This window comes from Streptomyces sp. RK9 (assembly GCF_045070545.1).
GTDB lineage: Bacteria > Actinomycetota > Actinomycetes > Streptomycetales > Streptomycetaceae > Streptomyces > Streptomyces alboflavus.
This window is the reverse complement of the sequence record NZ_CP173703.1, coordinates 1-57671: the sequence shown is the minus strand read 5'-3', so window position 1 is coordinate 57671 and position 57671 is coordinate 1. Positions and strand designations below refer to the sequence as shown.

The 57671-nt window shown below is 69.7% G+C and carries 51 protein-coding genes, 5 pseudogenes and 1 CRISPR repeat array; of the genes and pseudogenes, 25 read left to right on the top strand and 31 right to left on the bottom strand.

All coding sequences use genetic code 11. The features are described 5' to 3' along the window. Positions 1-12 precede the first annotated feature (12 nt). Complete coding sequence (locus AB6L24_RS00280; protein WP_405650610.1) at positions 13-840, bottom strand: endonuclease I family protein; 828 nt, start codon at positions 838-840, stop codon at positions 13-15. A 547-nt stretch (positions 841-1387) separates the two neighbouring features. Here AB6L24_RS00280 and AB6L24_RS00275 point away from each other — a divergent pair. After that, positions 1388-1990 (top strand): GNAT family N-acetyltransferase, encoded by a 603-nt coding sequence (locus AB6L24_RS00275; RefSeq protein ID WP_405650607.1) that lies wholly within the window; start codon positions 1388-1390, stop codon positions 1988-1990. Positions 1991-2002: 12 nt separating this feature from the next. Here AB6L24_RS00275 and AB6L24_RS00270 read toward each other — a convergent pair whose 3' ends face one another. Continuing rightward, positions 2003-2245, bottom strand: coding sequence for a hypothetical protein (locus tag AB6L24_RS00270; RefSeq protein ID WP_405650606.1), 243 nt, complete (start codon positions 2243-2245; stop codon positions 2003-2005). Positions 2246-2512: 267 nt separating this feature from the next. Beyond that, a complete protein-coding gene (locus tag AB6L24_RS00265) occupies positions 2513-3079 on the bottom strand; it encodes a TetR/AcrR family transcriptional regulator (RefSeq protein ID WP_405650604.1) in 567 nt (188 codons plus the stop codon). A gap of 37 nt (positions 3080-3116) precedes the next feature. Here AB6L24_RS00265 and AB6L24_RS00260 point away from each other — a divergent pair, with 37 nt between their 5' ends. Further along, positions 3117-4004, top strand: coding sequence for an NAD(P)H-binding protein (locus AB6L24_RS00260; RefSeq protein ID WP_405650602.1), 888 nt, complete (start codon positions 3117-3119; stop codon positions 4002-4004). On the opposite strand, the gene AB6L24_RS00255 is transcribed toward AB6L24_RS00260, so the two are convergent. Both AB6L24_RS00255 and AB6L24_RS00250 read right to left on the bottom strand, forming a co-directional pair. Further along, positions 3983-4267 (bottom strand): hypothetical protein, encoded by a 285-nt coding sequence (locus AB6L24_RS00255; protein ID WP_405650599.1) that lies wholly within the window; start codon positions 4265-4267, stop codon positions 3983-3985. The two genes, AB6L24_RS00260 and AB6L24_RS00255, sit on opposite strands and share 22 nt — an antisense overlap. Before the next feature lie 180 nt (positions 4268-4447). Then, positions 4448-6547: a multicopper oxidase family protein gene (locus AB6L24_RS00250; protein WP_405650596.1), complete on the bottom strand. Its 2100-nt coding sequence runs from the start codon at positions 6545-6547 to the stop codon at positions 4448-4450. A 290-nt stretch (positions 6548-6837) separates the two neighbouring features. On the opposite strand from AB6L24_RS00250, the gene AB6L24_RS00245 reads away from it, so the two are divergent. The 3 genes and pseudogenes from AB6L24_RS00245 to AB6L24_RS00235 all read left to right on the top strand — a co-directional run bounded on the left by AB6L24_RS00245 (position 6838) and on the right by AB6L24_RS00235 (position 9372). Continuing rightward, positions 6838-8028 (top strand): sensor histidine kinase, encoded by a 1191-nt coding sequence (locus tag AB6L24_RS00245; protein WP_405650594.1) that lies wholly within the window; start codon positions 6838-6840, stop codon positions 8026-8028. After that, on the top strand, positions 8025-8705 hold the full coding sequence (locus AB6L24_RS00240; protein ID WP_405650591.1) for a response regulator: 681 nt from the start codon (positions 8025-8027) through the stop codon (positions 8703-8705). The genes AB6L24_RS00245 and AB6L24_RS00240 overlap by 4 nt, the downstream gene beginning before the upstream one ends. Positions 8706-8771: 66 nt before the next feature. After that, a pseudogene (locus AB6L24_RS00235) lies at positions 8772-9372 on the top strand (transposase). A gap of 322 nt (positions 9373-9694) precedes the next feature. On the opposite strand, the gene AB6L24_RS00230 reads toward AB6L24_RS00235, so the two are convergent. Beyond that, positions 9695-10690, bottom strand: a complete 996-nt coding sequence (locus tag AB6L24_RS00230) for a helix-turn-helix transcriptional regulator (protein ID WP_405650589.1) — start codon at positions 10688-10690, stop codon at positions 9695-9697. Positions 10691-10826: 136 nt separating this feature from the next. On the opposite strand from AB6L24_RS00230, the gene AB6L24_RS00225 reads away from it, so the two are divergent. From AB6L24_RS00225 to AB6L24_RS00210, 4 genes are all read left to right on the top strand, one after another. Further along, positions 10827-11249: a VOC family protein gene (locus AB6L24_RS00225; RefSeq protein ID WP_405650587.1), complete on the top strand. Its 423-nt coding sequence runs from the start codon at positions 10827-10829 to the stop codon at positions 11247-11249. Positions 11250-11348: 99 nt separating this feature from the next. Further along, positions 11349-12380, top strand: coding sequence for an aldo/keto reductase (locus AB6L24_RS00220; protein WP_405656981.1), 1032 nt, complete (start codon positions 11349-11351; stop codon positions 12378-12380). A gap of 4 nt (positions 12381-12384) precedes the next feature. After that, a complete protein-coding gene (locus tag AB6L24_RS00215) occupies positions 12385-13479 on the top strand; it encodes a winged helix DNA-binding domain-containing protein (RefSeq protein ID WP_405650584.1) in 1095 nt (364 codons plus the stop codon). Positions 13480-13625: 146 nt separating this feature from the next. Further along, on the top strand, positions 13626-14735 hold the full coding sequence (locus AB6L24_RS00210) for an aminotransferase class V-fold PLP-dependent enzyme (protein ID WP_405650582.1): 1110 nt from the start codon (positions 13626-13628) through the stop codon (positions 14733-14735). A 120-nt stretch (positions 14736-14855) separates the two neighbouring features. Here the strand turns inward: AB6L24_RS00210 and AB6L24_RS00205 are convergent, their stop codons facing one another. Both AB6L24_RS00205 and AB6L24_RS00200 read right to left on the bottom strand, forming a co-directional pair. Beyond that, a complete protein-coding gene (locus tag AB6L24_RS00205; RefSeq protein ID WP_405650580.1) occupies positions 14856-15854 on the bottom strand; it encodes a LuxR C-terminal-related transcriptional regulator in 999 nt (332 codons plus the stop codon). 687 nt (positions 15855-16541) lie between these two features. Next, on the bottom strand, positions 16542-17864 hold the full coding sequence (locus AB6L24_RS00200; protein ID WP_405650578.1) for an MFS transporter: 1323 nt from the start codon (positions 17862-17864) through the stop codon (positions 16542-16544). Positions 17865-18508: 644 nt separating this feature from the next. Between AB6L24_RS00200 and AB6L24_RS00195 the strand changes: the two genes are divergently transcribed. The 11 genes from AB6L24_RS00195 to AB6L24_RS00145 all read left to right on the top strand — a co-directional run bounded on the left by AB6L24_RS00195 (position 18509) and on the right by AB6L24_RS00145 (position 31172). Further along, a complete protein-coding gene (locus AB6L24_RS00195; RefSeq protein WP_405650576.1) occupies positions 18509-18874 on the top strand; it encodes a hypothetical protein in 366 nt (121 codons plus the stop codon). 609 nt (positions 18875-19483) lie between these two features. After that, entirely contained in the window at positions 19484-20209 is a 726-nt protein-coding gene (locus AB6L24_RS00190; protein ID WP_087882397.1) for a TauD/TfdA family dioxygenase, read from the top strand. Positions 20210-20296: 87 nt separating this feature from the next. Next, positions 20297-21334 carry a diiron oxygenase gene (locus AB6L24_RS00185; RefSeq protein WP_405650573.1) on the top strand — a complete coding sequence of 346 codons (1038 nt, stop codon included), beginning with the start codon at positions 20297-20299 and terminating at the stop codon, positions 21332-21334. 62 nt (positions 21335-21396) lie between these two features. Then, positions 21397-22707: a KamA family radical SAM protein gene (locus AB6L24_RS00180; RefSeq protein ID WP_405650571.1), complete on the top strand. Its 1311-nt coding sequence runs from the start codon at positions 21397-21399 to the stop codon at positions 22705-22707. Further along, positions 22704-24206, top strand: coding sequence for a GNAT family N-acetyltransferase (locus AB6L24_RS00175; RefSeq protein WP_405650569.1), 1503 nt, complete (start codon positions 22704-22706; stop codon positions 24204-24206). The genes AB6L24_RS00180 and AB6L24_RS00175 overlap by 4 nt, the downstream gene beginning before the upstream one ends. Beyond that, the gene (locus tag AB6L24_RS00170) at positions 24203-25306 is read left to right on the top strand and encodes an Ldh family oxidoreductase (RefSeq protein ID WP_405650567.1); all 1104 of its coding nucleotides are present in this window, start codon (positions 24203-24205) and stop codon (positions 25304-25306) included. Before AB6L24_RS00175 ends, AB6L24_RS00170 begins: the two co-directional genes overlap by 4 nt. Further along, the gene (locus AB6L24_RS00165) at positions 25303-26565 is read left to right on the top strand and encodes an acetyl-CoA carboxylase biotin carboxylase subunit family protein (protein WP_405650565.1); all 1263 of its coding nucleotides are present in this window, start codon (positions 25303-25305) and stop codon (positions 26563-26565) included. Before AB6L24_RS00170 ends, AB6L24_RS00165 begins: the two co-directional genes overlap by 4 nt. Further along, positions 26562-27839 carry a GNAT family N-acetyltransferase gene (locus tag AB6L24_RS00160; protein WP_405650562.1) on the top strand — a complete coding sequence of 426 codons (1278 nt, stop codon included), beginning with the start codon at positions 26562-26564 and terminating at the stop codon, positions 27837-27839. Before AB6L24_RS00165 ends, AB6L24_RS00160 begins: the two co-directional genes overlap by 4 nt. Beyond that, a complete protein-coding gene (locus AB6L24_RS00155) occupies positions 27836-28756 on the top strand; it encodes a branched-chain amino acid transaminase (protein ID WP_405650560.1) in 921 nt (306 codons plus the stop codon). Before AB6L24_RS00160 ends, AB6L24_RS00155 begins: the two co-directional genes overlap by 4 nt. 38 nt (positions 28757-28794) lie before the next feature. Beyond that, on the top strand, positions 28795-30063 hold the full coding sequence (locus AB6L24_RS00150) for an ATP-grasp domain-containing protein (protein ID WP_405650557.1): 1269 nt from the start codon (positions 28795-28797) through the stop codon (positions 30061-30063). After that, positions 30060-31172, top strand: coding sequence for an alpha-hydroxy acid oxidase (locus AB6L24_RS00145; RefSeq protein ID WP_405650554.1), 1113 nt, complete (start codon positions 30060-30062; stop codon positions 31170-31172). Before AB6L24_RS00150 ends, AB6L24_RS00145 begins: the two co-directional genes overlap by 4 nt. Positions 31173-31833: 661 nt before the next feature. Here the strand turns inward: AB6L24_RS00145 and AB6L24_RS00140 are convergent. The 5 genes and pseudogenes from AB6L24_RS00140 to AB6L24_RS00120 form a co-directional block, all read right to left on the bottom strand. Further along, on the bottom strand, positions 31834-32649 hold the full coding sequence (locus AB6L24_RS00140) for a pentapeptide repeat-containing protein (protein WP_405650551.1): 816 nt from the start codon (positions 32647-32649) through the stop codon (positions 31834-31836). A gap of 612 nt (positions 32650-33261) precedes the next feature. Next, positions 33262-33633 carry a hypothetical protein gene (locus tag AB6L24_RS00135; protein WP_405650548.1) on the bottom strand — a complete coding sequence of 124 codons (372 nt, stop codon included), beginning with the start codon at positions 33631-33633 and terminating at the stop codon, positions 33262-33264. Positions 33634-33795: 162 nt separating this feature from the next. Further along, positions 33796-33981 carry a hypothetical protein gene (locus tag AB6L24_RS00130; RefSeq protein ID WP_405650546.1) on the bottom strand — a complete coding sequence of 62 codons (186 nt, stop codon included), beginning with the start codon at positions 33979-33981 and terminating at the stop codon, positions 33796-33798. Between the two features lie 228 nt (positions 33982-34209). Continuing rightward, positions 34210-34721 (bottom strand): annotated as a pseudogene (locus tag AB6L24_RS00125) (transposase); the annotation flags it as partial. A gap of 489 nt (positions 34722-35210) precedes the next feature. Further along, positions 35211-35384, bottom strand: coding sequence for a hypothetical protein (locus AB6L24_RS00120; RefSeq protein WP_405650544.1), 174 nt, complete (start codon positions 35382-35384; stop codon positions 35211-35213). A gap of 719 nt (positions 35385-36103) precedes the next feature. On the opposite strand from AB6L24_RS00120, the gene AB6L24_RS00115 reads away from it, so the two are divergent. Together AB6L24_RS00115 and AB6L24_RS00110 are read left to right on the top strand one after the other, a co-directional pair. Beyond that, positions 36104-36595 (top strand): allene oxide cyclase barrel-like domain-containing protein, encoded by a 492-nt coding sequence (locus AB6L24_RS00115; protein ID WP_405650542.1) that lies wholly within the window; start codon positions 36104-36106, stop codon positions 36593-36595. 367 nt (positions 36596-36962) lie between these two features. Continuing rightward, on the top strand, positions 36963-37133 hold the full coding sequence (locus AB6L24_RS00110; protein ID WP_405650540.1) for a hypothetical protein: 171 nt from the start codon (positions 36963-36965) through the stop codon (positions 37131-37133). A gap of 960 nt (positions 37134-38093) precedes the next feature. Here AB6L24_RS00110 and AB6L24_RS00105 read toward each other — a convergent pair. The 6 genes from AB6L24_RS00105 to AB6L24_RS00080 all read right to left on the bottom strand — a co-directional run bounded on the left by AB6L24_RS00105 (position 38094) and on the right by AB6L24_RS00080 (position 41683). Continuing rightward, positions 38094-38360 (bottom strand): DUF4235 domain-containing protein, encoded by a 267-nt coding sequence (locus tag AB6L24_RS00105; protein ID WP_405650538.1) that lies wholly within the window; start codon positions 38358-38360, stop codon positions 38094-38096. 5 nt (positions 38361-38365) lie between these two features. Further along, a complete protein-coding gene (locus tag AB6L24_RS00100) occupies positions 38366-38848 on the bottom strand; it encodes a DUF3618 domain-containing protein (RefSeq protein WP_405650535.1) in 483 nt (160 codons plus the stop codon). Continuing rightward, positions 38845-39216 (bottom strand): phage holin family protein, encoded by a 372-nt coding sequence (locus AB6L24_RS00095; RefSeq protein ID WP_405656979.1) that lies wholly within the window; start codon positions 39214-39216, stop codon positions 38845-38847. The genes AB6L24_RS00100 and AB6L24_RS00095 overlap by 4 nt, the downstream gene beginning before the upstream one ends. A 253-nt stretch (positions 39217-39469) precedes the next feature. After that, entirely contained in the window at positions 39470-40090 is a 621-nt protein-coding gene (locus AB6L24_RS00090; RefSeq protein ID WP_405650533.1) for a phosphatase PAP2 family protein, read from the bottom strand. 159 nt (positions 40091-40249) lie between these two features. Further along, positions 40250-41299, bottom strand: a complete 1050-nt coding sequence (locus AB6L24_RS00085; protein ID WP_405650531.1) for a YihY/virulence factor BrkB family protein — start codon at positions 41297-41299, stop codon at positions 40250-40252. A gap of 72 nt (positions 41300-41371) precedes the next feature. After that, positions 41372-41683: an ATP-binding protein gene (locus AB6L24_RS00080; RefSeq protein WP_405650529.1), complete on the bottom strand. Its 312-nt coding sequence runs from the start codon at positions 41681-41683 to the stop codon at positions 41372-41374. A gap of 476 nt (positions 41684-42159) precedes the next feature. Between AB6L24_RS00080 and AB6L24_RS00075 the strand changes: the two are divergent. Further along, positions 42160-42696 (top strand): annotated as a pseudogene (locus AB6L24_RS00075) (transposase); the annotation flags it as partial. Positions 42697-43140: 444 nt separating this feature from the next. Here the strand turns inward: AB6L24_RS00075 and AB6L24_RS00070 are convergent. From AB6L24_RS00070 to AB6L24_RS00055, 4 genes are all read right to left on the bottom strand, one after another. Further along, entirely contained in the window at positions 43141-43872 is a 732-nt protein-coding gene (locus AB6L24_RS00070) for a hypothetical protein (protein ID WP_006376607.1), read from the bottom strand. Positions 43873-44135: 263 nt separating this feature from the next. Further along, positions 44136-44408 carry a hypothetical protein gene (locus AB6L24_RS00065; RefSeq protein ID WP_405650526.1) on the bottom strand — a complete coding sequence of 91 codons (273 nt, stop codon included), beginning with the start codon at positions 44406-44408 and terminating at the stop codon, positions 44136-44138. Positions 44409-44607: 199 nt separating this feature from the next. Next, positions 44608-44907: a hypothetical protein gene (locus tag AB6L24_RS00060; protein WP_405650523.1), complete on the bottom strand. Its 300-nt coding sequence runs from the start codon at positions 44905-44907 to the stop codon at positions 44608-44610. 208 nt (positions 44908-45115) lie between these two features. Further along, positions 45116-45658: a hypothetical protein gene (locus AB6L24_RS00055; RefSeq protein ID WP_405650521.1), complete on the bottom strand. Its 543-nt coding sequence runs from the start codon at positions 45656-45658 to the stop codon at positions 45116-45118. 1044 nt (positions 45659-46702) lie between these two features. Here AB6L24_RS00055 and AB6L24_RS00050 point away from each other — a divergent pair. Together AB6L24_RS00050 and AB6L24_RS00045 are read left to right on the top strand one after the other, a co-directional pair. After that, positions 46703-47005: a hypothetical protein gene (locus AB6L24_RS00050; protein ID WP_405650519.1), complete on the top strand. Its 303-nt coding sequence runs from the start codon at positions 46703-46705 to the stop codon at positions 47003-47005. Between the two features lie 40 nt (positions 47006-47045). Beyond that, positions 47046-47216 (top strand): annotated as a pseudogene (locus tag AB6L24_RS00045) (pirin family protein); the annotation flags it as partial. Between the two features lie 590 nt (positions 47217-47806). Continuing rightward, positions 47807-49543: a CRISPR direct-repeat array (repeat unit 29 nt; unit sequence CGGAACACCTCCGCTCTCGCGGAGACCAC). An 18-nt stretch (positions 49544-49561) separates the two neighbouring features. On the opposite strand, the gene cas2e reads toward AB6L24_RS00045, so the two are convergent. The 8 genes and pseudogenes from cas2e to cas3 form a co-directional block, all read right to left on the bottom strand. Beyond that, on the bottom strand, positions 49562-49873 hold the full coding sequence (cas2e, locus tag AB6L24_RS00040; protein WP_405650517.1) for a type I-E CRISPR-associated endoribonuclease Cas2e: 312 nt from the start codon (positions 49871-49873) through the stop codon (positions 49562-49564). Between the two features lie 27 nt (positions 49874-49900). Beyond that, positions 49901-50895 (bottom strand): annotated as a pseudogene (gene cas1e / locus AB6L24_RS00035) (type I-E CRISPR-associated endonuclease Cas1e). Continuing rightward, positions 50892-51566 (bottom strand): type I-E CRISPR-associated protein Cas6/Cse3/CasE, encoded by a 675-nt coding sequence (gene cas6e, locus AB6L24_RS00030; protein ID WP_405650515.1) that lies wholly within the window; start codon positions 51564-51566, stop codon positions 50892-50894. The pseudogene cas1e and the gene cas6e overlap by 4 nt, the downstream one beginning before the upstream one ends. Beyond that, positions 51563-52429 (bottom strand): type I-E CRISPR-associated protein Cas5/CasD, encoded by an 867-nt coding sequence (gene cas5e / locus AB6L24_RS00025; protein ID WP_405650513.1) that lies wholly within the window; start codon positions 52427-52429, stop codon positions 51563-51565. The genes cas6e and cas5e overlap by 4 nt, the downstream gene beginning before the upstream one ends. Further along, positions 52426-53604 (bottom strand): type I-E CRISPR-associated protein Cas7/Cse4/CasC, encoded by a 1179-nt coding sequence (gene cas7e, locus AB6L24_RS00020; RefSeq protein WP_405650511.1) that lies wholly within the window; start codon positions 53602-53604, stop codon positions 52426-52428. The genes cas5e and cas7e overlap by 4 nt, the downstream gene beginning before the upstream one ends. Before the next feature lie 78 nt (positions 53605-53682). Next, the gene (gene casB / locus AB6L24_RS00015; protein ID WP_405650509.1) at positions 53683-54429 is read right to left on the bottom strand and encodes a type I-E CRISPR-associated protein Cse2/CasB; all 747 of its coding nucleotides are present in this window, start codon (positions 54427-54429) and stop codon (positions 53683-53685) included. A gap of 40 nt (positions 54430-54469) precedes the next feature. Further along, positions 54470-56062, bottom strand: a complete 1593-nt coding sequence (casA, locus tag AB6L24_RS00010; RefSeq protein WP_405650507.1) for a type I-E CRISPR-associated protein Cse1/CasA — start codon at positions 56060-56062, stop codon at positions 54470-54472. A 40-nt stretch (positions 56063-56102) separates the two neighbouring features. Then, positions 56103-57671 (bottom strand): CRISPR-associated helicase Cas3' (gene cas3, locus AB6L24_RS00005; RefSeq protein ID WP_405650504.1); only part of this gene is annotated, 1569 nt, incomplete at its 5' end.

Below are 57671 nucleotides of genomic sequence, written 5' to 3'. Positions count from 1 at the left end.
GCTGTGCGGGCGTCACTTCCAGATGTCGTTGACCCATTCGGGGTGGTCGATGAAGGGGTTGCGGTTCTTCTGTATGGCGAATATGCGGTCGTTGCGGGTCTTCTCGAGGGTGTCGGGCGGGTCGGCGTCGTTCCACTGCTTGAGGACGGACAGGCGGCCCATGGCCGGGGCGCTTCCGTTGTCGACCTTGTCGTTGGGTTCGAGGTCGGGGAAGGTGTCGGTGCCGTCGTAGCGGACGGCCATGTAGAGGATCATGCGGGCTACGTCGCCTTTGACCGCGTCGCGCGGTTCGAAGGAGTCGTTGTCCACCAGGCTGCCGGGGGCTTCGTCGACGGGGCTGCCGCCGTTGTCGAAGTCGAGGTTGCCGCGGGTGGAGTTGACCGAGGCGTCCTCGGGGCGCAGGTGGTGGATGTCGGTGCCCGGGCCGGTCGCGGTGCCGAAGTCGCCGTGCGACTTGGCCCAGACGTGTTCCCGATTCCAGTCGTCGGAGCCGCCGCCGTGGGCGCTCTTGGCCTGGGAGCGGCCGGAGTAGATGAGCAGGACGTTGTCCGCGTTCGCGGGGTCCTCGTCCGTGGTCTGCAGTGCGTCCCAGACCTCGTCGTACGACAGCTTGGTCTGCTCACTGATGATCGTGTGCAGAGCGGACTTGAGTTCCGGCCCGGTCTTGCCGAGCGCGTCCTCGTAGTAGGCGTCGTCCGACGGGACGGCTACCGGCTGGTGTTCGGGCTGGGTGGGGGAGTGGTCGGTGGCGAACGCGGCCGCGGGCGTCGCTACGGCCGCCGCGGCGATCACGGCCAGGACGGGGCGCCGCCAGCGGCGGCGAAGACGATGAGCGGACATGTCGTGGGGGCGTCCTCTCGGTGGAAGGCACACGCCGGGCCGTCATCCGCCCAAAGCGCCTGCCTGTACGAATAGTTCGAGCCATGGGAGCGTGCCACGTGCCACGCGCGTAGAAGTGGACAGCCCGCGATCATTGAGTGCCGAGAAGGTGAAGGGCCGTCAGGCGGCCGTGTCCGCGGCGAACCCGGAACGTCCGCGTGCGGCCGACGGGCCCATGCCGGCAGGAACCGAAACCCCCGCTCAGCGGGAACTCGCAGGGCGGTCCGTGTGCATCAACGGGGCATATCCATGAGTTCGGCGGGAACCGTGAGGTGGGCCGCGAGACGGCGGGCCGAGGAACTCGCAGCCCGTCCCGCCCGCTGGCCGTGCCTGCGGCAGAAGCACCATCCGGGCGACCAATATCCCCTTACGCGGCGGCGGGGGCGGCCCGACGCCGTTCACCCAGCCTTCCGGGAACCCGGGGGTCGGCTTGATCGTTCTCCGCGTGCGCGGCGTACGCCGGAGTGCGCCTCGCCGGCTCACACGAGGAACGTGAAGGAGAGCGTGTATGGCCCCCACCCTCGTAGTACGACCCGCCACGGAACGGGATGTGCCCGGTGCCGTCCGGACACTCGCCCATGCGTTCGCCGACTACGCGTTCACCCGGCATGTCGTCGCGGCCGATGGGCACGACGAGCGGGTGCGCCGCTTCCAGGAGCTGTTCCTGACCCGGGTCGGTCTTCGGTACGGGCGGACGTGGGTCACCGACGACGCGCGCGCCGTGGCGGTGTGGACCACGCCCGAGCGGGACCCGGCGCCCGGATTCGCCGAAGTGGGGCCGTTGATCGAGGAGTTGGCGGGCGACCGCGCGTCGGCCTTCGCCGCAGCGCAGCGTGCCCTTGATCCGCACCGGCCCAGCGAGCCGGTGTGGTTCCTCGCGACCGTCGGCGTGGCTCCGGACGCGCAGGGCCAAGGGCTCGGCGGCGTGGTGGTCGGGGCCGGGCTCGAAGCGGCGGACCGCGCCGGGCACCCGGCATTCCTGGAGACGTCGAGCGAGCGGAACGTGAGGTTCTATGAACGCCTGGGCTTCACCGTGACCGCGGAGGTCGAGCTGCCCGACGACGGTCCCCGCACGTGGTGCATGCGCCGCGAGCCCAGGACGCAGGGCTGACCGTCTCCCGCGTCAGGCATCCTGAAGCGTCGCTACGCCTCCCCACCGCTCGTAGAGGGCCTGGACCTTCCCGTCGCCCGCCCTCGGGTTGACCAGGAGGGTCACCCGCTGTTCGGAGCGGTTCTTGAGCCGGTCTTCGTGGAGCTGGTCGGCGACACCGGTTCCGCGCCATTTGCGGCGGACGACGATTTCGTTCAGGGCGAGGGTGCGGGCGCCGTCCTCGTCGGTGTACCCCTCGGGCAGGGGTGTGGTCATCGCTGCCCACCAGCGGGTGCAAGGGCGCCACCGACACGCTGGCCCGCATCTCGGCCGTCATGGACGGCACCGAGCTCTGGCACGCCGGACAGCCCCGATCTCACCTTCGGCGGCAAAGTCCTGGAGACCGGCACGGACTCCTACCGGCTCGTCGCACTTGGGCGGCGCAGGGACAGGGCACCGCCACTGCCTGATCACTCCTGCTCGCGCCCGCAGTTGTCATCCCCGAGTTGGTGCGAGCTGGTCACGCCGGGCTGGTCCGGGCCGCTACTTGGGCTGCTCGCTTACTGCTCGGCGAAGAGTTCGGCGAATCAGTTCGTCCACGCCGTGCCGTGGTACGAGTCCGTCAGCGGCGGCCCGCAGGCCCGTGTAGACGGTGCTCCAGATCATCAACTCTATCCACCTCGCGGGGGCTGCCGAGTCGAGTGCACCGTCACGCTGGCCTCGTTCGATCTCGGCGAGGAGCAGCTCGTCGACCTCTCGTGCGATACCGGCGTCAGCCTCAGAAGGCGTGCCTCCGGTGGCGGTGAACAAGAAGCTCATCCGATCACCGGCGTGCACCATGGCGGTGATGATCCGTTCGATCACCTCGAGCGCCGAGGTCGTGGCGGGGCCGGCATGCTCGATCGCGGCTCGGAGCGTCATCCACGAGTCGGTGATGAGCGCTGCGTGAAGGACCTGCCGGTCGGAGAAGTACCGGTGAAGGGTTGCTCGCCCCACGCCGGCGGTGGCGGCAATGTCGCCAAGACCAACCGTGGGATCTCGAGACCACTGCGCTGCGGCGGCGTCAAGGATCGCCTGACGGGTCCGTGCACGCTGAGGGGAGAGGTCCATTGCGGCATGATACGTCGACGTCTTACAGTGAGAATCTATGTCTCATTTAAAGAGAACCTCTCCCATTGTCATCACCGGGGCCACAGGGGCGATCGGCCGCCTGGTCGTCGCAGGGCTGCTTGATGCCGGTCACGCGGTGCGCGGAATGTCGCGGCACCCGCAACGTGCCTCACTCCCGGATGGTGCGGACGTGGTCCTCGGCGACCTGGACGACCCGTCCACGCTGACGCACGCATTCGACGGTGCCGCGCAACTCGTCCTGATCGCGGTTCCTGAGACCGTCGAGGCGGTCGTCTCTCGCGCAAAGCAGGCGGGCGTCGAGCACGTCGTCGTGGTCTCCTCCGCCGCCGTGACGGCGGGCTACGACACCACGTGCAACGCCGTCGTCGAGCAGGCCGTCATGGACTCAGGACTGGATTGGAGCATCGTGCGTCCCGGTGAGTTCGCGACGAACTCACTCCTCATATGGGGACCAGCGATCAAGGCGAATCGCCGAGTTGTGGAGCCGTTTCCCGATCAGATCGGGCACCCCATCCATGAGGCCGACGTTGCCGATGTCGTCCTGGCCGACCTGCTCGACCCGCACCGCCTCGGACGGATCGACACGATCATTGGACCGGAAAGCCTCACCAAACGTGAACAGGTTGCAGTGATCGCAGAAGCGATCGGAGGACAGATCACGCTCGATGAGGTCTCCGCCGAACAAGCCCGCGACTTCTACCGAGCCCAAGGGGGCTTCGCGGCCGCTAACGCAGACTTCCTGTTCGGCTTCGAAAGCTACGACGGCGTCGCAGGCACCACAGATGAACCCCATGACACGAGGGCCCCGGACGACGATGCCTACCTCACACTCGACCAGATAACGGGAGCTCCACCTCGCACCTTCCGCCGCTGGGCGCACGATCACGCCTCCGACTTCACTTGAGCGATGGCGGGGGCAAGCGCAGCAGGCTCCTGCCGGTAGGTGTCGGCGGCTGCCGTCACGCAAGGCTGTGACGATCCGTCGTATGGACAGGCTTCGAAGCGGTCTTCGGCCGTGGCGCACATGCCCATGTGGACCATCAAGGCGGAACCCGTCGCCGGCCCGGAGATCGGCGACGTGATGTGGGAGTACATCACCGAGATTGCCACCTTGGGCCCGATCGTGTGCCGGGCGGCGAAGCCGATGCGGGTGCGCGTGGTGGTCATGCAGATCGCTCCTCTGCGAAGAGGGAAGGAGGAGTGGGGCTCCGCGGGGAGGGGCCGGGCGCCGTAGGTGACGCGGATGACGCCGTCGGGATGCCGGTCGGCGGTGACGGCCGCGGTGGCGGGACACAGCGCCCCGACCGGCATCGCGGCCGCGGCCCGTTCCTGGCGCTTCGGAGATCCTCACTCGGGCTTGTTGCCGACGGGGCCGCCGATCTCGTACGGCGTGGTCACGTTGTCGTACGCGAGGTGCATGACCATGCCGAGCTTGCTGTGCCAGAAGTTGTGGCAGTGGTCCATCCAGATGCCGGGGTTGTCGGCCTTGAAGGCGACCTGGACCTTCTCGCCCGGCCGGACGAGCACGGTGTCCTGCCATATCGGGCTGCCGGAGGCGCGCTTGCCGTTCTTGCCGAGCACCAGCATGTGGTGGCCGTGCAGGTGCATCGGATGGTCCTCGCTCCCGCGGTTGATGAAGGTGACGCGGGCCAGGTCGCCTTCCTTGATCATCAGCATCGGGGTGTCCGGGAAGACATGACCGTTGATGGTCTGCTTCATCCCGAAGGTGCCGTCGTAGAAGCCCAGCCACTCGTCGAAGACGAGCTTGTAGTCGCGGTCGAAGTCGCTGTCCGGGCCGAGTTCCGTCCGCTTCGGGCTGCCGTAGCCGTACGGATCGAATGCGGGGCCGCTCAGATCCGCCTTCACCTCCCCCTTGCCGTCCGGCGAGTACACGATGCCCGCGTCCGGGGCGCTGGCGTCGGTCACCCGCACCGGACCGTCGGGCATGGTGAATTCGACGTCCATCCGGTTGCCGCCGCCGAGCACCAGCTTCTTGCCCTTGAGCGCGGTCGGCTTGTGCACGTCGGTGCCGTCCAGGGCGGTGACCTTGTACGGGACGCCGTCCACGGCGAACTCGCGGGTGCCGCCGCTGGTGTTGGCGAGCCGCACACGCACCTTCTCGCCCGGCTGCGCGCGGCGCCGCTCCAGCCCGTCGGAGGCGCCGAACGCGGACACCGTGCCCTTGTCGGTCCGCCAGTCGTGGGCGAGGACGCTGACGTCCTTGTCCACCGGCCGGTCCTGCCTCTTCGGCTCGATGATCAGGGCGCCGAAGAGTCCGCGGTCGACCTGCTCGGAGGCGGCCTGATGGGAGTGGTACCAGCGGGTGCCTGACTCCTGGACCCGGAAGCGGTAGGTGAAGGACTTGCCGGGCAGCACCGCGTCCTGGGTGGCGCCGGCCACGCCGTCCTCGCCGTTGGGGACGTCGACACCGTGCCAGTGGACGGTGACGGGGGTCTTGCCCGGCAGCTCGTTGCGCAGCTTGATCTCGACCAGATCGCCCTCGGTGACCCGCAGCCGGGGGCCGGGGACCTGGCCGTTGTACGTCCAGGCGTCGACCGTCCTACCGGAGGCCAGCTTCACCTTCTTGGCCTGTGCGGTGAGGGAGAAGCGCCGGTCGGGCGTACCACTCCTGGGGCCGCGCAGTTCGTCGACGGAGACCCCGTCGGCGCCGCCGGCGCCGGTGGCCATGTGGTGGCCTCCGGCCATGTCGTGGTGCTGCCCGGCGGGACCGCCGCCCCAGTCGGCCTCACCCTTCATCATCGAGAAGGTGTGGGGAAGCCGACTGCCGGCGATCTCGTGATTGACCAGCCCCGCCACGGCGCCGAGCACCACCGCGGCCGCACCGAGGCGGACCGCCAGTGCCCGTCGCCGGGGGATCTCAAGGCCGGTGGACAGGCGTTGCAGCCGCGCCTTGGCGCCCCAGACGAGCAGCCCGGCGACCGCGGCGGTGACCAAGCCGTACGCGCCGAAGCTGATCCAGAACGACCGGTCCGGTGGCAGGAAGAGCTGTGCGAGGCAGGCGAATCCGCCGAAGGCCGCGAGCCGGGGCGGCACGACATGGCGCGCGGACCGTGCGCGCACCTGCTCGTCGAGCGGTACCGGCGCATCCGGGTCGGGCAGCCGCGTCCTGGCGGCGGACGCCAGCCACGGCACCGTCCAGACGACCGTGGCGATCACGGCCGGGAGCAGCGTGACGAAGGTGGTGAACAGCCGTCGGTCGCCGACGAACACCCAACCGTGGCGGGCAAGCAGCCCGTACGTGACGAGCCTGGCCGCGGTGAGCAGCAGGGCGACGGACACCGGCACCAGCGCGATACGAGACATCCGCCGCATGCGGCGGGCGGTGCGGCGGCCCGGCTGCAGGCTTGTCATGACGGCGGCGATCAGCCAGGCGGGGAACAGGAAGATGCCAAGGCCGAGCTCGATCCCGGAGGTGGCGGCGTACATGGCCGTCACCCCCGGCCCTGCGACCGTCGGGCCCCGGTGGCCGGAGACTGGGGTGGACGTCTGCGCGGCCGACGGAGGTCGCGGGCGATCCGGTCGCCGAGGGTCCGGAGGCGGTGCCCTGCTGTGGTGGATTCGGTGATCTCAGGCATGCCGTCAGCGTGGCGATCACCGAGCCTGCCGGGCATCCGCCGATCCTCGCTCCCGCCTCGGCGGAAAGGCGCAGGCCGGGCGATGCCGCGTACAACTTTCGATCGACGCCTGCCTTCCCGCACCACGGCTAGCCTGCAGCCATGACTTGGCCCAGTCGCCTCGCGAAACATCGGGAACGCCTGCGTCCGGTGGAGGGTGCCCTCGTGGCGCCGGCCCTCGCCGCGACCACGGCCACCAGCGACGGGATTTCCGCCAGGTTCGACTACTTTCCCGCGCAGCAGCCGCTCTCCGTCGCGATCCCGGTCGGCCTGCTCGTCGGCCTCGCGGCATGGTTCCGGCGGCGCCGTCCCGCGCTGCTTCTGCTGGCCGCACTGGGCGCCTATGTGGTCCTTTCGGCCTGGATCGCCGTGGTGTTCGCGCAGTACGCCCTGGCCGACCGCGCCCTCTCATGGCAACGGGTCGCCGTCGCCTCCACGGTCGCCGTCGCGGTGGTCGCCCCGCCGATCTGGCGGGGCGGCGGCTTCGACGCGGCGATCATGAGCGTGGGCATCTGCGTCCTCCCGGCCCTGCTCGGCCTGTACACGGGCGCCCGCCGCCGCCTCATGACCGAGCTGCGCGAGCGCGCCGAGCGGGCCGAACGCGAGCAGCAGCAGCGGGTGTTGCAGGCCCGCAGCGACGAACGCGCCCAGATCGCGCGGGACATGCACGACGTCGTCACCCACCGCGTGGCCCTTATGGTGCTGCACGCGACCGCGCTCGAGGCGACCAAGGGCGCGTCCGCCGTCGACATCGGCAAGCAGATCGGGGCCATCGGCCGCGAGGCGCTGACCGAGCTCCGCTCATTGGTGGAGGTCCTGCACACCGCGTCCGAGGCCCCCCTCGCCCCGCAGCCCGGCCTGGCCGAGCTGGAGACCCTGATCGCCGACTCCCGCAGCCTGGGGGCGCCGGTCACCCTGGAGCTGACCGGAGAGCGCGGCACCACCCGCCCACCCGAGCTGCCGGCTCTGATCGAGCACGCCGTCTACCGGGTGGTGCAGGAGGCCCTGACCAACGTCCACAAGCACGCCGCCGACGCAGAGACCCACGTCCGCGTCCACTGCACGCGCCGACTGCTCTACCTCACGGTGATCAACAAGAACGGTACCGGCGGCCACGCCACGGGCCTGCCCAGCGGAGGCCACGGCCTGCTCGGCATCGCCGAACGGATACGGCTCGTCGGGGGCGAACTCACCGCGGGCCCGACCCCGGACGGCGGCTTCGAGATCACCGCCGAGATCCCGCTGGACGACGTACCCCTGAAGCAGCCCACCCACATGGAAGCCACGCGATGAGCGAGACGACGACCCGGGTCCTGATCGTGGACGACGAATGGATGGTGCGCTCCATGCTCAGCACCATCATGGCGTCCGCGCCCGACATCGAAGTGGTGGGCGAGGCATCGGACGGCAATACGGCGGTGTCGATGGCCGCCGCCCTGGAGCCGGACGTCGTCCTGATGGACATCCGGATGCCCCGCTCCGACGGTCTGACCGCCACAGAGCGCCTCACCCGCTCGCCCCGATCGCCGCGCGTCGTCGTGCTGACCACCTTCGACCTGGACGAATACGTCCAGACAGCACTACGCCACGGCGCGGTCGGCTTCCTGCTGAAGGACGCCACGGCGGACGAAATGATCGCGGCGGTACGCAGCGCGGCCCGCGGCGACGCGATGCTCTCCCCGAAGGTGACCCGCCGCCTCATCCGCCGCTTCACGGAGGACGACGACTCCTCCGCCGAGCGGCAGCGCCGCCGCGCCGAGGCCCGCGGCCGCCTGGACGCCCTGACGGAGAAGGAGCGCGAGGTCCTGACCGCCCTGAGCGGCGGCCTCTCCAATACCGACATCGCCGCGGCCCTGCGGATGAGCGAGGCCACCGCGAAGACCCACATCAGCCGGATCCTCTCGAAGCTCTCCCTCACCAACCGCGTCCAAGCGGCGATCCTGGCGCACCATGCGGGGCTCGTGGACTAGATCGTTTCTGATGGCTCTCGTGAGGTGGAGTGGATCAGGTTCTGGATCGAGCAGGCGTCGGGCATGGTGCGGCGACATGAGCTGACCGATGCGCAGTGGCGGGCGATCGAGCCCTGGATGCCGGCCAACGGTCGGCCTGGTGGACAGTGATCCGAGCGCCGAAGGGGCGTCAACGGGGTGCTGTTCCGGGCCCGTACGGGGGTGCCCCGGCCGGGTCTGCCGGAGCGGTACCGGCCCGGGCAGACCCGTGTACGAACGGTATCGCCGCTGGTCGACAGCCCCATGCTCCTGCCAGTGCTGGAGGGGCCGCGTGTTCCTCGCCGCGGGCCCGGACGCCATGCCGCCGCCCGGACCGGGTGCGCGGCGACAAGGCGTACTCCAGCCGCAACAACCGCGCCTACCTGGGACGTCGGGGTATCAAGGCGACCAATGCCGAGCCGGACGACCAGCGAGCCAACAGCCATAACCGTGGCCGGGCCGACGGCCGTCCACCCGCCTTCAACAAGGCCCAGTACCGACGGCACAGCGCGGTCGAGCGCTGCGTCAGCAAGTGGAAACAGTTCCGGGCGGTGACCGGCCGCACGACAAGCGCGACTACGTTTTCAACGGCACCCTCACCGTCACCGCGATCGTCATCTGGCTCCGCGACACTGTCCGGCGACGGTGACCAGGTCGGCCTCCGCACTGGACCGCGGACTTCGATCACCGGCGACGGTGACCAGGTCGGCCTCCCCACTGGGCCGCGGACTTCGATCAGTTGACGCACGGCGTCCGGGATGCGCGGCCGAGAGATACCGCGCCGACGGCTGACCGGCCGCGCCGGGCGGGTCCTTGGCTTGATCAGATACCTGTGATCAACCACAGGATGAGCACGGCGTCGAGCGCTGTCTCGCTTCCTTTGCCTGTTGCTCGCCCCCTTGCATCAAGGTGAAGACCTGCAGGCGGGAAGACACCACGGGACGCATGCGGAACCTGAGATGGTCCGTCCGTCATCTGTTGGGTGCGTCCAGCCGGCCAGGCTCGGTGGTCGTGGCGGCGGCGTAGCGGCGGGCGAGTGTCGCGCAGGCTTCGCGGAGGGCCGGCGGGCCGATGACGTGCAGGTTCGCGTCGAAGCGGCCAAGGCTGGCAGCAAGGGCGGTCCAGGACCAGGATCCTGTGATGACGCGGCATCGTGTGGGCCCGAGCGGTTCCACGATGCCGTCGGCGGTGTGGGGTGCGACTTCTGAGGCGGGGAGGTCCAGGATGGCCTCGCCTTGGCAGGGCCAGGCGGCTTCGGTTCCGTCGGAGCCCCGGAACCGGCTGGTGACGAACGTGGAGACGTCCCCGCCGGGCAGCTGACGTGCGGCGAAGCGCGGGCCGGTCGGCGTGCGTGGGGTCATGCGGTCCGTGCGGAAGGTGCGCCAGTCGTCGCGGTCGAGATCCCAGGCCAGCAGGTACCAGCGGGTGCGCCAGGCCACGAGGTGATGGGGCTCCACGCGGCGTAGCTGTGGTGCGGCCTCCTGGTGTGGGGCGTAGTCCAGGCGCAGTACTTCGCGGCGCTGGATCGCGGTGCTCACGGTGGTGAGCAGACCCAGGTCCTGGGCCGGTGGGGCGCCGGGACCGGGTGGGCGCACGGTGGTGACGTGGAGCGCGTCGATGCGCTGCCGCAGGCGCGGAGGGAGGACGTTGCGGATCGTCGCGAGGGCCCGGTCGGCGTCCTCCGCGATCGCGGGGTGGGCGGTGCTCTGCAGCGCGAGGGCCAGAGCGATGACCTGCTCGTCGTCGAAGAGCAGCGGTGGCATCTGCGATCCGGGACGCAGGCGGTATCCGCCGCCCGGGCCCTTGTCCGTGGCGACCGGGTAGCCCAGCGCGCGCAGGCGGTCGATGTCACGGCGCACGGTGCGCACGGTGACCTCCAGTCGCTCGGCCAGGTCGTCTCCGCTCCACTCCGGTCGTGCCTGGAGCAGGGAGAGCAGGGCCAGGAGGCGCGAGGACGTTTTCTGCATGCGTCCATCATGCGACAAGTACAGGACACAACCTGTCCTGTACAGGTGCCATGCTCCATCACAGATCCCAGAGAGGGGCATCTCGCCCGTCCACCGCATGTGCCCCATCCGGCGCATCTCAAGGTAGGAGCAGACCATGTCCGTCACCACCACCACGCACTTGAACTTCCGCGGCTCGGCCCGTGAGGCGCTGGACTTCTACCAGTCCGTCTTCGGCGGGCACGCCATCGCGGTGACCTACAAGGACGCCGGCAACGTCCAGAACGAGAACGAGGCGGACTGGGTGATGTGGGGCCAGGTCATCGCCGACAACGGCTTCCACGTCATGGCCTACGACGTGCCCTCGGCGATGCCGTACGAGCAGGGCGCCAACCCGTTCTTCGTGTCCGTGCGCGGCGAGGACGCCGACGAGATCAGCACCCTGTGGCAGCGCCTGGCCGACGGCTCGAACGTACTGCGCCCGCTGGAGCCCGCGGCATGGGCCCCGCTGTACGGCATGCTGACCGACCGCTTCGGCGTGACCTGGGTCCTGGACGTCACCGCCCCCCACAACGGCTGACCCACTCCGGGGCGGGCACCCCGCAACGGTTGCCCGCCCCGCCCGTCTTCGCCATCAGCCCGCCGACGGCAGTCGGCCCCCATGGAAACGGACCCTGCCATACGCACGCGTCAGCTCGGCCGGACCGGCATCGAAGTCAGCGCCTACTGCCTGGGCACGATGATGTTCGGCCCGAACGGCAACCCGGATCACGACGCATGCACCCGCATCGTGCACCGGGCCCTGGACGGCGGCATCAACTTCATCGACACGGCCGACGTCTACGGACACATCGAGACCGAGCACATCCTCGGCCGCGCCCTCAAAGGGCGCCGCGAGGACGTGGTTCTGGCGACCAAGTTCAACGGCCCCATGGCCGAGGGCCCTCTTCACAGGGGCAGCTCACGCCGCTGGATCATGAAGGCGGTCGAGGGCTCACTGCGCCGCCTGAACACCGACTACACCGACCTCTACCAGATCCACCACCCCGACCCGCACACCGACATCGAAGAGACGCTGTCCGCCCTCACCGATCTGGTCCGATCCGGCAAAGTCCGCGCGATCGGCTCCACCAACCTCCCCGCGAGCGACATCGTGCAGGCCCACTGGGTCAGTGAACGCCGGGGCCTGCACCGGCTGCGCACCGAGCAGCCCACCTACTCCATCCTCAACCGGGCGATCGAGCGCGAGATCCTCCCCGTCGCCCGCTGCTTCGGCATGGGCGTGCTCGTGTGGAGCCCGCTGGCCATGGGCCTGCTCACCGGCCGCTACCGCAAGAACGACGCCCCGAGCAGCAACGCCCGCACGCACTGGGCTCCCAGGCACATGACCGACCCCCGCAAGCTCGACGCCGTCGAGCAGCTGATCCCCCTCGCCGAACAGGCCGGCCTGCCGCTCACTCACCTGGCCATGGCCTTCGCCACCGCCCACCCGGACGTCACCTCGGCCATCATCGACCCCCGCACCCCCGACCAGCTCGACGACCTGCTGGCAGGCGCCGCAACCGTGCTCGACGACGCCGTCCTGGACCGGATCGACGACATCGTCCCCCCGGGCACCGACATCGGCCCGCTCGACGTGGCCTACCAGCCCTCCTCCCTCACCGACACCGGCCGGCGGCGTCGCCCCGGCTCCGAGCGTGCCGCAGCCTGAGACCATGAACGTCCTGACCCAGCGTGACCTCAACCGGGCCACCCTCGCCCGCCAGTACCTCCTTCAGCGTGAGGACCGCACCGCCCTCGATGCCGTGTCCCACCTGGCCGGACTACAGGCCCAGGCCCCACAGGAACCGTTCACCGGCCTGTGGTCGCGCATCAGGGCGTTCACCCCAGCCGACCTGGACAACCTGGTCACAGGCCGCCAGGTCGTGCGCACCCACCTCATGCGCCGCACCGTCCACCTCGTCACCGCCGCCGACGCACTCGCCTGGCGCGCCCGCCACGACGCCATGCTGCGGCAACGCGTCCTGTCCACCTACCGCAGCGAACTCGACGGCATCGACCTGGACGAACTGAGCACAGCGGGCCGGGCCGTGATGGCCGACCACCAGCCACGCACCATGAGCGAACTCGTCGCCGCACTCCGCGACCGCTGGCCCACACCGCCCAGCCGGGTGCTGGGCGAACTCCTCGTCGCCGCGCTCATCCCCATGGCCCAACTACCCCCCAGAGGACTGTGGAAGAGGACCGCAGGCGTCCACAACCTCCCCCTGTCCACCTGGCTGCACCAGCCCGTCCCCCCACTGCCCGCGGACCCGGACGACCCGATCGGACAGCGACTCGTCCTGCGCTATCTGGCCGCCTACGGCCCCGCCACCACCGCGGACATCCGCGCCTGGAGCGGCCTGGCCGGACTGCCCGCCGCGGTCAGAGCCCTCCGCGGCGACCTCATCACCTACCGCGACGCACGCGGCCGTCTCCTCCTCGACCTGCCCGACGCGCCCCGCCCACACCCCGACACCCCCGCGCCCGTCCGCTTCCTGCCCGCCTTCGACAACGCGATCCTCGGCTACCACGACCGCAGCCGCATCATCGACGGCCCACACCTCGGCCTCTCCGTCGCCGGACAACGCGCCGTCCTCGTCGACGGCCGCGTCGCCGCCACCTGGACCACCGACGACCACCGCCTCACGATCAGCCCCCTGCGCAGCCTCACCCGGACCGAGGAGCGAGAACTGGAGGCGGAGGGCCAGAACCTGGCCACCTTCACGGACCAGGGCATCGACACGATCCATCTCGCCGAATCCACCTGAACCACGGCGCCCTGCCTGCCGGGGCGCTACCGGCTGGACGCTGCGTGACTCTCATCATTGACCCGTTGCGAGAGTTCTGTGAGCCCCGGAACAGTCACGAACCCGGTCGCCGCGAACACCGCCCCGGGAAGGGCAGGATGGCACTCATGGGACTGCACACCGCATACGGACTCAGCCGCATCATCAACGCACGGGGGCCCTACACCCCCCTCGGCGTCTCACGCAGTGGGGACGACGTCAGCGCCGCGGTCGCCGAGTCGCTGTCGGAGTTCTTCGTGATGGACGAATTGCAGGAGGCGGCCGACCGGGCCCTCGCTCGGTTCACCGGGGCGGAGGCGGGGACCATCGTGCACTGCACCGCGTCGGCGATCACCCTCGCGGTCGCCGCCGCGATGACCGGGGAGTCCCCGGATCGCGTCGAGGCGCTGCCGGACACGACCGGTATGCCCGACGCAGTCGTTCTTCCGACGGGACACGCGGTCAACTACGGACACTCCATCGTGCAGGCCGTCCGGCTGGCGGGTGCGGTCCCGGTTCCCGTGGGGACGGAGACCGGGTTCACGCTGGAGGATCTGGAGACGGGTCTCGCGCGACCGGACGTCGCGTGCCTGCTGCTGGTGTCGTCCCGTCTGGTGCGCGGGGCCAGTGCCGAGTTGGCCGACGCCGTGGCGGTCGCTCATCGTCGCGGGGTGCCCGTCGTCGTCGATGGTGCCGCGCAGGACTTCAGGGTCGGTGAACTGCTGGCCACCGGAGCGGACCTGGTGGCCATCAGCGGCCAGAAGTACCTGGGTTCCCCGACCGCGGGTCTGGTGGTGGGCCGGGCCGGTCCGGTGGCGGCGGTGCGGGCGCAGGAACGGGGTATCGGCCGTGCGATGAAGGCGAGCAAGGAGGCCGTGATCGGCGTCCTCGCCGCGCTCGAGGCGCGTCAGGAGCTGGATATGGCGGTGTGGCGGCAGCAGCAGGCGGACAAGGTGGCGGACTTCGTCGAGCGGGCGGGTGCCGTCCAGGGCGTCACCGCGTCGCCCGTCCCCGACCCGACCGGCCTGCCCTTCGCCCGCGCCCGGCTGGTGGTGGATCCCGCCGTGTCGGCCATGGACTCGGCCGCTCTGGACGAAGCGCTGCGAGCGGGGTCACCGTCGATCTGGGCCATACCTGGCCGACGGGACGCGGAGGGGCTGCTGTTCGAACTCGTACCCCTCACGCCGGATGAGATCGACGCCATCCTTGCCCGCTTGGCTGAACTGCTGGTGCGGTGAAGGTTGCTGACGAGGGTGAGAGGTGAGAGGTGAGAGGGGAGGAGGGGCGGTGACGCGCGTCGTCGGTCGCCCCTCGGTTGATGTCCGGCAGCCGAAGGGGGCGCGCCCGGCGCCGGGTCGTCAGGTGCGGTACGCGGGGAGCCAGCCGTTCTGGACCGCGTGGACGCCCGCCTCGAAGCGGCTGCGTGCCTGGAGCGCGTCCATGAGTTCGGCCGCGAAGCGGCGGGCGGTGCGAGTGGAGACGCCGAGGCGCTTGGCGATCGCGTCGTCCTTCATCCCCTGGGCGAGCAGCCGGAGGGCCTCGCGGTGCTGGGGGGTGAGGCCGTCGGTGTCCCGCTCCACCGTGGGCACCAAGGGTTTCGCGGTCTGCCAGGTGCTGTCGAACAGCTCGCACAGGGCCGTGACGACGCCCTGCCCCGTGAGGACCACGGCGCCGAGGCTCGCGTCCGCGGGGTCCAGAGGGAGGACGGCCTCGGTCCGGTCCGCGATGATCATGCGGATCGGCAGGCTGGGAGCGGTGCGGACGTGGCCGCCGCGCTCGTGGAGCCACTGGACGTGCCGGAGCGTGGGCTGGTGATTGCGGATGCTGTCGAGATAGATGGTCCGTACGGTGACACCGCGGTCCAGCAGGGTCGCGTTCGGCTTGCGGCTGGCCTTGAGGTCGCTCTCCGAATGGGCGCCGCCCGGAGCGAGCGTCATGATGTCGTGGCGGACGTCGGAGGCGAGTCGGGCGAGTCGGTCGCGTATCTCCTCCGCGCCGGTTAATTCCTCGGTGTGTAAGCCGGTCAAGGGTCTGTACGCGGAGGAGCACTCCGCGACGAGTTGCGCGGCCGCGACCCTCGCGGTCTCCAGACGCTCCTGGTGGGCGGCGAGTTCGGCCTGCTGGCGGGCGAGCAGCAGCTTCATGGCCTGTTCCGGGCCGAGTACCCGGAAGGCGCTGTCGGCCTTGGCGGGCGGTCGGACGAGTGCGAGGGAATGGAGCCGGTCGAGGCAGTTGCGCAGCCGGTCCTCCGGCAGTGCGAGTCGCTGGGACAGTGCGTATATCCCGTCGTCACAATGGTCCAGCATGGCGCGGTAGACGCGTTCGGTGTCCGTGTCGAGTCCGAGTGCGGCCAGCATGAGGTGTGTCTCCCGATGGGTGTACGGGTCCGGAAAGGCGTGGGGGTTGGGGGCGCGGTGGTCTGCGCGACAGTCGGGGCAACCGGGCGATCAGCCTTTGGGTGGCCCTGCAGACACGGTGCGACGACTACTGGTGTGTGCATGACGCATGGAATGAACTTCCGATGCGTGAGTGATCTTGTCAAGGTCGCCTTTCGGCCCACGAACCCGTCCGTACCGGGCTGCCGAACCCGGCCGCCACGGTGCAGGACCGGCCTCGTGAAGGCAGCTTCCGCCGTCGGCCGACAAGTCGACCGGGGTGTACTGGCTCTGTCCGATGCCATGGCGGGCCGGGCTGACCATGACGGATGCCGAACCGCCGGCAAGCCGCGACGACTTCGCGGGCCGCGGGCAGAGGTCTCCGGCCCGCTCGCGCCCGTGATGTCGTGCCAGGGGCAAGGCGCTGTCATCCAGCCGGTCCTTGAACGCGCATTCTTTACGACGGTTTGGCCTTCGGCAGGCGCCGCGCGGACGGGTGATGTGGTGCCGAGCCCTCGGGTCGGCCCTCGGCCGGTGGGGGAGGCGGGCGAACGGGGCGTCACGGGCGGCGGGGGGCAGAAGTTTCGGGGTGACGGTCTCAGGGGCCGCCCGTTCGCGGGGTGGAGGCGGCGCCTGCCGCGGGTGGTGAGGGTGACGTGGCGCCGTCGGTCAGGGCGCCTCGACGGCCCCGTCGGCCCCCGTGACAGGTGAGGCGGACGCCCCGGGCGCGGTGGGCCCCTGTTCCGTGCCGGACGGAGAGTGCGACCCGGTCCGCAGGCCCAGTGTCCAGGCGGCAGCGGTCGTCAGGACGCTGAGGAGACCGGCTGCCAGGAACACCGGGCGGGGATTGCCGTGATTGAGCGTGGTGAGCGCACCGCCCGCGAGGGCTCCGACCGGGCTCGCCGCCAGCGCGGCCACCTTGGCCGTGGCGGTGACCCGGCCCAACAGGGCTCGTGGCACCAGGCGTTGGCGCAGCGTGCGGATGAGTACCACCGCTGTCACCGTGGAACCCCCGAGCAGCAGATTCAGCACCAGCAGCGGCACCAGGGAGGTGGCCACCCCCAGGGACGCGAGTGTGGTCCCCAGGCAGGCCGCGCTGAGTGCGATGAGGGTCTCGTGCCGCATCCTGCGGCCGAGCCGGAGGGCCACCGCGGTGCCGAGCACCCCGCCTATGCCGCCTGCCGCGACGACGGCACTCGCCTCGGAGGCGCCGAGGTGGAGCGTGTCGCGCAGGTAGAAGACCAGGAGGTAGCCGACGGCGAGGAAGAGATTGGCACTTGCCTGCAAGCAGGTCACCACGAGCACGACACGCAGAGACCGCAGACAGCGGAAGCCCTCGACCAGGTCGCCCCGCACCCCGCGCAGGGCCTCGCGCAGCGGCGGGGAGGGGGCCCGGCTCGACCGGCCCTTGCCGCGCAGTACGTGCAGGACGGAAACGAAGGACACCGCGAAGGTGCAGGCGTTGACCAGGAGGGCGACCTGGAGGCCCCAGAGTGCCGACAACACACCGACCAGCCCCGGGCCGACGATCTGCGCGCTCTGGTTCGCGGCCTCCAGGAGCGAGTTCGTACGGACCAGGCGTTCCTCCTCGACCAGGTCCCGCACCGCCACGGTCAGCGCGGTCTCGAAGAACACGCCGGCCCCCGCCGCGACGAACGCGAGGGCGAGGATCACCGGGACGGCGAGCTGCGAGGTGGCCGCGAGCACGGCGAGGGACAGGAAGACCGCGAACCGTACGACGTCCATGGTCAGCATGACGTTGCGGGGGTTCAGCCGGTCCACCAGTGCGCCGGCGGGCAGGCCGACCAGCAGGTAGCCGACGGTCCGCGGGATGGCGGCCAGCACGGCCGCGTACGGGGATCCGCTCACCTCGAGGACGAGCAGGGGAATCGCGAGGATCGCGAGGCCGTCGCCGATGAGCGAGACGCTCTGGCCGCCGAGGAAGACGCGGAACGCCAGGGGCGAAGGACGGACGGGCGCCGCTGGGGTCAAGGCATTCGTCATAAAGGCTGCGTCTCCAGCGGTTGTTCAGCTCTCTTGGGCTGCGAAGTCTCGAGTCGCGTCAAGGGAATCGGTAGAGGACGACGGCATCGACCCGCCTTGAATTCCCGGTTCTCCGTGGAATGCGTGGCGTCGCACGCTCAGAACACGATGCGATCCGGGGGCGGCCCCCATCAACCCCTTCGGCCTGGACGGTATCGGCCACTGCATTCATCGGCCAGCCATGGAATGGGGTACGGGCGCAGTTGGGCAGGTGGGGGGGGGAATTGAAGGAATGAACCCTCGGCCCGCTGTGGCACAGAGCCGGTCGAGGGCGGAGGGACTCGGGCAAAACCAATCCGGCGGCGGCCTGGGACAAGGGCACCACAGCATTGCGGTGGTGTATCAATAGTGCGTCGGATGACGGACGGACGGCCTGGGTGTCGTCATGGCCGGCCCGCCCGGCCCCGGAGGCGGGAATGGCCGGCGTGCGTACTCGGCCGCGGTCGCCTGCCGTCGAGTGAACGCGAAGGGAGTCGCCCGGGGGTGCGGGCGACCGGCGGGTGCGCGGGACCGTTCGCGGCCGGGACGGCCGTCGGCCGAGCATTGGAACATCGGCCGAGCACAGGAACAAGGGTGATGGGGAAGGGGGAGCCATGTATCTCGTGCATGTCCGTCTGGACGGGCCCGCCGATGTGCCGCTGCCGGTGGGGACGGGGGCTGCCTTGATCTCCTGCGCCGAGCCGGGAGACGGCCTGGAGCACGTCAGCGTGGACCCGGACGGACCCGGCGGGCCCGTGATCGGCCTCTTCCTGACCGCGCCAAGTCTGGCTGTCGCAGAACTGAGGGCCGCGGCCCTGTGCTCCCGATCACTCGCCGCGTATTTCCCGTTGGCGCCCTTCCGGATGGCGTCCTGCGGAGTGGTGCTGATTCCGGAGTTCTGGGATCGCATGGCGTCCCCGCCACCCGTGGACGGGATAGGACACAACATGTTCCGTCCACCGGACTCCCCTTCCGCATAGGACGGCGAGTTGCCAGAGTAGGGGCACCGGCGCGGCGGGAGAGCCAGAAGCACTCCGAGCGGGTTCCGGGAGTTCACCGAAAAAGCAGAGCGCAATTCACCGAAAGGCCGTTCCGTGAGACTCACCCCGACTTTCAGGACCGTCGCAGCCGGCTGCATCGCGCTCGGCGCCCTCCTCATGGCTCAGGCGGTCTCCCCGGACAGTGCTCAGGCCCTCGCCCAGGATGTGACCTGGGGCAGTTGAGCCCGGGCGCTCCCTCCACCCCCGATCCGCGGGCCGGGTGAGCGCGGCGCCCCTCGTCGTACGCGACCGCTCCGCCCCGCCGCCGTGAGACCCCGCATGAGCGGGAGGCGCGCACGGACGTCGGCCCACGCCGATCACGGTGACGTGCCGCCGCGTTCCCGGCCGCAGTGTTCTTCCCCCGGCCGGCGCCGAGACGACCGGCATCCGCAGTGCCTCAGGACGTGTTCGCCGAGCACGCTCCCTCGGCCGTGCGCCGCGCCTCCCTTCTCCAGCGGAGTCCGCCCCCGACGCGGCGGCGCGCGAAGCCGCCGCCGCGCCCGGCCCATGCTTCCCCATCCCAGGAACTGACATGGAGCAACGCAGATCATGACGACTGCCGTCACCCCGCGCACCCAGGAACTCCTCGACCAGGGCTACACCCTGCTCGACGGCATCACCACCGACGAACAGGCTGCTGCGGCCCTACAGGATCTCGGCGCCCTCATACCGCAGTACGACGGGCAGCTGCGCTATCAGGTGAAGGCCGCCCCCGGCTTCGAGGACCGCCGCTACTCCAAGAGCACCAACACCATCCTCGTGCACACCGAGGCACCCGGCTGGAACCCGCCGCCCCGTTACCTCGCTCTCCACTGCCGGGTCCAGGCCCGGTGCGGCAGCGGACAGACCGAACTCGCCGACGCGTACGCCTTCATCGCCTCCCTCAGCGAGGAGGAGCGTCAGACGGTGCAGGGCAAGGCCATCGACTGGGTGGGCCACAACACCGGAGGCACCGGCACCGCCGGAGTGCGCCGTCCCGTGGTGGAGAGCACTCCCGAGGGCCGTGACATCGTCCGGTTCAGCTACAACCTGCTGACAGCCGGCCACTACGACCCTCCGATCGACGCCGACGTACCCGCCGACGAACTCCCGTTGGGCTCCCTGGGACGCGAACTCGCCGTGCGGGCCGAGTCGTTCTTCCGGGACAACAAGGTGTCCGTCCTCATTCCGGAGGAATCGATCCTCGTCTGGGACAACCAGCGGATGCTGCACGCCCGCTCCTCCTACAGCGACGCGCGACGCCACCTGACGCGCTACTGGCTCCAGGAGTCCTGAGCCCGGCCGTGGACCACCGGCGCCGCCGGAAGGCGGAGTCCTGACCACCCGCGGTGCCGGTCGGCACCGCTCCCCGTGAGGAATGTGATGAACAGCGACACCCCGATCCTTGAAGGCGGCCTTGACGACGCGGTCGGGCAGGAGACCCCGGGCCCCCCGCTCCCCGAGGGCATCCCGACCTTCGACCCGAACGACCCGGTGGAGAACGCGGTGATCCGCCGACTCGTCGGCAACTGGCATCGCCGTGCCACCGTCAAGCGGGAGGAGCCCGACCTCGACGAACTGTTCGACCTGTCACTGGCGGACTACCCCGAGCGGATCCTGCCCTTCCGTGACCACCCGACCTTCCGCGGCCTGGACCCGCAGAAGCGGGCCGAACTGCTGAGCTGGGCGTGGATCGCGTACAACCGGCACACCGTCATGGCCGAGCAGAAGGTGGCCAACCCCGCGTTCGCGCTGGTCATGGAGGGGGAGTACCCGGGCCTCACCGGGGAGGCGCTCAACCTGTCGCTGGCCCAGGCGATGGTCGATGAGCAGTACCACACGCTCATGCACCTCAACGCGAGCGCGGTGACCCGCAGGAAGCGGGGGCACGCCATGCCGGACAACGCGCTGCCGCTCTCCCACACCGCGCGCGTCCACCAGGAACTGCGGGACCGAGCGGGAGAGCGCTGGGAGAAGTCCCTGACGACGCTCGCCTTCGCGACGGTCTCGGAGATCTCCATCAACGCGTACCTCGACCTGCTCGCCGAGGACACCACGATCCAGCCCATCAACAGCACGACCGCGAAGCTGCACAACCGCGACGAGTACTGTCACGCGTCCATCTCGCACGTGCTCGCCGAGATGGTCTACCACCACCTCGACGCCCGCCAGCGCAGGTACTTCCTGGACATGCTGATGCAGGGTCTCGACGCCTTCGTGGCCAACGACTACACGACCTGGCACCGGATCGTCGACCTCGTCGGCATCGACGGCGGGCACGAGATGCTCGCGGACTGCCAGGCCGACGCGGGCCGTGCGCGGCTGGTCCGCGACTACACCGGACTGCACAAGCTGGTGGAGCAGATGGGCGTGGCCGACCAGGTGGACTTCGACTGGTCCCGCTCCCACATCGCCCACTGACGCTGCCCTGGCACGCGACCGGTGGCGGGTGCCCCGCCGCCGAGGACCCATGAGGATTCCGTGTGAAGACCTACTCCCACGAACGCCTGGCGGCGCTCGCTCGCGACCGCGGGATGTCCGAGGAGTACCTGCGCGACCTGCGGGTCGTCTCCTCCGTCCTGCCCTTCAAGGTGAACGAGTACGTCGCCGACCAGCTCATCGACTGGTCGGCGGCGCCCGACGACCCGATCTTCCGGCTCACCTTCCCGCACCGCGACATGCTCCCGCCGGACGTCTTCGAGAACATCGCGGCCCTCCATGACAGCGGGGCGCCGCGCGACGTCCTGCGCAAAGCCGCCGCCGACGCCCAGGAACTGCTCAACCCCCACCCCGGTGACCAGCTCGAGGCCAATGTGCCGACACTGGACGGACGCAGACTCGACGGGCTCCAGCACAAGTACGACGAGACCCTGCTGGTCTTCCCTTCACAGGGCCAGACCTGCCACGCGTACTGCGGTTACTGCTTCCGCTGGGCCCAGTTCGTGGGGGTGGCCGAACTCCGGCAGGCGCTGCGCTCGCCCCAGGACCTCACCGGCTACCTGGCGAACCACCGCGAGGTCACCGACGTCCTCTTCACCGGCGGCGACCCCATGATCATGAAGACCGCGGTGTTGAAGCGCTGGATCGAGCCGCTGCTCGACCCGGCCATGGAGAGCGTGCGCACGCTGCGCTTCGGGACCAAGGCGCTCTCCTACTGGCCCGCCCGCTTCACCAGCGACGCCGACGCGGACGATCTGCTGCGGCTGCTCGAACGCTGTGTCGCGGCCGGCCGGCACGTCGCGGTCATGGCGCACTTCTCCCACCCGAGGGAGCTGGAGACCCCGGTGGTGCGCGACGCCATCGCCCGTGTGCGGTCGACCGGTGCGGTGATCCGCGCCCAGGCACCGCTGATCGCTCACGTCAACGACCGCGCGGACGCCTGGTCGCGGATGTGGCAGCAGCTCGTGGAGCTCGGCGTGGTGCCGTACTACATGTTCGTCGAGCGGGACACCGGCGCCCGCAGCTACTTCGGTGTGCCGCTCGCCGAGGCGCTGGACATCTACAACAACGCCATCCGCGGCGTCTCCGGGCTCGCCCGCTCCGCTCGGGGCCCGGTGATGTCGGCCTCGCCGGGGAAGGTCCTGCTGGACTCGGTGACCGATGTCGCGGGGGAGCGGGTCTTCTCGCTGCGGCTGCTCCAGGCCCGTGACGCCCGGCTCGTGGGGCGGCAGTTCTTCGCACGGTACGACCCGAAGGCGGAGTGGTTCGACGACCTCCGCCCCGCCCTGGGCTCCTGGTTCCCCGGGCAGCCGGACCCCGAAGCGTCCCAGCCGCCACGGGCGGGTGACCGGTGAGGGTCACCGCGCACGAGGCCAGCCTGACCCAACGTCACCTCTGGCGCTCCGCGCGGGAGGCCATCCCGATCACGCGCACGGTCATCGTCGAGGCGGAGCAGGACGGTGTGTCCGGCTACGGCGAAGCGTCCTGTTTCATGACGGACCACTACAACTCCGGCCTGGAGCGGATGCACGCCGACCTACGGCGAACGGCGCCCCTGCTGACCACGCTCGACGTGTGCGGGCCGGACGGCGACGCCGACTCCGTCTGGCAGCGGCTGGCCACCGAGCTGCCCGACTCCCCGTTCGTGCTCGCGGCACTCGACTCGGCCCTCCACGATCTGCGGGCCCGCCTCCTCGATGTCCCGCTGTGGAAGTCCCTGGGCCTGGACCGGCCGCGGAACCTGCGCTCCAGTTACAGCATCGGCCTCGACACCCCCGAGGCGATGGCCGGGAAACTGCGCGAGCGACCGGGTTGGTGCGCGTACAAGGTCAAGCTCGCGGACCCCGGTGACCTCGGCATCCTGCGTGAACTGCGCCGCCGGACCGACGCACCCTTCCTCATCGACGGCAACTGCGGCTGGGACACGGACCGGCTCGTCCCCGCCCTGCCTCACCTGCATGACCTGGGGGTGCGGCTGATCGAACAGCCCTACCCCCGCGCGGCCTGGGACGATGCCCGCAGCCTCAAGGAGATCAGCCCGATCCCCGTCATCGCCGACGAGAGCATCACCTCCCCGGCCGACCTGGACGCCTGCGCGGACGCCTTCCACGGCATCAACGTCAAGCCGATGAAGGCGGGCGGCCTCACCCCGGCCCTGGCCATACTGCAGGCCGCACGGGAACGCGGCCTGATCACCATGCTCGGCTGCATGCCCGAGTCCGCCGCGGGCGTCTCCGCCACCGCCCACCTCGGCGGCCTGGTCGACCACCTCGACGTCGACGTGGTCGACCTGCTCGCGGTCGACACCGGACACGGGCTCAGCCTCGACGCCACCGGCCACGTCGCGCTGCCCGACCGTCCGGGCTCCGGATACCTCCCCGACGCCACGGCCCACGGCTGGTACGTGCACCACGTCCCGGCCGAGCGTGCGCACCTCGTACGCCGTCAGGCACCGGGCTCCGCACCGGCCACGCCGGGCGTCGGCCACCCGCAGGACGAACACCCCGCCACCCGGCACCTCGCGGCGCTGCTCCAGGGACGCGAGGTGGGCGCCGCCTCCCTGTCCGCAGAGGACCCACCAGCCGGGCACGACCTGCCGGACCCGCGCCCCGGCCGCGCCCGCCGCCTGTACGGCATGGCCACCCTCGACGAGGTCCGCGGCACGGATGCGGGCAGCGCGCTCCTGCGCACCGCCCTGACCGTCGCGGCCCTGGACGGCGCCGAAACGGTCTGGGGCCACGTTCCCGACACGGCCCTCGGCTTCTACCGCAAGCACCGTTTCGACGTCCTCGGCGGGCCCCTGGAGCTGCCGGGGGCCGGTCCGCATCACTTCGTGCACAGGAGCACCCGTTGACCACCGAAGCCCCGGCCGGGACACCCCGAGCCGAGCCCGCGCCGCCCGCCACGGGCCGCACCATCCACCTACGACAAGCACGAGAACTCGCCCGCGAGGCACTCATCGCGGCCGACCTGCCCCCGGAGCAGGCCGACCCGGTGGCCGACGCGCTGGTCACCACCTCGCTGCGCGGCATCGACACGCACGGCCTGCGCCTGCTCCCGCAGTACCTCACCGAGCTGTCCACCGGAGTGGCCCGCGCGGCGGCGGAGCCGACCGTCGTGCGGGACAGGGGCGCCGGACTGCTCCTGGACGCCGACGGCTCGCTCGGTGTCCTTGCCGGACTGACGGCCGCGCGGCTCGCGGCGGAGCGGGCCGCCCGGTACGGGGTGGCCGCCGTCGGCGTGCGCAACTCCAACCACTTCGGGGCCGCGTCGGTCTACACGCGTGCCCTGGCCCGAACGGGCCTGGTGGGCATCGCCGTCACCTCGGCCGCCTCCCGCGTGGCACCGTACGGGGGCGTCGAGCCGCTGTTCGGCACCAACCCCATCAGCGTCGCCGCGGGCGGCAGCGACGAGGAATTCGCCCTGGACATGGCCACCAGCCAGGTCTGCTTCGGCGAGGTGAAGCAGCGCAGGGCCGAAGGCCGCGGCCTGGACGACGGCTGGGCCACGGACAGCGCGGGGCGGCCCACCACGCACCCCGAGGAGGCGTACGCGCTCTCGCCGCTGGGCGGATACAAGGGGCAGGGCCTGGCCATGGCCGTCACCCTGCTCGGCGCCGTACTCACCGGCACCGCACCCGACTGGCGGCTCTCCCAGGTCGGTGCGGGCGGCGCCGGAGCGAGCCGCGGCATCGGACATCTCGTACTCGCCCTCGACCCGGAGGCGTTCACCGGCGCGGACAGCTTCGCCACCGGACTGAACGATCTGCTGACCACGGTGCGCACCGCGACCGCCGCGACGGACCGGCCCGTGCTCGCTCCCGGTGACCCGCAACGCGCCCACGAACGGCACCGGGAGACCCACGGCATCCCCCTGGACGCGGGCACCGCCGCCGCCCTGGACGAGCTCGCCGCACGGCTCGGCCTCCCCGGAACCGAGGAGGCGACCGCGTGATCCTCGTCCTGATCAGCCCCCGCCAGGCAGGGCTCCCCTTCGCCCAGTGGCTGCCGGAGGAGGCGGGCAGGCTCGTCGCGGTCACCGCCGACGGCGCCCCCGTGGGCGAGGGCTTCACGGAGGTCGTCACCGTCCCGGACTACACCGACGACGACGCCGTGCTCACCGCCGCCCGTGAGGCCGCCCGCAGACACCGTCCCCGTGCCGTACTGGCGTTGGCCGAGGCCGACGTCGAGCGCGCCGCCCTGCTGCGCCGCGAGCTGGCCCTGCCCGGCCTCGACAGCGTCGCGGCCGCCGCGTACCGCGACAAGGTCCTGATGAAGCAGTACGCGAGCGCCGCAGGCCTGCCCGTCCCCGCCTTCGCACCCGTCGCGAGCGTGGACGACATCACGGACTTCATGGCCGCCCGCCCCGGCCGGGTCGTGGTCAAGCCGAGGAGCGGCTCCGGATCGACGGGCGTGCACGTGCTCGACGCACCCGCCCAGGCGGACGCACTCGCCGAGCAGGTGGCGGGCGGCTCGTACGAGGTCGAGGAGTTCATCGACGGAACCCTCCACCACGTGGACGCCTTCCGGGCCGAGGGCGAGCCCGTCGCGGCCGTCGCCTCCCGGTACACCGGCGCCGGGTGCCTGACCCACTGGGAGGACGCCCCGCTCGGCTCGCGCAACCTCGACCCCGCCGACCCGCTCCACGAGCGCCTGGTCCGCGAGACATGGCGACTGATCGACGCACTGCCCTCGCCGGACACCCTCTGCGCGCACGCGGAGTTCTTCGTCACCGACGGCGGCCGGATCGTGCTGTGCGAAGTGGCCGCCCGGATCGGCGGCGGACCGATCCCCGCCATGCTCCGCCACATCCTGGGCACCGACCCACGAGAGCTGTGGGCCCGTGTCGAGTGCGGGCTGCCCGTCGCGCTCGACGCCGTACGGAACCACGCGCGCACCGCCCCCCGCGCCGCCTTCTGCGGCATCCCGCCGAAGCACGGCCGGGTCCTGCGGCTGCCCGAACCACCGCCCGGCGCGACGGACTTCGTCCTCAACACCCGCATCGGCGACGACTGGAGCGGGGAGCGCTACCGGCTGCGCAAGTCCGGCGATTTCCTCGCCACCTGGGTGATCACCGACCCCGACCCCGCTGCCCTGGACAGCAGACTCGATGCCACCGCACAGCTCGTCGGCGCGGGCTTCGGCTGGGACGACACCGACCCGCCCGCGCCGGTCCCCGTCCTCTCGGGCCGCACCGAAGGAGGGCCGCGATGACCACGACGGAGGCCACCGCGCACCACGGTGCGTTCACGGCCCGGCTGCTCCCGCCCGGCCCTCACCCGGCACACCACGACGCCACCGGGCCGGGCGGCTCCGACCTGATCTGGGACGACGCCCGCTGGCTGCGCTTCACCGCACGGACCGACCTCCACGAGACGCACTGTCTGGAAGTGCTCGAAGAAGACCGGCCGGTGGCTCTGGCCACGCTGCTCGTCACCCACACGCCCGGCGGCCTGCTCTTCTACGACGCCCCGAGGCTCGCGGGCACCGCCTCACCCATGGCCGAGCCCGAACTCCTCGACGAGGACGAGCGCGAACAGTGGGACCGCCTCACGGCATCCCTGCCCGAGGGCCGCACCGGCCACTACCCGTCCCTGACCCTCGCCACCTTCGGCAACCATCACGGCGTGGCCCACACCCATGGGCGCTCCCCGGAGCAGCGCCGGTCGGTCATGACGGCCCTCCCCGCCCTCCTCCAGCAGATCTCGGACCAACTCGGATGCCGCAGCACGGCGTTGCTCTACGTGGGTGAACCCGAGGCAGCGGGGGTGGACGCCGCCGCCACCCGTGCCGGCTACCACGCGACGCTCCTCGGCGCCGACGCCGTGCACGAGTTGAGCGCCGACGACTGGGAGCAGTACGTGGCCGGGCTCAGCAGCCGCCGCCGAAGAGGACTGCGCAAAGAGGTCACCGCCTACGAGAACAGCGGTTTCCACACCGTGACCACCACCGGCCCGGAAGCACTCGACGACACGGTGACCGCCCTCCAGGTGGCCCATCGGGCGAAGTACGGACTGCCCGGCGGACACGAGCGCGTCCGCCGCGACTTCGACGCCCTGCGCGAGGAGATCGGCGAGTCGTGCGTCGTCCTCGGCGCCGTCCACGAGGACCGCGTGCTCGGTTTCGCGCTGTACCTCAGGGCGGGCGACGCCCTCTTCCTGCGCACCGTGGGCTTCGCCCCCGAGGCCTCCGGCTGCTACCTCGCCCTCACCTACCACGAGAGCGCCCGCTGGGCGCTGGAGAACGGCATCCGCCGCATCCACTACGGACTCGCCACCTACGAGGCCAAATTCCAGCGCGGCTGCGCGCTGCGGCCCCGCTGGGGCTGGTTCGCCTTCCACGGGCCGGACGCCGAAGTCCTCCACGAGGTGCTGGGCCTCCAGTCCCGCAGCATCGAGCGCCGCCTCGAGCACGTCGGCAGCCCGGCCACCCCGGTCCCGTCCCGCACCCTCCCGCCCTCATCCACCGTTTACGGAGCCGCACGATGAAGCTCACGCCCACCAGCGACATCTGGATGGACGGCAAGTTCGTCCCCTGGGATCAGGCACAGGTACACGTCCTCACCCCCAGCCTGCACTACGGCTGGGGCGTCTACGAAGGCATCCGCGCCTACCCCACAAAGCAGGGCCCGGCCGTCTTCCGGCTGCGCGAACACCTCCAGCGGCTGCACGACTCGGCGCGCGTCTACATGATGGACCCCGGCCACAGCGTCGACGAACTCACCGAGGCGTGCCTCGAACTGCTGCGCCGCACGGGCCTGGAGAGCGGCTACCTGCGCCCCCTCGTCTACCTCGAATACGGCACCATGGGCGTCGCTCCGCGCCTGGACAGCGCCAGGGTCGCCATCGCGGCCTGGCCCTGGGGCTCGTACCTGGGGGAGAAGGCCGAGCAGGAGGGCTGCCGGCTCATGGTCAGCAGTTGGCAGCGCAACGGCGTACACGCGGTGCCGCCACTGGCCAAGGCCACCGGCGCGTACGTCAACTCCGCGCTCGCCAAGGTCGCCGCGATCCGTGCGGGCTACGACGACGCCCTCATGCTCACCCCCGGCGGCCACGTCGCCGAGGCGTCCGCTGCCAACGTCTTCGCCGTACGCGACGGAGTGATCACCACCCCGCCGGTCAGCGACAACATCCTGCCCGGCATCACCAGGGACACCGTCATCACCCTCGCCCGCGACCTCGGCCACGAGGTGCGTGAGCAGAGCCTGACCCGCAGTGAGCTCTACGTCGCCGACGAGGCGTTCCTCACCGGTACGGCCGCCGAGATCGTCCCCATCGCCTCGGTCGACGACCGCGCCGTCACCGGAGCGGGCAGCGGACCGGTGACGCGGCGGCTGCGCCAGGCGTTCCAGGACGTGGTCCACGGCCGGGTGGCCGATCCCCACGGCTGGCTCACCCATCTCTGACCACCGCCGTACGCCTACTCCCAGCGAGGTTGACCTTCATGTCCGAGCACGTCCTGGTCATCGGCAGCGGCCGAGACCTGCCCACCCGGCTGCGCCGCGCCCGGGCCGGCACCCGCACCACCGTCATCTGCCGACTGGACTACCTCTCCAAACTCCGTGAGACGACGGAACACACCCGGATCATCGGGGTGAGCCCCGATGCGCCGGACGACGAGTGGATCGCGTTCGCCGAGGCCGTGCACGCCCGGCACCCGTTCACCCGGATCGTGGCCTTCGGCGAGCGGGACCAGGACAAGTGCGCACTCGTCGGCCAAGCGCTGGGCCTGGCCGCGCACTCCCCGCAAACCACCACTCTGGTCTACGACAAACACGCCATGCGGGCCCGGCTGCGCGAAGCCGGCATCGACACTACGGCCTGCGCCCAGGTCTCCGACGTGGAGGAACTGCGGGCGTTCCTCGCCGCGCACGACACCCCCTGCATCGTGAAACCGGGCAACGGCTCCTTCAGCAAGGGCATCACCCTGGCCCGTGACGCCGAGGAGGCCGACGCCGCCTTCGCACGGGCCGGCGGCGGACTCGGTGGCGGACTCGGGGACGCCGACGGCACGCCGGTCCTGGTGGAACAGTTCCACGAGGGCCCGCAGTTCAGCGTCGAGGCGTTCTCCGAGGACGGCGACCACCAGATCGTCGCGATCACCCGCAAGTACTCCGACCCGCTGAACTTCGTCGAACTGGGCCACGTCAGCCCCGCACCCCTGACCCCCGCCCAGGAAAAACAGATCCACCACTACGTGGAGCGAATCCTGGACGCCCTCGGCATCGGGGCGGGCGCCACCCACACCGAAGTCGTCCTCACCGAGAGCGGACCGCAGCTGATCGAGACGCACGTCCGCATGGGCGGCGACGAGATCCCGGCCCTCGCCCACGACGTGACCGGCGTCGACATCGCCGACTGCCTCATCCGCCACACCCTCGGCGAGAAGGTCCTGCCCGGCATCCGCGCGGCCCTCGCCGCACCGCGCACTCCCCGCAGTTCGGCGATCTGGTTCGCCGCACTGCCCGCCCCCGGAGTGCTCGCGGAGACCACGGGAGTGGACGAGGCCCGCGCGATACCCGGGGTGACCGAAGTGCAGCTGCTGGTCCCGCCGAACGCCGCCGTCGACACTCTCCAATCCTCCACCTCCCGGGTAGCCCAGGCCCGCGCGATCGCGCCGAGCGCCGACGAGGCGCTGGCCGCCGCCCGAGAGGCGATCAACCGCCTCACCTTCCACCTGCGCGTGCACGCCGCCGACCGGGGAGTAGTGTGACGACCTCGCTGCCGCGCCCGGCCACCCCGCCGCATCCCCAGCGCATCACCCTGGCCGACTTCCACGACGCGGCCCGCGACGTACTGCCCGCCCCCGCCTACGACTACTTGCAGGGCGGCGCGGCGGACGAACGGACCGTGCGCTGGAACGCGGAGGCGTACGAGCGTCTGGCCCTGCTGCCCCCGGTCCTCACCGGCACCGCGGGCGTGGACACCCGCTGCACCCTCTACGGCACAGAGCTCCCCGCCCCTGTCCTGCTTGCGCCGACCGCTTCGCACGGCCTGTTCCACCCCGACGCGGAAGCGGCGACCGTGCGGGGCGCCGCCGCCGGGGGAGCCCTCACCACGGTGAGTACCTTCTCCACGCTGACGCTGGAGGAGATCGGCGCCGCCGCCACCGGGCCGTGGTGGTTCCAGCTCTACGTGCAGAGGGACCGGACCCTCACCGAGGACTTGGTGCGCCGTGCCCGTGCGGCGGGTGCCACCGCCTGCGTCGTCACCGTCGACACCCCGGTGACCGGTCTTCGGGAGCGGGACCTGCGCAACGGTTTCGCTCTCCCCTCCCACGGCATGCCCGCCAACCTGGTCGGCCATGGCGCGGCACCGGGCCGGAACGTGGCCGACCCCGCGCACCGCGGCATCCATGACCCGCGGATCGACCCCGCCGTGGGCTGGTCCGACCTCGAATGGCTGCGCTCGATCTCAGGGTTGCCGGTTCTGGCCAAGGGCATCGTGCGCCCCGACGACGCTCGCCGGGCCGCAGAGTGCGGAATCGGCGTCTGGATGTCCAACCACGGGGGCCGCAACCTGGACACCGCGATTGCCCCGCTCGTCACCCTGCCCGCTGTCGCCGAGGCTGTGGCAGGCCGGGTTCCGGTCCTCATCGACGGAGGTATCCGGCGGGGCACCGACGTGGTGAAGGCGCTGGCGCTCGGCGCGGACGCCGTGGCGATCGGGCGTCCCTACGTCTGGAGCCTGGCCGCGGGTGGCGCCGAAGGGGTCACCGCCGCCCTGAGCGCCCTGCACCGGGAGATCGAACTGGCCCTCGCCCTCCTCGGCGCCCCCGACCTGGCCGCCCTGACCCCGGACCTGGTACGCCCGCCCTGGTGATCCGGGCGGTGCGGCTCGGACCACGCGGTACCGGGCCCAGAGTCATGAGGCCAGGTTCGTCACCGGTGACCTTGCCGACGCCGCTTGCCGAAGCACGCCATGGGAGCAGCCGCAGACACGCCAGGCCTGCATCTCGGCCGGCAACAGGCACTTGGCGGGGACGTCTGGTACTTCGATGACTCCCGGCCAGACGTCGGCGGGGCGGGTGACCTGGAGGTGGCCCCATGCCGAAGATGAACTTCGCCCCTGACCGGGAGATCTGAAGCAAGCAACCCGGCGAGGCGATGCGCCACTACCGGGCGCTGGCCGCGTACTGGGAGATGGAGCCGCCCCGCATGCCAGAACCCGCTCCCGCGCGGCTGGGCCCCTCGTGTACGACCCGCGCTCTGCTCATCCCGGTGCGCTGAACGCGGCCCCTAGCCTGACTCCGCTCTCGCGACGGCAGGCTGACAGACGGCGTCCGGAACACCGCCGGGGCCGGGCGTACCGGACGCCACCTGCGTACGCGCGGGGCCTGACTGATATCGCATTCTTGACCCCGGATGCCCCAAAGATATTGCTCTTCCTCGGAACAGCAGGTCAGAGGCCGTCTTGTGCCCGCGGAACACTAGTAGCCCTCCCGCGACAGCGCCGCGAACACCACGCTGATCCCTGAAGACACCTAGTCGCCGCGCATCGCGTCGATCTGCGCCCTCGTCAGACCCTTCACATCACGCAGATCGGCGCCGCTCAGGTCCGTGTCACGCAGATCTACGCCGCCCAGGAACGCACCACGCAGGCCCGCACTGCGCAGCTCCGTGCCGCGCAAGTCCGCACTGCCCAGGTCCGTTCTCCTCAGATCCGTTTCGCGCAGCCGCCCCTCACGCAGATCCGCTGCGTTGAGGTTCGCATCGCGCAGGTCCGCTCCGTCCAGATTCGCGCCGAGTAGGTTCGCTCCGCTCAGCTGCGCACCACGCAGATCCGTGCCGCGCAGGTCCGCGCCGCGCAGGTCGATCGCTGTTTCGCCTGTTCCTGTGGAGTCGAGCCCGGGGAGCTTGGCCCCGTGGAGGTCCACACGGAAGGTACCGTCGTGCGTGACGTCGCGGCCGACGAGGACGGTGAAAGCAGCCTGGAGGTCGGCCGGGATCCCCTGGCCTTCCGCTGCGGGCTTGGTGGCGTGAGTGCGGATGTAGGTGGCGAGGACGTTGGCGATGGTGGGTTGGTCGCGGCGGGAGTCCTGCATGATGCGCTGCAAGGCGTAGATGCCGCCCAACCGTACGTCCATCTTGTCCTCACCGAGGTTTCCCACTGCCGCCGTGTACCGGTCGGTGATCTGCCCTTCCTTGGCCAGGGCGCGGTCCTCCTGCGCCTGGGAGTTCGCCTGCTGTGCCTGCTCATGGGCTTGCATGGTCTGTACGTTCGAGTACCACAGACCCACCACAGCCACGACAGCGGCGACGACGACGGTGACCAGCTCGATCCGGCGCGCCCAGCCCATGTTCTCCGAACGTCCTCCAGAAGCAGGGTCGGGGGCAGGGGATGTGGTCGGAGGCCGGGTGGAACCTGCTCCCGGGCCGGTGGAGGTCCGGGCAGTGAGGCGGGTGGTACGGCGTAACCGTGGGCGGCGCGCAGGCGTGGGCGGCATACCTGCATTCGATCTCAACTCTCCATGCCGGCGCAGTGATTCGGTTCTTTGAAGCCAGGACGGAAACGACCTTTGGGGGTGATGCAACGTCACCAGGATGTTCCGCGGTGCCGATGGCGTTCGAGGCCGACAGCAGGGTCAGTACCGCGCTCGCCTTCTGATCTGATGAAGCCCGCTCAGGCCGGGGGGCTTGTGCTGTGGACTGGTGCTTGCGTCGGTCTGCGGCCCGGCGCTCGAGGAGGGCGTGCAGCTCCTGGGCAGCGGCTCAGGTACTCAATTCTGACTAAAGCCTGTCTCGTAACTTCTGGGGAGGGTGGGCAGTGGGTGGATCGGTGTTGTCTGTCCGTGTTGAGGTTGCGTGTGGCGAGAGGTTGCGTCCGGTTGTGGGGAGCCGGGCATTCGACACATGACGCTGCCCCGGCGCTGGGCCTGTTCGGGCCTGCGCCGGGGCAGCGATGTGGGAGGTCAGCTGTCCTGGAAGAGGAAGGAGCGGAACTTCAGGTTCACGCCGCCCTCACCGCCCTGCGCCTTCAGGACCTGGTACGTGCCCTCGCAGGCAAGGTCCTCGAAGACGTAGACCTTCGTGTCCGTGCCGTTGTTGGGGGAGTGCGCGGGCTTGGTCGTGGCCGGGTCCTTCGCTTCCTCGATGTCGAGGCACTTGCCGTTCGGGAGGTTGATGCCCCCGTCGTCGGTGAGCTTCTGGCGCTGCTCGACGCCGTCCGCGTCGATGTAGGTGTAGTGGAAGTCACCGATCGCGGCCGAGGCCGAGCCGGGGTTGGTGAGGAGGAACGTCAGGGCGCAGGCGGCGGCGAAGGCGATGGCGCGTGGGCGCAGCAAGGGGTGTCCTTACATGGGGGTGGGCTTGCTCAGGCCTTCCCGACTTACCCGGCGAAGCCGCAGGTAAGCCTTGTTTCACCTGAACGGAGGGAGGGGCGCTTTTCACCCCGATTCGGGCCCCCGGCACGTGCGCTGCGCCTGCGCCGGGGGCGGGGAGCGCGACTACAGGGCGGCGAGGACGTTGTCGACGGTCACTTCGACGCCCGTGACCAGGTTCTTGACCGTGGCGACGAGCGATTCGGCGGTGACGCCGACGAGGCCGCCCCCGGGAGTGGCGGCGGAGGCGGGGGTGGCGAGGGCGCCCAGAAGCGCGGCGGTTCCCAGGATGACGGCAGCGGTACGACGCATGGCGTATGCCTTTCGAGGCAGTGGGGGTGACGCTCGATTCGACCGATTCGAGTTGCCTCCTCAACGCCCCGGGCTGTTCATCGGACATGTGCGTGATGCGTTGATCATCCGAACGGGAGGTCAGGACCATGCCCTTGACCACGAGGACGTGACGCTCACCAGTACGGGGGTCTGCTCCCGAGCGTCGTCCCTTCCGCGCCTGACGAAGTCTCGTAGCTCTGTGATCAGTCATGGCCTGAGAGCGAGGTTGTGCATGTGCGCGACGCCGCTGGTCGCCCAGAAGACGCCGTCGCCCTTCAAGCGGCAGTCGCGCAGGATCTTCCAGTTCTTCATGCGGGCGAAGACGTGCTCAACACGGGCTCGGACCTGCCGGTGCGAGCTGTTGTGCCGTTCCTTCCAGTCGGGCAGCCGGTCCTGTCCGGCCGGGCGGCGGTGGGGCATGAGAGTGCCGGTGCCCCGGTAGCCGCCGTCGGCAAGGACGGTCGCACGGCCGCAGGCGTCCTTGATGCCGGACTCGGCAAAGGCGGTGCAGTCGTTGCGGTTACCCGGCAGCGGCCTCCCGACGGCCGACACGAGCCGGGTTTCCGCCTGGATCAGGATCTGAAGGTTTGCCGAGTACCGGTAGTTCTTCGACGAGGCCGACACGCTCCGGTCCCTGGTGGGCACCAGAGTGCCGTCCACAATGAGGACTTCATGTCTTCCGGGTTGCGCCTGTCCGGCGCCAGGACCAGCAGTGGGCCATGCCGACTTTAGCCATCAGGGACAGGGGTGCGCGAAATTCTGACAGGCAGTCAGGCGGGGAAAGGGCGCGGCAAGAACTGCCGGCCCCACGCCGTAGACAGCCGTCGAGAATTCGCGCAGGGAATTACCGACAGCCCGATTCACGGAGTGAATTCTGGCCCGATACAACGGAGTTGGCCCGCAAATTCCGGCTGAGTCAGAATTTGGTGTGAATGGGTGTGCTGGTGGCACTGGACGGGTATCAGCCGGGCCGCGGTGGTGGTGGCTGCTCGTGCCCGGAGTTGGCGCTGATCACGGCTGTCGCGGGGTGCCAAACTGGTGTTGTCAGGCACCGAACGCGAGGCCGACTGACTGTGATGGGCGTGCCTGTTCACACCCGCTGTGCAGGCCGAGGGTGACCGCATCCTGACCGAGATCGGAGCAGTGGTGCCCGACCGAGGCAGGCCGGCACCCTCTACCAGGACTGCGGCCGACCGGCGTTCGCTCTCTCAGATGCCTGGAGGGTTGATCCCGGACCTGAGGTCCTTGAACTCGTCTTCCTCTTCATCGAATTCCGCCCCCCGCTTCGGATTCCCTGCCAACTCTGGCGGCCCGGAATCTACGGAGTCTTCTGCTTCGGCATCCTCTTCCGTGTCGGGCTCGGGCTCGAATCGATCGCTCATTCTGTGACCTCCGAATCACTGGCGCGTGACGCCACACAGTGGGTTGCGGCGAACCATGTCGCGAGACGACCGGCTGAATGCCTCACGACTTCATACGGCGAGGTGAAGCGCTGGCTCGAGCTCGGCCGACCGGAGGGGGTTCGTGCCCGTACACCCCGGCGGCCCGGCGTCGGGCCGCTCACCGTTGCCTGATCCTGAATGTCCTGGCTTCGGACCACGACCTCCCTCGGAAGCGCCCTGGTGGCGCATCAGCCAAGGTTCGCTCCTGCGCGATCCACGCGCGGAAGACGAGACGGGCGACGGCGAGGACGCAAAGCCGCAGACCGCACGATCAAACCGCACACTGACCAGAAGGGGCGGCAGTATGACCGTACGTCAGAGAAAGGCCCTCAAAAGGCGTCCTGCGAACCAACGCGAGCGGGTCCGCGTCCGCGACCGGCACTCCAGGAAGCTCCGCGGAGTTGTGCTCGAGCTGAACCACTCGGTGGGGGAGTCATACCCCGACGCGTGGAAGGGCGTCATCGTCACTGACCACTCCGGATTACGGCGGAGACGCCGCGTCCACCATGCAGCCGCACCGGGAAGCTCCAAGGTCCCCGGCAGAGTCATTATGCCGCCAGCGCTATGACGTCATGACGATGTTGGTCTTGGACGCCTCAACTCGCCCTCCATAGCGTCAAGTTGTTCGCACACGTAGATCGCCATGAGGAGCTTCCACCATGGGGAACAACAGCAACCGGACCCTGTTCAGGAGATTCGCCGCCCTGTCACTGGCCACCTTGGCGGTCGGCGTCTTCGCCGCGGGGGGCGCCAATGCTGATGCCTCGAAGAAGAGCCGGGTCGAGGTCATCGAACTCCAGCTCAAGGACCTCGAGTACGAGTCCGTCGATCTCGGCAAGGCGGGGCCGAGCCTGGGCGACATGAGCGTCTACTGCGCCACCGCGGTGGAGAACGGCCGCGACGTCGGACGGGGGGCCGGGACGGCCCAGGTCGTGTACGTCGGTGGTGGGAAAGTCACGTCCCAGGCCGTGATCACGATAGAGCTCAAGCGTGGCTCTCTGACCATGCAATCGCTGCGGCCGGAGGAGGCGAGTTCGCTCGACATGGCCATCACAGGCGGCACGGGAGCCTTCAAGGACGCCCGGGGCAGCGTTCGCTACTGGGACATCAACACACCGAAGGAGAGGCTGCGCGCCGAGATCCTGCACTGATGGAGGATGGGATCACCGCGCCCGCAGCCCCCGCACCGCCAGTTCGACCACCGCCGTGAAGGCGTCCTCGATGCCGGGGTGTGGCCAGTGGGGGTGCAGCAGGGGGCGTGGAAGCGGCTTGTGGCGTCGAAGACGACGCAGGCCCACAGAGCGGGGTCCTGTCATCGGGCGGCTGTCACTCGTCGTCCGCTGTCGGCGGCGGGAATGGCGCCGCGTGCCGCCCTCCGCCGGTCGGCGTCAGCCTTCAGCTCGAGGCCCGCGTCATCGTATGGGCCACCATCGTGCGGGTCGGGGGACGTGGCAAATGTTCGGGCCCGAATCGGGAGCGGGCCCCCGAGCCCAGCCCCAGCGAGGTTCTGTGCCGCAGGTGTTCTCTATCCTCCTCGTGCCGTACATCTATGCCCGGCACAGACGCACGGCAGAGCCGTACGAGACGATCTACCAGGCCAGGATGACCGGAACCACCAGCCTGCGGCCGCTCATGAGCGGAAGCACCCTCGTCGTCACCACCACGGTGGACCACGTCGACACGCCCTGACCCAAGCTGACTGGCCTCGGCCGTTCGCTCACAGGCTCGGGATTGAGTGGACGAGAGCGACGCAGCATTTGGCTCCACGAGATGCGCCTGATCCACCGCGCACTGGCATGAGTGGGCGGCACTCAAGGCGGAGTGTCCAGGGAACGAGCGCCAGAGCCCTCAGACTCTGACACGCAGACGCCGGGACATCAGGTGGCGGGTCAGCTCACTCGGCGCTTCATGTGGGCTGTAGTGCTGCGGCGAGCGGGCGATACTGGATGGCCTGTTCCCTTGCTCCGCCATCCCTGCCGGGCTCTACCCGATACGAAGGGGTCGGGGGCGTGCGCGTCACGGAGTCCGTCAGCAGACTGCCCGTGAGGAGGGCGCCGACTCCATCGTCGACTGCCCAGCCGGCGGGAAGCGCGTGATGTGCCACGGCTGCCTGATAGGGCGCAGGAAGGGCCAAACAACGTTCCGGAATGACAGTCACGAGGGTGTCTCCTCCGTTGTGTCCTCGGCTGTGGTGGTGATGCGGTCTGCGACAGCTTCAGTGCCACGGTGCGTCACGTCGGCAGCCTCGGCGAGATGCCGCGGCGGACGGTCGGCAGCCGCGGCATCTCGCCGAGGGTGTCATGGGGTCGGTGGCTGGTGGGTTTGCCTGCTGTGCCTCCGACTGGGAAGCAGCCGTCTTCTGACGATTTCCTGCCAGGAGGTGTGCGTGTGGGGCGGTGGGCTGCCCGATCTGCCGGATGGCTGCCGGGTCTCTCCACAACCAGTTCTGTGTGTTTCTGCGTCTTTTGCTCGTGTGCCTTCCCACTCGTGGCGGGGCGTGTTCCGGCGGGTCCTGCTGTGCGAGGACGTGCAGGACGTGCTGTGTCGCTGTTGCTGGCCCCGGACAGCCATGCTGCCGTCCTCACCAAGGAGATAGCAGGGGGTGCCGGTATCCACGTCACACCCGGCACCCCCGTCTCACCACGGATGTCAGCCGGGCCACGTGCCGGTCAGGCGGCGGGTGGTGGCGGCGCCAGCGCGCTCGACGGCGGCTTTGACCCCGGCGAAGATCGCGCCCTGCAGAGCGGCGGCGAGCAGCACCTCGGTCCAGGCGCGCTCCTCGTCGGTGGCGTCGGGCGCGTCCTCGTCGTGGCCGAGCATCTTCCACGCCTGCTTGAACACCGCTCCGGCGAGCATGCCGCTGACGGCTCCCAGGGCGAGACCGACCGGCTTGTAGGCGATCTTCGAGGCCCTCAACGCGCTCACCCCTTCCTGCGGCGGCAGGCCAGCCACACCAGGGTGGCCACACCGGCTGTGGTCAGCAGCAGGGTGCGGTTGTCCCGCGCCGCCTGTGCCCCGTGGGCGGTCTTCTGCCGCACCGGCTCGGGCGCCTTTTCTTCCCACAGCTCACCGGCCCGGGCAGCCCTCGCCCTGGCCTGCCCGGCGGCTTGAGCGGCCGTGTCCTTCACCGGGTCGGGCAGCCTGTCCTGCGCCTGGTGGGTCAGGTCGGTTGCCTTCGCCTTCACTTCTCCGGCCTTGGCTACGACCTGCTCCTTCAGCTCGCCGGCCTTGGCGGCGGCCTGCTGCTTGACCTCGGCGGCCTTCTCCTGGGCGCGGGCCTTGACGTCGGTCTTGGCCGCCAGCGCCGCGACCGTCTGCCCGAGCTCTTCGCGGGTCTGCTCGACCTGCTCGCGCAATTCCTCGCTGTTCTCGGCGGTGGGCTCGTCGTGAGGCGGCTGGGTCATCGCTGGGCACTCTCCTTGATCGCGGCCACGTCGGCCTTCACGTTCTCGACTGTCTGCTCGGGCGCGGGCGGCGCGGCCTGGTCGACCTGCTTCTTTCCACTCATGGCCATCACCGCGGCGATCACACCCAGCACCGCGGTGACGATCAGCCCAGCTGCCCACACCGGCAGCGCCACGGCGATCGCGGCGATCGCTGTGGCCACCAGCGCCTGCAGCATCAGGAAGCCCACGACGCCAGCGCCACCGAACAACCCGCCGCCCTTGCCGTAGCGCTTGCCCTTCTCCTTCATCTCCGCTTGCGCCAGCTTCATCTCGCCGCGAACCAGCTCGGTCAGTTGCTGCGAGGCCCGCTGTACCAGCTCGCTCACCGGCTCCTGGCCGGAAAGGTTCGCGCTCGGGCCGGATCCGGCATGGTGCGGCTGTGTGCTCGACACGACGGTCACCTCCTACGCTTGTTTCTGTCCGTTCCTGCCGGTCGGGCTTGGTCCTGCGCCCGACCCTGCGTTGAGCGCGCGAGTACCCCGAACAGGCGAGTTCAGAACGGGCGGCGTCGGCTTTCCACGCGGTCTGATGCGGCGGGAGTTTGAGTCGGGCCTGTGCCGGTGAGCCGCATGGTGCGGCCTAACAGGTTGCGGCGGCGGCCTGCCTGGCCGGCTTGTCCGGGTGTCCCTGGCAGGTGGGGCTGCCAGACCACACCAGGCCGGCCCGCTCGCGTAGGTTCCGAGCGGGTCGGCCGTCTGTGCGCGTCTGTCCAGTCCGGGCCGCGGTGGCACCCCGTGGCGGGCGGTGGCGCCGAACCAGGCGCGGGGCGCTGCGGGTGAGCCAGGCGCCGGCCAGGCCGATGGCGGCGCCTGCGGCAACATCACTGGGACAGTGGACGCCGCTTTTCACCCGTTCAAGGGCCACCAGGCCGGCCGGCAGGGCACAGGCTGCGCCGGCGGCCGGCCACGTGGGCATCACGGCGGCGGTGAACGCCATCGCGGCGGCGGTGTGCCCGGAGGGGAAGGAGGAGGAATCGGGGCGGTCGTCGACCTCATCGTGTGGAAACCACTGCTTCGGCGGCCGGGGCCGGTCGGCCAGCTGCTTGCACAGGCCGTTGGAAACCAGCTGTGCGACCGCCAGGGCGGCCAGGCCGTTCACGGCCGCCGTACGGCCGCGCCACCCGCCCGCCCACGCCATCGCGACCGCGGCGCCGAACCACAGCTTCGTACTCTCAGCCGCCTCCTCCACGGCCGAGAGCACCTACCCGACGCTGCGCGGAATACGCGCGGCCGCCCGCTGTGCAACCACCCGATCCACATCGCGCAACCCCGTCAGCAACCTCATGAACTGCACGTTTCCCGAAACGACCCGGTGTAAGCCGCTCGGAACCGCGTCAGATATTCCCTGCCTGCCGCGCGCTCAGGTCTCGTTCAGGCGGCGCACGTCTTCCTCATCCCATTTCCGCGTGTCGCGGGGCTGGGTGTACGGCTCGGCCTCGGGCGGATGCCCGCCGGCGATGGCCCGCTGCCGTACGGACTCCGCGTCGAACTCCAGGCCCAGCAGGATCGCCAGGTTGGAGATCCATAGCCACATCAGGAAGACGATGACCCCCGCCATCGTGCCGTAGGTCTTGTTGTAGGAGCCGAAGTTGGCGACGTAGAACGCGAACCCGGCAGAGGCGATCAGCCAGATCACCAGGGCCAGGAAGCTGCCCGGGGTGACCCAGCGGAAGCCCTTCACCTTCGCATTCGGGCTCGCCCAGTACAGGATCGCGATCATCACAATGACCAGGACAACCAGCACGGGCCACTTGGCGATCGACCACACGGTCAGCGCGGTGTCCCCGATCCCGAGGGCCTGCCCCGCCTGGCGGGCCAGGGAGCCGGTGAACACCACGATCAGCGCGCTGATCACGGCCAGCACCATCAGTACGACCGTGACCCCGAGCCGCACCGGCAGGATCTTCCACACCGGGCGGCCCTCGGGCATGTCGTAGACGGCGTTGGAGGCGCGGATGAACGCGGCTACGTAGCCGGACGCCGACCAGATCGCCAGCGCCAGGCCGACGATGGCCATGATCGACCCGATCCCGGCGTTGCCCTGCAGTTGCTCCACGGCGCCGGTGATGATGGTGCGGGCCGAGCCGGGGGCGAACTGCTTGAGGCTGTCCAGAACCGCGTCGGTCGCGGACTTCCCCGCGAGGCCGAGCAGCGACACGAGCGCCAGCAGCGCAGGGAAAAGCGACAGGATTCCGTAGTACGTCAACGCTGCGGCGCGGTCGGTCAGCTCGTCGTCCTTGAACTCCTTCAGCGTGCCCTTGAGGACCTGGCCCCACGCCCCCTTGGGCAGCTTGGCCGGGGCGTCCGGTGCTCGCCGCTCGACCTCCGGCCCCGGCCCCGCCTCCTCCGGCGTCGGCACCTCGCCCTCGCGGTGACAATTTTTTCGCCCTGGAAGATGCAGCTTCGCCATACCCGCCGAGTAACCCGGCGCCAGGTCCTTAACGCACCAACCGCCAGACGATCACGCCGCGCAAGAACACCCTCAGCAGTGCGGGTCAGGTGGGCTGCCGGCCGGGTCTCCGCCGGGGTCCATCGCCCCGATCGCGGGCAGGGTGGGGCTGCTGTCCCACACGCTCACCTCGACGGCACCCGCATCGACTTCCAGAGTCAGCATGTAGGGGCTGGGCGCGTACTTGCAGGCATTGGTCACCATCTCGCTGACGACCAGCTGCACCATACCCATGGCCCGCCCGGACACCGGCAGACCGTGCACGGCCTGCACATCGGTCAGGAAGGACCGGGCAAGGTCCCGGGCGAGGGTGATTTCCTCGCTGCCCTCGAACGCGGCGGACACCGAGATATGGCGGCTCCACGAGCGGCTGCTGGCCCTCGTCCCACCCAGCGGGTTCCATACAGCCCGCCTCGCGTCCGAGCCCCCCCGCGGCCCCACCCGCTTACCCCTGAAACTTCGCCGCACTCACCAAATACGCGAAACTGGTTTCCGGTAATTTCCCTCCGGAACATCATCCATCAGGCGAAGGGACGCGCGGCGTGGATCATCAGGCGGCCGGGGGGGCTTTCTTACCAGCCACGCCCGTGTGCTCCTGGCCATCGCGCGCGATCCCACCGCCCGCCTGCGCGACCTCGCCGCAGCCTGCCATCTCACCGAACGCACGGTGCAAGGCATCGTCGTGGACCTCGAACGGGTGTAGCTCCTCCGTGGTGAGGCCGTGATGCCGTGCGCCGTTGCTGTCCGTGGCCCGAGGGCGGATCGTTGTGTCCGGGACCGTGGTCTTGGAGGCGGGGATGGCATCGTGGCTGGAGAAGCTCGGCTCCTGCTGGGCCAAGCAGACCCAGCCCGAGCGCCTGCCAGCCACCTACCGGCGCACCCACGGCATCATCTACTTCCACGGCTGCTACTCCGTCGGTGACGATCAGATGTGGGGCATCAACCGGCGCCGCAAAGGCATCGATCACACCTGGGCCGCGTTGAGAACGATCCGCACGGCCCGCCCGGACGGCGCCTCGATCTACGTGATCCTGGACAACCTCTCCGCCCACTTGAACTGGCGAATCCGCAGGCGGGCGGCCCGCGAGAAGGTCAAGCTGTGCTTCACTCCGACCTACGCGTCCTGGGCCAACCCCACTGAGGCCCACTTCGGACCACTACGGCAGTTCACCCTGGCCAACTCGAACCATCCCAATCACACCATCCAGACCAGGGCCCTGCATGCCTACTACCTGCGCTAGCGCAACCAGAACGCCCGCCACCCCGACGTCCTGGCCGCCCAACGACGCGAACGTGCCCGAATCCGCAGTGAGAGAAGCATCCGCTGGGGCGGCAGACCCCTACCCACCGCGGCCTGACCACTCAACCCGGTGAACCTTCCTGGTCACAGCACAAGCCGCAGCCGGAACGTGACGGAGCCCGGGAGCATGTCCAGCTCCCGGGCTCCAGCTTGCCACCCATTTGCGCACACCGGCGGCGTTTAAGAACCGCGGGTCATGTTGAGATCGACGTGTTCTGCCTTTGAACTACAGCGCCACGAGAGAGGCGCCGGAGGGACTTGAACCCCCATCCGTCGATGTTCGCCCACGCTCGGTCGATCCGGTGTTCGGCGGCGAATACTGAGACTGGAGCGAGAATCTGAGTTTCATGGGGCCGCCTCTGCCAGGCTTGGGCCACCCCCACACGTGGTGCGGGGAGAGGGATTCGAACCCCCAACTGACACCCCTTCATCAGCTTCAACATCAGTTTCAGCTTGCGCTCATCGCGCACCCTCCGCTCGCGACGGAGGGCGTATGTGGGGGCTACCGGAAGAGGTAGCCGAATACCGCGTCGCCGACCCGCTGGTCGGTGACCTCGGTGTTGTTCGCCTCCTCGCGGGCGAACTTGACGGACTGCTGGAGCTTCTCGACACGGTCGAGGAGCTCGTTGACCCGCCGGGCGGGCAGCGCGCCGGAGAACTTCACCGTAGTCCAGTAACCGACCGGGACGTCCTCGTAGTACACCTCGACCTGCGCCGGGTGCTTCTCCGTGGCCTCGGCCTTCACGTGGTTGCGCGGAACCTTCTTCGTGCGGATGGTCCGCACCGGGTCCGTCTTCCACGAGTCCGTCGAGGGGTCCAGGTTCCACGACTCGGAGGCGTCGAGCACCGGCAGCTTGCGCACGAAGGTGTGCAGGTCGGTGAGTTGCTTCTCCAGGAACAACAGGTACGGGACGGGCACCTGGGGCAACAGCACCGTACCGTCAACAACCACGTCCGCGACCGCGGACCGGTTCGCCCAGTCCTTCGTCGCGGTCACGTCGAAGAGCCGCGTCAGCGTCCCGGCGGTCGCCCGCAGAGCGTCCTCGGCCTTGATCTGCACCCGCGTGGACTCTGGCGGCAGCTGCTCGCCCTCTTCGTCCTTGGGCTGGTAGGTCCGGGAGATGCCGGCCAGCAGGGCGGGCTTCTGCACATCCTGGTGAGCCTGGGTGAGCTCCTGGAGAGCCTTGGACTTGACGCCCTTTTCGACTGCGATGATCTGATTCAGCTTCGGCACACGGCGAACCTACCAACTCCGCACCGTACGCACATCCGATTAAACGCCTGACTGCGAGGGCGGGGCGGCGAGTGTGAGCCCGGACCGGGGCGCGAAGGGCACCAACCATAAGGCGCGTAGCCGATGAGGCCGAACTTCTGGTGGACGAGGCGGTCCTGCTTGACGCCGCTGAGGCGGGCGGGGTCCGGGGCGGCGGGCTCTGGCTGAGGTCGACCGGGCGCCGCTGTTCTTCGGCTTCCGCGGTGCGGTGGGCCTTCTCCGCGTCACCGCCTCGGTGAGCCGGTGCGGATGGGCTGCGGGTCGGGCTCGCCGGCACGCCGGGCGTGCAGGGCGGTGACCTGGTTGGCGCGGGTGCCCCTGGGGCAGGTGTCGGCCCGCTGCTGCAGATCCGGGCCGGCCGCGAGGTGCGCGGTCAGCAGGACGAATGCGTCGCGGTGTGCGGCGGCCCAGGCCTGTTCCGCCCTGCGGTCGCGGTGGGCGCGGGCCGCTTCGACCCGTTCGCCCTGGGTCTGGGTGTGTCCGGCGATGTCGTCCATGTCCCGGCGCAGTTACAGGAAGCGGCGCTCGGCGGAGTGACGGTTGCGCATCTCGAGCGCGGTGGCGAGACGGGACCAGATGACCGTCTTGCGGCGGGCGGCCGCGATCAGCCGGGCCTCGTCCAGAGGGAGTTTGGCACGCAGGGCCCGCTGAAGGAGCAGGGCGGCCAGCAGATCGAAGCCACGAAGCGTCTACTGGTCAGACGGGATCGGTGAACGAGATCGGCTTGCCGGTGGCGTAGGCATATGCGATCTCCCTGCTCGTGGACTCGCCGATATACCCGCCGGGGTTGACGACAAGAACCCGGTCAGCCAGGTCGATCTTGCGCAGGTGGAGGGCGTCCAGCGCGGTCTTCTGCTCGTTGGTGATCAATTCGCCTGCTTCGCCTGGCGCGACGACGATGAGACCTGCGAAGGTCAGATCACGGTTCGCCGCACGCATCTCGTCCACGAACCGAGTAGAGCCGCAGATGCAGACAATCTCAGGCCGGTCGGGCACGGCTCAGTCCTTCGGTTGAACGGGAGGCCGTCAGTGAGCGCGTTGACATCACAGGCAGGAAGCCTTCAGCAACACTCAACCTTCACTGCGAAAACGTAGCGGTCGCCAACCTTCGCCGACAATTGCTCAGCCTTCGCTGCGACAGGTCAAGACTGCCGTGTGACGCCGAACATGGGGCCAGTGCCACCGCAGTTCGAGTGGATTACGCTCAGGTGCTTGCTCGCCAGGACGGCGGCCAGCTCGTGCGCTCGGGGACCACTGCACCTGATACTTGGAGACTGGTCCGCGCTTTCTCGTAGAACGCTTGCCGGGCAGCCCTGTACGTGCTGTATGCCTGATCCCAAGCAGCCGCTTCTCCACCCAGACGTCCCCGCACCAGCCATTCCAGATGCCACACAGCCTCGTTCAACTCGCGGATGGTAACGGCTGTTGCTGAATCCGCCAGCAAGCGCAGAGGTTCGATCATGGCGGCTCGCTGCGCCTCCGCTTTGGCAGCTTGGTCCAGCGCGTCATCCGTCGGCTCGACGGGAGCAGGATGCTCGGCCATACCTTGATGAGCAGCAAGACGCTGGTACGTCACGACGCAGTCTTTGACCGCCTGGCCGTAGTCGCAGTAAGCCTGCAGGAGCAACCCGTCCCACCGCGCCCCCTGTTCTCTCCGCCAGCGCGTTCGCTCGTTCAACATCCCTACCAAGTAGGACAACAAGGCGCCCAGTGTGACGCCGATCAAGGCCCATAGCTGGTTGCCCACGAGTCCTCCTGTCGAAGATCAACAGCGTCCTCCGACGCCCCATATCAGACTGCGAGGCGGCGGCATCACTCAAACTTTCCTGCCGCGAATGTGCGGCCGATCAAGTTCGGTGACAACGCTCAAGCCTCGGCGGCGCGGGACAGAGACTGCGAAGCCGTCACGGCCCTGCCGGAGTGGCTGCTCCTCTGCGCCTCTGGCCCCGACTGGTGAGGCGAGGTGGTCCACGGTGCCCCGGGCTATCTTCAGAACGAGGCGGCGGACTTCTACGCGAGCGGGACTGCTGCTGCCTACCGGGCCGGGGCCTGCGTAGCTGTTCCCGGGGGGATGTCCGCCACGGCCGCGTGCAGCGTCGGCGGCGCGCCGTCTTCCTCGAGCCGGGCAGCGTGATCCGGCTCCCCGTGGTGGGGTCTGCCGGCCAAACGGTGTGGTGGTATCCGATGGGGGGATGGTGGAGGAACCTGAGTTCGGCGTGCTGTTGGCCTCGAGCGGAGGCCGGGGGCTCGACCTCGTCCAGGCGATTCGGTCAGTGACGGGGCTGAGCGCATGGCGAAGCAAGCAGCTGCTTGAAGCCGCTCCGACGACACTGGTGGATCGGACATGGTTCGAGGCCGCGGTGGATGCGGCGATGCGCCTCAACGCGGTCGGTGCGCGAGCTGATGTGGTCTGCAGGTGGTGTGAGCGGGTGATGTCTCCGGAGGACTGCCCGGTGGACCCGGAGCTGTGCTCGTCACCTTGTTGTCTCCGACTGGCTGCCCCGCGAGCCGGCCGAGGTCTTGATCAAACCGCGGCTGTCCTGGCCTGGTCCGAGGTCGTGGCTTTCCAGGCCGCGGTGACGCGCCGTTTCTCCCATGGTCAGGGTCGGGTCATGCCCGTTGAGTGCAACGGTCACTATTACCGTCCGGTGTTGCGTGAGGCGCCGTGGAACCGTGGTGTGGCACTGGATGTCGGTTGCGGGACAGGCCGGTTCGCGTGGTGGCTTGCCGTCCTCACGGTCCTGCCCGCGGTCTTCGTCCTGGTGGGCGCGGTCCAGTACGCCCCGAGGCGGTGCTGGACAACCGCGAGTTCTCCACCGCGGCGGTCATGCACTCCCTGATCGCAGTAGAGATCGTGCTGCGCGACCGGATCCCGGACGCGGGGAGGAAGCCGCTGCACCGGCTCATCAGCCAGGGCGCCGCCGACGGGGTCCTGACGGCCAGGCAGGCGGAGTACCTCGACTACGGTCGGCAGATCCGCAACGGCATGGCACACGGCCAGACCACGCACGCGGTGATGCCGCCGACCGTGGTGGTACCGATGGTGACGACCTCGTTCGCGATCGTCTCCGAGCTCTGCTCCGCAGCTGCCTGACTGCCCTGCCGCATTGCATCTGAGTGGCCGTTGCCAGGGGCTCGACTTGTGGTGGAACTTCATCGGGCGCACGCAGGAGGACATCGAGCAGGCGCGGGAGGACTGGATGACGGGTTCGCGGTTCGGCGAGGTGAAGGGGTACGACGGGGCGCCGCTGGCTGCGCCTATGTTGCCTGCGGTGCCGTTGAAGCCTCGGGGGCGGGTGCGCTGAACTTGGGGAATGAGGTTGGAGGGGCGACCCGGGATGGTAGGTGACGTCGATCTGTGCAGAGGCTGTCGGGCCTCCGGGGCAACTGCCTCCACTTGCCCGCTGGCGTCCTCGACCGCCTCACAAGTGATTCCAGTCTGTGAGTGGTTGCGGGCAGGTTTAGTCGTACTCATGCTGACCTAAGGCTGACTTTGCTGATGGTGTGTCAGGGGTAGTCCCGACTTGCTTCAACTGGTCATGGGTGAGCCGAAGGCGTGTGGGGCGCAGGGTAGGCGCGGCTCATGCTGACGTGATGGTGCGATGCGAGGAAGGGCGCTGAGGGGGAGATGGCCGGGTTGTCGAAAGTCTATAAATGCTCGGCTGGGGGTTTCCGCCTACCTGATGTCCGATCGGAACTTTCCTTCACGGCCCGGATGAGGGCGTCGTGCTCTGCGAGCACGGCTTCGGGCGCAGCGGGTGCTCCGCGCACGGCGGATCACCTCCGCTAGCGCGGAGACCACCAGACCGTCGCCGACGGGCTGCGCGACGACTACGGAACACCTCCGCTCGTGCAGCGACCACATCACGAACCTTTCCCCGCTCGACATCGAGGGCAGAACACCTCCGCTCGCGCGGAGACCACCCACCGATGCTGGGCGGAGTGAACTTGTAGTGGGGATCACCTCCGCTCGCACGGAGACCACCACGGCTGGGCGTGATCCAGTAGCTCGGCGGCCGGACCGCCTCCGCTCTCGCGGAGACCATTGGCCTCCACGAACCCTCAGCTCAGCATCACCCGGAACGTCTCCGCTCTCGCGGAGACCAACTGCCCGTTCTCGATCATCGACTCGATGAGGGCGGACCACCTCCGCTCTCGCGGAGACCACCGCGTGAGGCGGTCGCCGTCTGGCGCCTGGTCCGGACCACCTCTGCTCTCGCGGAGACCACGACGAAGCCTCCGGCATCCGCTGCCGCGTCCGCGGACCACCTCCGCTCTCGCGGAGACCACCGGAGCCTGATCCGCTCGATGGCCCGCTGGTCCGGACCACCTCCGCTCTCGCGGAGACCACGGCGGCAGCGGTCGACGTATCAGCACCAGATGCGGAACACCTCCGCTCTCGCGGAGACCACATGAGGACTACAGCCCTCGATTCCTCCGCAGCCGGAACACCTCCGCTCTCGCGGAGACCACGCAACGCTGGCCATGGACGTACGCGACGGCGACGGAACACCTCCGCTCTCGCGGAGACCACAGCACCCGCCGGGGGCTGCGGGCGGCCAACGCCGGAACACCTCCGCTCTCGCGGAGACCACAACCTCCACGTACAGGCCCAGGGGTCGGAAGCCGGAACACCTCCGCTCTCGCGGAGACCACTCCCTTCCGATCCGGGGCGCGAGCCACACGGTCGGAACACCTCCGCTCTCGCGGAGACCACGGCGAGGCCTGGGTTCGGGCGACCCGCGACTACGGAACACCTCCGCTCTCGCGGAGACCACGGGCAGCCGCGCGCCAAGGAGATTCAGGACCGCGGAACACCTCCGCTCTCGCGGAGACCACAACGGGAACAAGCGGTACGAGAGCGAGTCTGGCGGAACACCTCCGCTCTCGCGGAGACCACCTGTGGAAGGTCGGCCGGGCCCTGACGGTCACCGGAACACCTCCGCTCTCGCGGAGACCACCGCTTACGCCTCCCCCTCGTTCTCGTCGGTGCCGGAACACCTCCGCTCTCGCGGAGACCACACCACGATCAGCAGCAGCACGTACCCGGTGACCGGAACACCTCCGCTCTCGCGGAGACCACGCAGCCATCTCGGAAAGTGGTGACTGAAGGTGCGGACCACCTCCGCTCTCGCGGAGACCACCCCCCACCACCCGCACTGAGCGCAGTCATCTGCGGACCACCTCCGTTTTCGCGGAGACCAGAGTCGCCACCGCGGCGGGTGGGTCGGCCACCCCGGACCACCTCCGCTCTCGCGGAGACCACGTCATGTGGGTCTTCTGTGTCCTCAACCAGCACGGACCACCTCCGCTCTCGCGGAGACCACCCACTGATCACTGCTCATGCCGCGCCCACCGCCGGACCACCTCCGCTCTCGCGGAGACCACCGGACGCGTCGCCACTCAACGCCGCCCAGGCCCGGACCACCTCCGCTCTCGCGGAGACCACAGCCCCGCGGCCATCGCCTCCGCCTCCAGCACCGGACCACCTCCGCTCTCGCGGAGACCACCTGTTGCAGAGCGCAAAGCGGCTGCCTCCCCCCGGACCACCTCCGCTCTCGCGGAGACCACCGTTAAGGCGGCCGATGAGTTCATCAAGGATGCGGACCACCTCCGCTCTCGCGGAGACCACCCTTCCCGACCTGCAGTTCTACAAGGGGTTTGCAGTTTCTTTACCTTCATGTCGGAAGGCCACGAGGGTGAGGCCGTCGAAGTCGATCGGTGTGCGGCGTTGGGGGCCGGCGGTGCGTAGGGCGAAGCCCTGTTCGTTGTCGGTGGGGTAGGCGAGGACTGAGGTGCCGCCGCCGGTGCAGGCGGTGATGGATGACCAGAGTTGGTCGCGTACACGGGCGGAGACGGTTCCTACGTACAGCTGGGGGGTGACTTCGAGGAGCCAGCGGGTGAGGGCGCCGCGGAGGTGGTCGGGGACTGCGGTGACGGAGAGCACGATCATCGAGGCCATGGGTGGTGTGGTCCTTCGGGTGCGGTGTCAGGTGTCGGCTCCGTGGTTCTGTCCGCCGGGGATGGCGCCGCTGATGGGGTCCCAGAGGTCGACGATGTGTTCTTCGGGTCGGGGGCGTCATAAGGGGTGCCGGGGTCGAGGAGTTGCTGGATGTCGGTGACGATGCGGGGGAGGAGCTTGAAGAGGCGCAGGCCGTCTCGGAAGGAGCGGCGGGCGGCCGCTTCGGGGTTGGTGGTGGCGTGGAGGGAGAAGGCGAGAGGGATGGTGAGTTCGGCCTTGTAGAGGTCGGCGATGTCGTAGACGAAGGCCTGCTGGTTGCCGTTGTGGACGAACCCGAGGGCGGGTGAGCAGCCGAGGGCGAGGATGGCGGCGTGGACGATGCCGTACAGGCAGGTGTTGGCCGAGGACAGGGCCAGGTTGACGGGGTCTTGGGTGTCCCACGAGTCGGGGTCGTAGGAGCGGCGGAACCGGCCGATCTTGTACTGCTGCGCGAGGAGCCGGTAGTGGGCTTTGACGCGTCGGCCTTCCAGGCCGCGGAGTTGGTCGAGGGTGGGGGTGGCTGGGGCGGTGCCGTGGCCGAAGCGTCTTTCGTACATGGCGGTGGCGACGGCGAGGCGTCGGGTGTCGTCGGCCCAGGCGCGGGTCTGGCGTTCGAGCCAGGTGGTGGTGAGGGAGTCGGGGAGGGCGGCGGCGTAACAGCGGACGCCACCCGCGCCGGTGATCAGGACGGTGGTGCCGTGACGGGCCAGGGTCGCCAGGGCGCGGGCAGTGATCGAGGTGCCGGGGCCGAGCAGGACGCAGCTGAGGGCGGCGGTGGGCAGGTAGACGGTCTCCGTGCCCCGCTGCTCGCTGGTGACTTCGGCGCGGACGCCGGTGTCGTCCTGGTGGACGCGGACGATGTCCAGGTAGAGGAACGACAGGGAGTCGGCGATGCGCGGCAGCATCGCGACGGTGGGCGCGGCGAGTTGGCGGCGGGCGTTGGCGTGGGTGCGGGCAGGGCCTGCTGCTGGCGCTTCGGTCATACGGGTTCCCGGGCGGGGGCGATGGTGAGCAGGCCGCAGCCGTAGGCCTTGCCGCGGCCGATGCCGTCGGTGATCTTCGTGCGGAGGAGTTCGGGGTCGGTGATGGCGGCGGTGCCGTCGAATTGAGTGCGGGCATGCTGGATGCGCTGCTGTTGGGGGGCGTTCTGGGGGGTGCGTGTGCCGCGGGCGGCTTCGAGGGGGTGGGAGTGGTGGGTGAGCGGCTTGAGTCCGGCGGTGTCGGCCTGGCGCAGCCACCATTCGTCGGCGTCTGCCCCGTGGAGGGGGACAACAGCCGGCAGGTTGTAGAGGCGGCGGGTGGTGGCGCCGGGTTTACGGACGGCGCTGGCCACGCACCGGTAGTGCAGGGTCAGACCGGGGCGCAGGGCGCCCAGGAGGGTGTCGAGGGATCGGGCGTCGGCCTTCCCGTAGCCGGTGGGGAGTTGGCCGAGGTCGGGTTCGTGGGTGCTCTGAAGGAGGATGTGCACCCCGGTGGGGGTGTCCTCGACGCGGAAGAGGACACCGAAGCGGGCACGTGCGTCCTTGCCCGCATGTGAGGGGAACAGCGTCATCAGGCGGCGGTGGAGTCCGACGGCTGCTTCGGTGCCGTTGAGGTCACGGCGGACGTCGCGGGAGCGCTGGTCGGGGGCGATACGGGTCAGCCAGGCGGTCACGGACGGCCTCCTTCCAGGGCTGGGCGGTCGAAGTGCTCGGCTACGTAGGCGGCGAGGGCGGTCAGGTGGCGGACGCCGAGCCCAGTGTGCTGGTCGGCGGGGAGGCGGAGGGCGCGCTGGTAGAGGTCACGGGTGCCGTGAGCGCGGTGGCCGGGGCGGAAGGAGAGCGGCTGGTCGGTGATCTCGCTCGTAGGCTCCGCGCCGTCCTGGTCCTCGTTCGCGTCCGGTTCGGGTTTTGGTGCGGTCAGGCGCTGGTTCAAGGGCTGGTCGGAGAGGAACGCGACGTCCTGGAACCCCTCGCGTGGGCGGGGTGCGGCGAGGGGCAGGTGGACGAGGTGGCGCAGCGGATCGGCGGTGGCGCCCAGGAGGAGCGGGCCTTCAGGCGGGCAGGAGCGGCGGCCCAGGAACAGCGGCCATCGCGGCGCGAGGAGCGCTTGCCCGGCCCGGCTGAGCAGCTCTGCATCGGCGGGACCACCGGTGACGGCGACGGTGAACGCCGCGTCCGCGAGGTAGGTGCGGTGCGTTAGCAGCGTGCCGGTGTCGCCGGGCCGCTTCTTGCCCTCCGCAGTGGTGACCGTGGCCTTGGCGGGCAGGCCGCCGCCGACGGTGTGCAGGTCGCGCAGCGGTACGCCGGGCCGGTCGACGCGGATCGTCAGGGACAGCCGGGCGAGGTCGTCCGGCGGTTGGTCGCGGCTTCGGCCGAGCGCGGACGCCAGGAGGCCGATGACGCCGGAGCGGGTGGGAAACAGGGCGGTGTCCCGCTCGTTGAAGGGGCTGCGCTCGCCCCAGGACTGCAGGGGCCCCGTCAGCCGTAGGAGCAGGCCCGTCTCCGCGTGCGGGTTCGGGGTGCGGGGGGAGTTCACGCAGCCTCGCCCTCGTCCTTGCTCCCGACGAGCGCGGCGTCGAGGACTGTGGTGATCAGGTCGTCGAAGGAGTCGTGACGTTGGCCGAGGCTAGCCAGGTCCTTGGCGTCCAGACCGGCCCAGCCCGACGTGAGGACGCGTCCGGTGCCGAGCAGCTTGTTCGCTGCCTGGGCGTACTCACCGAGCCGGGCACGGGATACCTGCGCGAAGCCGTTCCGGGCCTGCACGGGCTCCTCGAAGGCCGCGGCGAACGACAGCGGGCGGTCCGTGCGCACGGAGAGGTGCACCAGGTCGGGGATGGTGTGCGGGGCGGTGGAGTTCTTCTTGGCCTGGGGGAGCGACTCGATGAACGCACTCAGGAACGCGCTGGTCAACTCGCGCACTGCCTGCGGTTCGTCGCCGATGTTGGCGGCGAGGTCACGCAGGTCGACCGTGGCGTAGCGGTAGAAGGTTCCGGCGCTGAACTCGGCGTGGCCCATGTGCCCGCTGCCGGTGGCGTCGCCCCAGACCGCGGTGATGTCGTCGACGGCGGAGAAGTAGTCCAGCTCCACGTCTGTCTGGTGGGTGGTCAGCGCGTGGGCGACCTGGACGGCACCGTCCACCCCGGCATTGTCGACTTCGGCGAGCATCCGGCCGAAGAGGTTGATGACGCCGTTGCGCGAACGCAGGATCGCCTCGACGTCGTCCTTGGGCAGCACGCTCTTGTCGGCGGGCTTCTTGATGTCCTTGGCCTTCTCCACCGCCGCGCGATGGACTTCGGCGAGGTCGGCCAACTCCACGACCGCCGCCTCCGGCACGTACACCATCGCGTTGGTGAGCACCTTGTTGGGCACGATCTGCTTGGGATCGGCAGGGTCCTTGGCGAGTTCGTACTTGATGCTGCTGGCGGCCGCCACGTGGGCGCCCCCGCGCTGGGCGTCCGTCTCGCCCCAGCCCCGCGCGATCAGTTCCCGGGTGACGCGCTCGCCGATGCGGCGGGTGCGCAGGGCGGCCTCGCCGACCTTGTCCTCGAAGACGCCACGGACAGCACGCTTCCAGGACTGGCTGCTGACACGGGTGCGCAGCGTGTTGCCCCACTGGACGGTTTTCACGGAATTCGTGTCGTCCCGGTTCAAATTGGAGAACGGGACCGACTGCAGGACGTGGATGTCGAAGAAACGGGCGGCAACGGACACTGATGTCTCCCTGAATGGGTTTGTGTGACGCAGGAGTTCTGGGCAGGAACGGGCGTATGGGTACGGCACCCGTCACCCTTAGGCTTCGGGCTGGTCGGTTTCGTCGAGTACGGCTTCCTCGGCGTCGGCGCGGTTGGCCCGGTTGTCCGCATCCGCGGAGCGCTGCCGGTAGTAGTCCTGCAGCCAACGACGAGAGATCCGCCCAGAGTGCTCGGGCCAGGCGAGCAGATCGCTCAAGAGCCGGGCCCAGTCGACGGGAACGTCCAGATTCCTCAAGTAGCCGACAGCGGACGGCAGATGACGGTGCAAGCCGTCAATGCTCTGCCGGGTGAGGACGTTCAGTCGCGCTTCGGCTCCCGACTCCTGCATCGCCTTGTCCCGGCCGGGACTGTCGGTGACAGCGGCGGCGAACGCGGCGCCCAGACTCGTGCCAAAGCGTTGCGATCCCGTCGGCCCCGCCGATGCCCCCGCGGCCGCCTCGACCGTGGGTTCGGTGCCCGTGGTCCCGCCGCCGTCGGTCTCTTCCGGCTCGTCGAGCAGATCAGCGGCGGCAGATCCGCTGCGCGGCTGCGCAGCGATCATCGCAGCCACCGCGTAGTAAGCCCGCTGATCGGCCTCTGAACCGAGACTGCTCTCCGGGATCCAGCGCGCGACGAACCGGTGCATGCGCTGCGCCGAGCGGTCGTTGATCCCACGACGCAGACCGCTGCGCAGCGCACTACGGGCCCCAGGCTCCTTGCGGCAGAGCTGTTCCGTCCACTGGGTGTAGGCCAGCAGACGCTGACGCCCTGCCGAGGCCGGGTCGGTGGTGGCCTGAGTGGTCATTCTGTTCCTCGCCCCTCTCATTCTCGTCCGCGCTGCGTGCTCATGCGTCCTGCCCCTTGGCGGACCCGCTGCTCTTCTTGCGGGCCCCTCCATAAAGTCCGATCCGGGCGTCGGATACGGCCTTGGCGCCGCGCTGGGTTCGGGTGACGGAGGCCGTCACGGTGTCGTACGCCTCCACAGCCAGAGCCAGAAACGCCGCCCGCGACCCAGCCCGGTCGAAGCCCGCGTCCAGCACCGTGCCCGAGCGGTCCAGGCGGAGGAAGCGGTCCCAGAACTCGGCTTCGGCGCGCGGCCAGTAGCGCCCGGCAGCCTCCGCGGCCCACGTGTCGCCCTTGGCCTTCGCGTCGCGCACGTAGGCGGCCCAGGCCTGCTTCACCGCGCGATCCAGGCGCCGCCCATACAGTTCCCCGAACTGCCGCAGCCGTGCCACCGGCAGAGCGGTGCGCGGTGAGTCCCGCTCGGCGAAACCCAGCACCGGAGGCGTGGTGCCGGACACGAACTGGATGTCCTTGGCCTGTGCTTCCTGCTCGAAGCCGAGGGCCCGCACCCGCAGGTCCTCCGACACCTCGACGGCGTACGCGAAGACCTCGGGCCGCCTCGGCTGGGCCGTCCCGGGGGGTTCCTTGAGGAGCAGGGCGTCCAGGTCCCGCCACAGCGCACGCCGGGAGTCGGCCGGGCGCGGGTAGGGATTGCCCTGCTGGCTCACCTGCCAGATCAGAAAGGGGTCGCTCCGCGGGATGCGGCCTGTGCGGTACGCCCAGGTGATGTAGGCATCCCGCACCAACTGGCCGTCCTGCCCCTGCGGTACGAGCAGCAGCGCGTGCTGGGAACAGGCGGTGAGCCGCGAGCAGGGACCGGCCGGAGCCCGGGGCGCCTTGTCGGGGTCCGGCAACTCATCCCGCTCCCAGGGGCACTGATCCCGCGCGGGCGTCACGGTGGCTTCCGGCCTGACCAGCCCGGCCAGCAGCGTCTCGAAGAGGGTCTCTCCCTCAGGGTGGTACGAGAGCGCGGTACGCAGCGGGCCGGCCGTCATACTGGCGCTCTTCGCGCCGTTCACTTCTCGGGACGAGCAACGGCCGGAGGGGCCGTAGTAGTGCCACACCAGCAGGTTCAGCACCGCTTCCGACGCGGTGGGCAGCTCGGGACGGGCGTCCCTGTCGGCGCGGAACCAGGCGTGATTGTTGCCTGAGGCACGCGTGACGATCAGCTTGTTCACACCGGCGGTCTTGTCCGCGTCGCACTGCTCGGCCAGGCGCGCGTCCTGCATCCACGGCCGCCCGTACTCCGGGTCGAAGAGGAAGAAGCGGTGCTCGTACCTGGCGAAGTACTCGGCAATGCCCTCCCTCGACAACTCGCCCTCGTCCCAGATGTCTTGGAGCCGCGAGACCCAGTCCCTGGTGCCGACCTCGTCCAGACCGGTGACTCGGGCTGTGAGCGCGTACAGGATCCGCAGGAGAGCGGAGTGCGCGGGAGGGGATGTGACGGCCAGTCCGGTGATGTCGCCGCTACGCAGGAGCAGTTCGCGCAGTCCGATGCGATCGGGAGGCTCGCCGGTCGGAGGGGGAGAGGCGTTTGGCGACCAGTGGACGGGGATCCACGGTTCGTCGAGCAGGTTGCAGGCAGGCGGTGGCATGGGGCTCCAGGTGAATAGGCGAGAAGGACCAAATGCGCGGTTACACGACCTCCAAGCCGACGTCGGAGGTCCGGATGGTGCGGTCCCCGTGGCGGCAGGACCAGACGATGCCTGCGCCCTCGCCGGGTTCTGGCCGCATCCGCAGCAGTACGACCTCACGGAGCAGCGGCTGCTCGTCCCAGCCCCGCGGCGCCCCGTAGCCGCTGTCGCCCAGCAGCCACTTGCCCGGAACCGGGGCGGCATGCGAAATGATCTGCGCCAGGTGGCGGCGGGGGAGCCCACGGATGTCCTCGGGCAGCGGATGCGTCCCCGCCTCGTCGAGTGTCAGCGAGCCGTCTCTCTGCTCGTACAGGCACAACACCCGTCCTGAGTCCGCGCCTAGACGTGACGTCAGCAGCTCCTCCGTGACGCCTGCCGTCTGCTCGCTGAGTCGGTGGAGATCGCCGGCCACGTCCGCCGGGGCACGGATGTTCACCATGGCGGCCAGCTGGGTCTGGGCCATTTCCTCGGCCTGGCGCTCGGCATCCAGGATGCGTAGCTGCTCCTGTTCGGCGGCTCCCGCCAACCGCTCGACGAAGTCCTCCGCGTACACGGTGTCAATCAGTCGCTGGACGTCACCGGGAACGTCGATGCCGACCGCTTCCGCTTCGGCCAGGACTCGGGCGGTACGGTGCAGCAACCCGGCGTCGTAGACCGATCCCCAGCTACGAGGCGGCACCGCGAGGGCCCCTCGGGAGTCCACGGGTTCCAGGACGATCAGACGTGGCGCCTCTTCAGGGAGCGCCCACGACGGGCGCCCGGTCTCGCCGCGCTCGTGACGACGGCCCCGTCCCGCACGCTGGAGGAGCTGGGCCAGCGGGGCGAGGTCACTGATGATCAGGTCGAAGTCCAGATCAAGGGACTGCTCGACGACCTGGGTCGCGACCAGGATGGACGCCGGACGCGGCCGGGCGATGTCCTCTTCACCGCGCGGCTTGCCGAACGCGGTCTCGCACGCAGCAGTGATGCGCTGTCGCACGCGCGCGGGATAGCGCGAGTGCAGCAGGCGCAACCCACCTTGCTGCTGGGCTAGTTCGGGGAACGCGATGCGCAGGTCTCGGTATGTCTGCTGGGCCTCGGCGACCGTCGTACAGCACACGAGCGCCGTGCCCCCGTCCGATGCCACGGGGCGCAGCACCTCCCGCAGCGCCTCACGTCGGCTGCCGGGACGCGGGGCACACGAGGGATCTGCCTCGGTATCCCATACGACCGGCCGGATGCCGAGGTCGATGCGGCGGGCCCGCTCGCTCTTCACCGCTCTAGGCGTCGAGACGGAGCCAGTCGCGGCATCAGTGAACAACCAGCCTGGATAGCACGGTTCGACGGCGGACGGCTCCGGGAAGCCGGCGCCTCGCCGGTAGGCATCCACCAGCGATGTTGCCGTGCGCCCCGTCAGTGTGGCCGACAGCAGGACCACCGGTGCGCGGAACGCTCCCAGCCACTCCAGCAGTCGGATGAGCAACTGGTGCATCCACGGGCCGTAGGCGTGGGCCTCATCAACGACCAGGACCTTGTCGGACAGACCGAACAGCCGCAGAGCGTTGTGCTTGAGGGGCAGAACCCCGCTGAG

Coding starts and splice junctions, on each gene's coding strand:
- AB6L24_RS00280 (WP_405650610.1), bottom strand. CDS start 840: ATGTCCGCTCATCGTCTTCGCCGCCGCTGGCGGCGCCCCGTCCTGGCC.
- AB6L24_RS00275 (WP_405650607.1), top strand. CDS start 1,388: ATGGCCCCCACCCTCGTAGTACGACCCGCCACGGAACGGGATGTGCCC.
- AB6L24_RS00270 (WP_405650606.1), bottom strand. CDS start 2,245: ATGACCACACCCCTGCCCGAGGGGTACACCGACGAGGACGGCGCCCGC.
- AB6L24_RS00265 (WP_405650604.1), bottom strand. CDS start 3,079: ATGGACCTCTCCCCTCAGCGTGCACGGACCCGTCAGGCGATCCTTGAC.
- AB6L24_RS00260 (WP_405650602.1), top strand. CDS start 3,117: ATGTCTCATTTAAAGAGAACCTCTCCCATTGTCATCACCGGGGCCACA.
- AB6L24_RS00255 (WP_405650599.1), bottom strand. CDS start 4,267: ATGACCACCACGCGCACCCGCATCGGCTTCGCCGCCCGGCACACGATC.
- AB6L24_RS00250 (WP_405650596.1), bottom strand. CDS start 6,547: ATGTACGCCGCCACCTCCGGGATCGAGCTCGGCCTTGGCATCTTCCTG.
- AB6L24_RS00245 (WP_405650594.1), top strand. CDS start 6,838: ATGACTTGGCCCAGTCGCCTCGCGAAACATCGGGAACGCCTGCGTCCG.
- AB6L24_RS00240 (WP_405650591.1), top strand. CDS start 8,025: ATGAGCGAGACGACGACCCGGGTCCTGATCGTGGACGACGAATGGATG.
- AB6L24_RS00230 (WP_405650589.1), bottom strand. CDS start 10,690: ATGCAGAAAACGTCCTCGCGCCTCCTGGCCCTGCTCTCCCTGCTCCAG.
- AB6L24_RS00225 (WP_405650587.1), top strand. CDS start 10,827: ATGTCCGTCACCACCACCACGCACTTGAACTTCCGCGGCTCGGCCCGT.
- AB6L24_RS00215 (WP_405650584.1), top strand. CDS start 12,385: ATGAACGTCCTGACCCAGCGTGACCTCAACCGGGCCACCCTCGCCCGC.
- AB6L24_RS00210 (WP_405650582.1), top strand. CDS start 13,626: ATGGGACTGCACACCGCATACGGACTCAGCCGCATCATCAACGCACGG.
- AB6L24_RS00205 (WP_405650580.1), bottom strand. CDS start 15,854: ATGCTGGCCGCACTCGGACTCGACACGGACACCGAACGCGTCTACCGC.
- AB6L24_RS00195 (WP_405650576.1), top strand. CDS start 18,509: ATGTATCTCGTGCATGTCCGTCTGGACGGGCCCGCCGATGTGCCGCTG.
- AB6L24_RS00190 (WP_087882397.1), top strand. CDS start 19,484: ATGACGACTGCCGTCACCCCGCGCACCCAGGAACTCCTCGACCAGGGC.
- AB6L24_RS00185 (WP_405650573.1), top strand. CDS start 20,297: ATGAACAGCGACACCCCGATCCTTGAAGGCGGCCTTGACGACGCGGTC.
- AB6L24_RS00160 (WP_405650562.1), top strand. CDS start 26,562: ATGACCACGACGGAGGCCACCGCGCACCACGGTGCGTTCACGGCCCGG.
- AB6L24_RS00155 (WP_405650560.1), top strand. CDS start 27,836: ATGAAGCTCACGCCCACCAGCGACATCTGGATGGACGGCAAGTTCGTC.
- AB6L24_RS00150 (WP_405650557.1), top strand. CDS start 28,795: ATGTCCGAGCACGTCCTGGTCATCGGCAGCGGCCGAGACCTGCCCACC.
- AB6L24_RS00140 (WP_405650551.1), bottom strand. CDS start 32,649: ATGGGCTGGGCGCGCCGGATCGAGCTGGTCACCGTCGTCGTCGCCGCT.
- AB6L24_RS00130 (WP_405650546.1), bottom strand. CDS start 33,981: ATGCGTCGTACCGCTGCCGTCATCCTGGGAACCGCCGCGCTTCTGGGC.
- AB6L24_RS00120 (WP_405650544.1), bottom strand. CDS start 35,384: ATGAGCGATCGATTCGAGCCCGAGCCCGACACGGAAGAGGATGCCGAA.
- AB6L24_RS00115 (WP_405650542.1), top strand. CDS start 36,104: ATGGGGAACAACAGCAACCGGACCCTGTTCAGGAGATTCGCCGCCCTG.
- AB6L24_RS00100 (WP_405650535.1), bottom strand. CDS start 38,848: ATGACCCAGCCGCCTCACGACGAGCCCACCGCCGAGAACAGCGAGGAA.
- AB6L24_RS00085 (WP_405650531.1), bottom strand. CDS start 41,299: ATGGCGAAGCTGCATCTTCCAGGGCGAAAAAATTGTCACCGCGAGGGC.
- AB6L24_RS00065 (WP_405650526.1), bottom strand. CDS start 44,408: ATGGACGACATCGCCGGACACACCCAGACCCAGGGCGAACGGGTCGAA.
- cas2e (WP_405650517.1), bottom strand. CDS start 49,873: ATGGCCTCGATGATCGTGCTCTCCGTCACCGCAGTCCCCGACCACCTC.
- casB (WP_405650509.1), bottom strand. CDS start 54,429: ATGACCACTCAGGCCACCACCGACCCGGCCTCGGCAGGGCGTCAGCGT.
- casA (WP_405650507.1), bottom strand. CDS start 56,062: ATGCCACCGCCTGCCTGCAACCTGCTCGACGAACCGTGGATCCCCGTC.